49 protein-coding genes, 1 tRNA gene and 3 pseudogenes (1 of these 53 running past the window's edge) are annotated in these 57,671 nt (G+C 70.9%); 37 read left to right on the top strand and 16 right to left on the bottom strand.

The features are described 5' to 3' along the window. On the top strand, positions 1-441 hold a 441-nt coding region (locus H343_RS30340; RefSeq protein ID WP_037903615.1), incomplete at its 5' end, for a DNA-directed RNA polymerase subunit alpha C-terminal domain-containing protein. Positions 442-803: 362 nt separating this feature from the next. On the opposite strand, the gene H343_RS0112810 is transcribed toward H343_RS30340, so the two are convergent. Next, entirely contained in the window at positions 804-1,382 is a 579-nt protein-coding gene (locus tag H343_RS0112810; RefSeq protein ID WP_028431481.1) for a TetR/AcrR family transcriptional regulator, read from the bottom strand. Positions 1,383-1,635: 253 nt separating this feature from the next. On the opposite strand from H343_RS0112810, the gene H343_RS30345 reads away from it, so the two are divergent. The 4 genes from H343_RS30345 (at position 1,636) to H343_RS34880 (ending at position 6,495) form a co-directional block, all read left to right on the top strand. Continuing rightward, positions 1,636-2,229 carry a 2Fe-2S iron-sulfur cluster-binding protein gene (locus tag H343_RS30345; RefSeq protein ID WP_037903617.1) on the top strand — a complete coding sequence of 198 codons (594 nt, stop codon included), beginning with the start codon at positions 1,636-1,638 and terminating at the stop codon, positions 2,227-2,229. Next, the gene (locus tag H343_RS0112820; protein WP_028431482.1) at positions 2,226-3,236 is read left to right on the top strand and encodes an FAD binding domain-containing protein; all 1,011 of its coding nucleotides are present in this window, start codon (positions 2,226-2,228) and stop codon (positions 3,234-3,236) included. The genes H343_RS30345 and H343_RS0112820 overlap by 4 nt, the downstream gene beginning before the upstream one ends. Then, the gene (locus tag H343_RS0112825) at positions 3,233-5,383 is read left to right on the top strand and encodes a xanthine dehydrogenase family protein molybdopterin-binding subunit (protein WP_028431483.1); all 2,151 of its coding nucleotides are present in this window, start codon (positions 3,233-3,235) and stop codon (positions 5,381-5,383) included. The genes H343_RS0112820 and H343_RS0112825 overlap by 4 nt, the downstream gene beginning before the upstream one ends. Before the next feature lie 425 nt (positions 5,384-5,808). Then, a complete protein-coding gene (locus H343_RS34880) occupies positions 5,809-6,495 on the top strand; it encodes a phospholipase D-like domain-containing protein (protein WP_106958843.1) in 687 nt (228 codons plus the stop codon). 34 nt (positions 6,496-6,529) lie between these two features. Here the strand turns inward: H343_RS34880 and H343_RS0112835 are convergent. Continuing rightward, positions 6,530-6,614, bottom strand: a tRNA-Leu gene (locus H343_RS0112835). 147 nt (positions 6,615-6,761) lie between these two features. Between H343_RS0112835 and H343_RS0112840 the strand changes: the two genes are divergently transcribed. The 3 genes from H343_RS0112840 to H343_RS0112850 all read left to right on the top strand — a co-directional run bounded on the left by H343_RS0112840 (position 6,762) and on the right by H343_RS0112850 (position 9,414). Beyond that, positions 6,762-8,096, top strand: coding sequence for a M20/M25/M40 family metallo-hydrolase (locus H343_RS0112840; RefSeq protein WP_028431484.1), 1,335 nt, complete (start codon positions 6,762-6,764; stop codon positions 8,094-8,096). 210 nt (positions 8,097-8,306) lie between these two features. Next, positions 8,307-8,528 (top strand): chaplin, encoded by a 222-nt coding sequence (locus tag H343_RS0112845; RefSeq protein WP_028431485.1) that lies wholly within the window; start codon positions 8,307-8,309, stop codon positions 8,526-8,528. A gap of 166 nt (positions 8,529-8,694) precedes the next feature. Further along, entirely contained in the window at positions 8,695-9,414 is a 720-nt protein-coding gene (locus H343_RS0112850; protein WP_028431486.1) for a chaplin, read from the top strand. Positions 9,415-9,502: 88 nt separating this feature from the next. On the opposite strand, the gene H343_RS0112855 is transcribed toward H343_RS0112850, so the two are convergent. Continuing rightward, positions 9,503-9,691: a DUF5703 family protein gene (locus H343_RS0112855; RefSeq protein ID WP_028431487.1), complete on the bottom strand. Its 189-nt coding sequence runs from the start codon at positions 9,689-9,691 to the stop codon at positions 9,503-9,505. Between the two features lie 47 nt (positions 9,692-9,738). Here H343_RS0112855 and H343_RS30350 point away from each other — a divergent pair, with 47 nt between their 5' ends. Next, on the top strand, positions 9,739-10,440 hold the full coding sequence (locus tag H343_RS30350; protein WP_037903620.1) for a hypothetical protein: 702 nt from the start codon (positions 9,739-9,741) through the stop codon (positions 10,438-10,440). 6 nt (positions 10,441-10,446) lie between these two features. On the opposite strand, the gene H343_RS30355 is transcribed toward H343_RS30350, so the two are convergent. Together H343_RS30355 and H343_RS0112870 are read right to left on the bottom strand one after the other, a co-directional pair. After that, positions 10,447-12,573: a helix-hairpin-helix domain-containing protein gene (locus tag H343_RS30355; protein ID WP_051265118.1), complete on the bottom strand. Its 2,127-nt coding sequence runs from the start codon at positions 12,571-12,573 to the stop codon at positions 10,447-10,449. Beyond that, positions 12,570-13,556, bottom strand: coding sequence for an aldo/keto reductase (locus H343_RS0112870; protein WP_028431488.1), 987 nt, complete (start codon positions 13,554-13,556; stop codon positions 12,570-12,572). The genes H343_RS30355 and H343_RS0112870 overlap by 4 nt, the downstream gene beginning before the upstream one ends. A gap of 74 nt (positions 13,557-13,630) precedes the next feature. Between H343_RS0112870 and H343_RS0112875 the strand changes: the two genes are divergently transcribed. Next, positions 13,631-14,689 carry an LLM class F420-dependent oxidoreductase gene (locus H343_RS0112875; protein WP_028431489.1) on the top strand — a complete coding sequence of 353 codons (1,059 nt, stop codon included), beginning with the start codon at positions 13,631-13,633 and terminating at the stop codon, positions 14,687-14,689. 141 nt (positions 14,690-14,830) lie between these two features. Here H343_RS0112875 and corA read toward each other — a convergent pair whose 3' ends face one another. Beyond that, entirely contained in the window at positions 14,831-15,814 is a 984-nt protein-coding gene (corA, locus tag H343_RS0112880; RefSeq protein WP_028431490.1) for a magnesium/cobalt transporter CorA, read from the bottom strand. A 77-nt stretch (positions 15,815-15,891) separates the two neighbouring features. Between corA and H343_RS30360 the strand changes: the two genes are divergently transcribed. The 4 genes from H343_RS30360 to mshC all read left to right on the top strand — a co-directional run bounded on the left by H343_RS30360 (position 15,892) and on the right by mshC (position 19,726). Continuing rightward, a complete protein-coding gene (locus H343_RS30360; protein WP_078505627.1) occupies positions 15,892-16,650 on the top strand; it encodes a histidine phosphatase family protein in 759 nt (252 codons plus the stop codon). A gap of 68 nt (positions 16,651-16,718) precedes the next feature. Further along, positions 16,719-17,309, top strand: a complete 591-nt coding sequence (locus H343_RS0112890) for a DUF3090 domain-containing protein (RefSeq protein WP_028431491.1) — start codon at positions 16,719-16,721, stop codon at positions 17,307-17,309. Next, positions 17,306-18,286: an SCO1664 family protein gene (locus H343_RS0112895; protein WP_037903623.1), complete on the top strand. Its 981-nt coding sequence runs from the start codon at positions 17,306-17,308 to the stop codon at positions 18,284-18,286. The genes H343_RS0112890 and H343_RS0112895 overlap by 4 nt, the downstream gene beginning before the upstream one ends. 210 nt (positions 18,287-18,496) lie before the next feature. Beyond that, on the top strand, positions 18,497-19,726 hold the full coding sequence (gene mshC, locus H343_RS0112900) for a cysteine--1-D-myo-inosityl 2-amino-2-deoxy-alpha-D-glucopyranoside ligase (RefSeq protein ID WP_028431493.1): 1,230 nt from the start codon (positions 18,497-18,499) through the stop codon (positions 19,724-19,726). A gap of 121 nt (positions 19,727-19,847) precedes the next feature. Here mshC and H343_RS30365 read toward each other — a convergent pair whose 3' ends face one another. Next, a complete protein-coding gene (locus tag H343_RS30365) occupies positions 19,848-21,200 on the bottom strand; it encodes a PAC2 family protein (RefSeq protein ID WP_078505544.1) in 1,353 nt (450 codons plus the stop codon). A gap of 211 nt (positions 21,201-21,411) precedes the next feature. Between H343_RS30365 and H343_RS30370 the strand changes: the two genes are divergently transcribed. Beyond that, positions 21,412-23,112, top strand: a complete 1,701-nt coding sequence (locus H343_RS30370; protein ID WP_486586890.1) for a glycoside hydrolase family 13 protein — start codon at positions 21,412-21,414, stop codon at positions 23,110-23,112. Between the two features lie 172 nt (positions 23,113-23,284). Here H343_RS30370 and H343_RS0112915 read toward each other — a convergent pair whose 3' ends face one another. The 5 genes and pseudogenes from H343_RS0112915 to H343_RS0112930 form a co-directional block, all read right to left on the bottom strand. Next, positions 23,285-24,901: a glycerol-3-phosphate dehydrogenase/oxidase gene (locus tag H343_RS0112915; protein WP_028431494.1), complete on the bottom strand. Its 1,617-nt coding sequence runs from the start codon at positions 24,899-24,901 to the stop codon at positions 23,285-23,287. Positions 24,902-24,906: 5 nt separating this feature from the next. After that, positions 24,907-26,454, bottom strand: coding sequence for a glycerol kinase GlpK (glpK, locus tag H343_RS0112920; protein ID WP_028431495.1), 1,548 nt, complete (start codon positions 26,452-26,454; stop codon positions 24,907-24,909). Positions 26,455-26,518: 64 nt separating this feature from the next. Then, positions 26,519-27,274, bottom strand: a complete 756-nt coding sequence (locus tag H343_RS0112925) for an MIP/aquaporin family protein (protein WP_028431496.1) — start codon at positions 27,272-27,274, stop codon at positions 26,519-26,521. A gap of 219 nt (positions 27,275-27,493) precedes the next feature. Beyond that, positions 27,494-27,583, bottom strand: a pseudogene (locus H343_RS35910) (IclR family transcriptional regulator); the annotation flags it as partial. A gap of 96 nt (positions 27,584-27,679) precedes the next feature. After that, positions 27,680-28,351: pseudogene (locus H343_RS0112930) on the bottom strand (IclR family transcriptional regulator); the annotation flags it as partial. Positions 28,352-28,645: 294 nt separating this feature from the next. Here H343_RS0112930 and metH point away from each other — a divergent pair. From metH to H343_RS0112945, 3 genes are all read left to right on the top strand, one after another. Then, complete coding sequence (metH, locus tag H343_RS0112935; protein ID WP_028431498.1) at positions 28,646-32,173, top strand: methionine synthase; 3,528 nt, start codon at positions 28,646-28,648, stop codon at positions 32,171-32,173. Between the two features lie 105 nt (positions 32,174-32,278). Continuing rightward, entirely contained in the window at positions 32,279-32,980 is a 702-nt protein-coding gene (locus tag H343_RS0112940) for an HAD family hydrolase (protein WP_028431499.1), read from the top strand. 344 nt (positions 32,981-33,324) lie between these two features. Further along, entirely contained in the window at positions 33,325-34,908 is a 1,584-nt protein-coding gene (locus H343_RS0112945; RefSeq protein WP_028431500.1) for an ABC transporter substrate-binding protein, read from the top strand. A gap of 120 nt (positions 34,909-35,028) precedes the next feature. Here H343_RS0112945 and H343_RS0112950 read toward each other — a convergent pair whose 3' ends face one another. After that, positions 35,029-35,697, bottom strand: a complete 669-nt coding sequence (locus H343_RS0112950; RefSeq protein WP_028431501.1) for a response regulator transcription factor — start codon at positions 35,695-35,697, stop codon at positions 35,029-35,031. Positions 35,698-35,738: 41 nt separating this feature from the next. Next, on the bottom strand, positions 35,739-36,611 hold the full coding sequence (locus tag H343_RS0112955) for a RecB family exonuclease (RefSeq protein ID WP_051265120.1): 873 nt from the start codon (positions 36,609-36,611) through the stop codon (positions 35,739-35,741). A 124-nt stretch (positions 36,612-36,735) separates the two neighbouring features. On the opposite strand from H343_RS0112955, the gene H343_RS30375 reads away from it, so the two are divergent. The 3 genes from H343_RS30375 to H343_RS0112970 all read left to right on the top strand — a co-directional run bounded on the left by H343_RS30375 (position 36,736) and on the right by H343_RS0112970 (position 39,996). Next, entirely contained in the window at positions 36,736-38,265 is a 1,530-nt protein-coding gene (locus H343_RS30375; RefSeq protein WP_078505546.1) for a site-2 protease family protein, read from the top strand. Positions 38,266-38,297: 32 nt separating this feature from the next. Continuing rightward, complete coding sequence (locus H343_RS0112965; protein ID WP_028431503.1) at positions 38,298-39,221, top strand: tRNA (adenine-N1)-methyltransferase; 924 nt, start codon at positions 38,298-38,300, stop codon at positions 39,219-39,221. Positions 39,222-39,426: 205 nt separating this feature from the next. Continuing rightward, positions 39,427-39,996, top strand: a complete 570-nt coding sequence (locus H343_RS0112970; protein ID WP_028431504.1) for a hypothetical protein — start codon at positions 39,427-39,429, stop codon at positions 39,994-39,996. A 64-nt stretch (positions 39,997-40,060) separates the two neighbouring features. On the opposite strand, the gene H343_RS0112975 is transcribed toward H343_RS0112970, so the two are convergent. Then, entirely contained in the window at positions 40,061-40,348 is a 288-nt protein-coding gene (locus H343_RS0112975) for a ferredoxin (RefSeq protein WP_028431505.1), read from the bottom strand. A 243-nt stretch (positions 40,349-40,591) separates the two neighbouring features. Between H343_RS0112975 and arc the strand changes: the two genes are divergently transcribed. The 5 genes from arc to prcA all read left to right on the top strand — a co-directional run bounded on the left by arc (position 40,592) and on the right by prcA (position 46,298). Beyond that, positions 40,592-42,358, top strand: a complete 1,767-nt coding sequence (gene arc / locus H343_RS0112980; protein WP_028431506.1) for a proteasome ATPase — start codon at positions 40,592-40,594, stop codon at positions 42,356-42,358. 253 nt (positions 42,359-42,611) lie between these two features. After that, a complete protein-coding gene (gene dop / locus H343_RS0112985) occupies positions 42,612-44,123 on the top strand; it encodes a depupylase/deamidase Dop (protein WP_486586891.1) in 1,512 nt (503 codons plus the stop codon). Between the two features lie 142 nt (positions 44,124-44,265). Next, positions 44,266-44,484 carry a ubiquitin-like protein Pup gene (locus tag H343_RS0112990; protein ID WP_028431508.1) on the top strand — a complete coding sequence of 73 codons (219 nt, stop codon included), beginning with the start codon at positions 44,266-44,268 and terminating at the stop codon, positions 44,482-44,484. Positions 44,485-44,614: 130 nt separating this feature from the next. Continuing rightward, entirely contained in the window at positions 44,615-45,460 is an 846-nt protein-coding gene (prcB, locus tag H343_RS0112995) for a proteasome subunit beta (protein ID WP_028431509.1), read from the top strand. Between the two features lie 52 nt (positions 45,461-45,512). Next, on the top strand, positions 45,513-46,298 hold the full coding sequence (gene prcA / locus H343_RS0113000) for a proteasome subunit alpha (protein WP_028431510.1): 786 nt from the start codon (positions 45,513-45,515) through the stop codon (positions 46,296-46,298). A 162-nt stretch (positions 46,299-46,460) separates the two neighbouring features. On the opposite strand, the gene H343_RS0113005 is transcribed toward prcA, so the two are convergent. Continuing rightward, positions 46,461-47,552 carry a LacI family DNA-binding transcriptional regulator gene (locus H343_RS0113005; RefSeq protein ID WP_078505548.1) on the bottom strand — a complete coding sequence of 364 codons (1,092 nt, stop codon included), beginning with the start codon at positions 47,550-47,552 and terminating at the stop codon, positions 46,461-46,463. Positions 47,553-47,682: 130 nt separating this feature from the next. Between H343_RS0113005 and H343_RS30380 the strand changes: the two are divergent. From H343_RS30380 to H343_RS0113060, 11 genes and pseudogenes are all read left to right on the top strand, one after another. Beyond that, a pseudogene (locus H343_RS30380) lies at positions 47,683-48,991 on the top strand (MFS transporter). A gap of 9 nt (positions 48,992-49,000) precedes the next feature. Next, positions 49,001-50,362 (top strand): Pup--protein ligase, encoded by a 1,362-nt coding sequence (gene pafA, locus H343_RS0113015; protein WP_028431512.1) that lies wholly within the window; start codon positions 49,001-49,003, stop codon positions 50,360-50,362. 135 nt (positions 50,363-50,497) lie between these two features. After that, the gene (locus tag H343_RS0113020; protein WP_037903627.1) at positions 50,498-51,412 is read left to right on the top strand and encodes an FKBP-type peptidyl-prolyl cis-trans isomerase; all 915 of its coding nucleotides are present in this window, start codon (positions 50,498-50,500) and stop codon (positions 51,410-51,412) included. A gap of 62 nt (positions 51,413-51,474) precedes the next feature. Then, a complete protein-coding gene (locus H343_RS0113025) occupies positions 51,475-51,849 on the top strand; it encodes an FKBP-type peptidyl-prolyl cis-trans isomerase (protein ID WP_028431514.1) in 375 nt (124 codons plus the stop codon). A 138-nt stretch (positions 51,850-51,987) separates the two neighbouring features. Next, positions 51,988-52,962 (top strand): WYL domain-containing protein, encoded by a 975-nt coding sequence (locus H343_RS0113030; RefSeq protein WP_028431515.1) that lies wholly within the window; start codon positions 51,988-51,990, stop codon positions 52,960-52,962. 15 nt (positions 52,963-52,977) lie between these two features. Next, positions 52,978-53,940 (top strand): WYL domain-containing protein, encoded by a 963-nt coding sequence (locus H343_RS0113035; protein WP_028431516.1) that lies wholly within the window; start codon positions 52,978-52,980, stop codon positions 53,938-53,940. A gap of 119 nt (positions 53,941-54,059) precedes the next feature. Continuing rightward, positions 54,060-54,326 (top strand): hypothetical protein, encoded by a 267-nt coding sequence (locus tag H343_RS30385; RefSeq protein WP_051265122.1) that lies wholly within the window; start codon positions 54,060-54,062, stop codon positions 54,324-54,326. Positions 54,327-54,553: 227 nt separating this feature from the next. Beyond that, positions 54,554-54,841 carry a Sec-independent protein translocase subunit TatA gene (gene tatA / locus H343_RS0113045; RefSeq protein WP_028431517.1) on the top strand — a complete coding sequence of 96 codons (288 nt, stop codon included), beginning with the start codon at positions 54,554-54,556 and terminating at the stop codon, positions 54,839-54,841. A 95-nt stretch (positions 54,842-54,936) separates the two neighbouring features. After that, positions 54,937-55,908: a twin-arginine translocase subunit TatC gene (tatC, locus tag H343_RS0113050; RefSeq protein ID WP_028431518.1), complete on the top strand. Its 972-nt coding sequence runs from the start codon at positions 54,937-54,939 to the stop codon at positions 55,906-55,908. Between the two features lie 17 nt (positions 55,909-55,925). Then, positions 55,926-56,819 (top strand): diacylglycerol kinase, encoded by an 894-nt coding sequence (locus tag H343_RS0113055; protein WP_028431519.1) that lies wholly within the window; start codon positions 55,926-55,928, stop codon positions 56,817-56,819. Positions 56,820-56,864: 45 nt separating this feature from the next. Then, positions 56,865-57,671, top strand: partial view of a DEAD/DEAH box helicase gene (locus H343_RS0113060; protein WP_028431520.1) — the start only. It continues 2,004 nt past the right edge of the window; only the first 807 of its 2,811 coding nucleotides appear in the window; its start codon is at positions 56,865-56,867; the stop codon falls past the right edge of the window.

Below are 57,671 nucleotides of genomic sequence, written 5' to 3' on the forward strand. Positions count from 1 at the left end.
GACGTCGAGACCAAGCAGGCCATGCGTCCCCGCGACGCGATGGCCTCGGCGGGCAAGACCCTGGTCGAGCTCTTCGGCCTGGCCCGCGAGCTGAACGTCGACGCCGAGGGCATCGACATGGGCCCGTCCCCGACGGACGCCGCGCTCGCCGCCGATCTGGCGCTGCCGATCGAGGAGCTCGAGCTCACCGTCCGCTCGTACAACTGCCTCAAGCGCGAGGGCATCCACTCCGTGGGTGAACTCGTCGCGCGTTCCGAGGCGGACCTGCTCGACATCCGCAACTTCGGCGCCAAATCGATCGACGAGGTCAAGGCGAAGCTGGCCGGCATGGGCATGACCTTCAAGGACAGCCCGCCCGGATTCGACCCGACGGCCGCCGCCGACGCCTTCGGCGCCGACGACGACACCGACGCCGGGTTCGTCGAGACCGAGCAGTACTGACACGTGACATGAGCGGCAACTGGCTCCGCTCGGAACCCGGTTGACCACCGATCCCCGCTGCCGCCCGGTCGTTGGGGACGTCTTCTCCATGTCACAGGCCTGCGGCCTCGACCCAGCAGCACCGGGGCGGCGCTTCCTTGCCCTACTGCTGGACAGCGGCCTGGCCACGTTCTGCACCCGAGCCACGTGAGCTGCTACCGGCCGGCAGGTCTGATGGCTCTGGCCGAACAGCGCGACGAGCGTGTCCGATTCGCTGGAAGCGAGCAACACGCCTCTAGCTGGACGGGCACATCCAGGAGTTGGTCCACCGGCCCACGCTGCACTGACCGGAGCGGGTCAACGGCGGGCGCCGGGCGGCCCGTTCAGCGGCTGGGCGCTCCCGCCCGCAGCCCGTCCATGACGAGGTCGAGGAGCCGGCCGACGCGGGGCTGCCAGTCGCTGTGCGGGTCGACCTGCCACAGTCCCGCAATGGCGAGGAGGAAGTCGTCCGCGGTGACTCCCGGGCGGATGGTGCCGGCCTCCTCGCCGGCCCGGAGCAGGCTCTCCGCGGCCGACGTCACGGGGCCGTGCCCTGGCTTCCCGTGATTGCCCGGGGCGCTGGTGGCCTGGCGGATCGCGTCCGCCAGGCCCGCCTTCGCCATGGCGAACCGGGCGAGGTGGTCCATCCACTCCCGGAGGGCGACGTCGGGCTCGCGTGTGGCCGCCAACTGGGTCGCGGCGTCGGCGACCTGCCGCATCTCGTGGCGGTAAACCTCCAGTACGAGCGCCTCGCGGCTGGGGAAGTTCCGGTAGAAGGTGGCCTGTCCGACGCATGCCTTCTTCGCGATCGCACTGAGCGGGACGTCCGCGGAGCGCGTCAGCTCCTCCAGTGCCACGTCGAGGATGCGCTCGCGATTTCGTTGTGCGTCTGAGCGCAGGGATACCTCTTTCCCCTGATGCACTCGTCCTCCTCGCGGGCTCGCGTCCGGAACTGCACTTGCTGAAGCGGACAATTGTCCGGTACGTTTCGAGATCAACGGACAGTTGTCCGGTTGGGTTAGGTCCACCTTACCGGCGGACTCCCTCAATGCTCCTGCCCCACCTGCACTTTCGTGGCCGTCCTCACCCCGTACCGCCCGCGCGGCCCCCGTGCCCGCGATCCGCCGCCTCCGGGAGAGTTCCCGACGCGCTCCGACCCCCGAAAGAAGGCCGAGCATGGATCCATCGACGTCCAGCGACATCACGTTGGACATCAATGGCGAGATACACGCGCTGCTCGTCGACCACCGCACCACCCTGCTCGACGCCCTGCGCGAGCGTCTCGATCTGACCGGTACCAAGAAGGGCTGCGACCAGGGACAGTGCGGTGCTTGCACCGTACTGATGGACGGACAACGGGCTGTCTCCTGCCTGCAGTTGGCCGTAGCCGCCGAAGGCCGTCACATCACCACCATCGAAGGGATGGCCGAGGGCGGCGAACTGCACCCGGTGCAGCAGGCGTTCCTCGACCTCGACGGCTACCAGTGCGGCTACTGCACGCCGGGACAGATCTGTTCGGCCGTCGCCATGCTCGACGAGCACGCGGCGGGCTGGCCGAGCGCCGTCACCGGTGACGTACGGACCGAGGCGGCACCGCCGGAGCTGACGCCCGAGGAGATCCGGGAGCGGATGAGCGGCAACCTGTGCCGTTGCGGCGCGTACGTGCAGATCGTCGAGGCCGTCGCACGGGCGGCTGCGGCACGGACGGGAACCGGGGCCGAGGGGACTCCCGGGAAGCCCGCGGACCCGGCAACGGAGGTCTCCGCATGAGGGAGTTCGGCTACCAGCGCGTCTTCGACGTCTCCGGTGCGGTCGCGCAGCTCGCGGCCGATCCCGGCGCGCGCTACCTCGGCGGCGGCACCAACCTCGTCGACCTGATGAAGACCGGCGTCGAGCGGCCCGCGCGGCTCGTCGACGTCAGCCGTCTGCCGCTGGGGCGGATCGAGACGAGAGAAGACGGCGGCCTGCACATCGGGGCCACCGTCACCAACAGCGAACTGGCCGCGCACCCCGAGGTCCGCAGCCGCTATCCGGCGTTGACGCAGGCGGTGCTGGCCGGTGCCTCGGGGCAGCTGCGCAACGTCGCCACGGTCGGCGGCAACCTGCTCCAGCGCACCCGCTGCGGCTACTTCGGTGACGTGACCCAGCCGTGCAACAAGCGGGAACCCGGCAGCGGTTGCCCCGCCGTCGCGGGCGAGCACCGCAACCACGCGATCCTGGGCGCCTCCGAGCACTGTGTGGCTGTCCACCCGTCGGACATGGGCGTGGCGCTGGCCGCCTTCGACGCGGTCGTCACGTATGAGACGGCGGACGAGCCCGGGGGTGCTCCCTCCCAGGGAGAGCTGCCGTTGGCCGACTTCTACACGCCGGTCGGTTCGACCCCGCACGTGGAGACCGCGCTGCCCTCCGGGGCGCTGATCACCGGCGTCACGCTGCCCCCCGCCCCGGTCGCCGCGCACTCGCGCTACCGGAAGGTCCGCGAGCGTGCCTCGTACGCCTTCGCGATCGGCTCCGTCGCCGCTGCCCTCGACGTGCGGGAGGGTTCCGTGCACGAGGTACGCCTGGCCTTCGGGGCGGTCGCGTCCCGGCCGTGGCGCGCCCGCGAGGCCGAGCGGGTGCTGACCGGGGCACCGGCCGACGCCGCCGGCTTCGCCGCCGCCGCGGACGCCGAACTCGCCGCCGCGGCGCCGCTGTCCGGGAACGGATACAAGGTGACCCTGATCCGGAACCTGGTGGTGGCCGTGCTGACCGAACTGAGCGAGGGGGCTTCCCGATGACCACTGCCACGACCGGAACCACGCCCCCGGCCCATGGCGCGCACGGCTCCCCGCACACGCGGGTGGAGGGTCCCGAGAAGGTCACCGGGACCGCCCGCTACGCGGGTGACGTGCCCTTCGCCGAACTCGCCCACGGCTGGCTCGCGTTGTCCACCGTCGCCCGGGGCCGCGTCCGCCCCGTCGACACCGCGTCCGTCCTGGCGATGCCCGGCGTGCTCGCCGTGCTGCACCACGGCAACGCCCCGCACGTGAACACCGACTACGCGGGCATGCTGGGACCGCCGGACCCGACGATCGCCGTCTTCCAGAACGACCGTGTCCCGCACCGGGGCTGGCCGGTGGCGCTCGTCGTCGCAGAGACCTCAGAGCAGGCCCGGGAGGCCGCCGAGGCGCTGGTCGTGGAGTACGAGGAGGAGCCGCACGACGTCGCGTTCGATACGGGGCGCCCGGACGCGTACGCCCCCGGCGGCCCCGAGAAGCCGGACGTGGCCGAGAAGGGCGACCTGGCGGCCCGACTCGCCTCCTCCGCCGCCGTGGTGGACGAGGAGTACACCACGCCGGAGGAGCACCACAGCCCCATGGAGCCGCACGCGGCGACGGCCCGCTGGGAGGGCGGGCGGCTGGAGCTGGTCGACTCGAACCAGGGCAGCGCCTGGATCGTGAACGAGCTGGCGAAGCTGTTCTCGCTCGACCCCTCCTCGGTACGCGTCCGCTCCGAACACGTCGGCGGCGCCTTCGGCTCCAAGGGGGTACGGGCGCACCAGGTGGCCGCGGTGATGGCGGCGACCGTGCTCCAGCGTCCGGTCCGTGTCGTGCTGACCCGGCGCCAGATGTTCACGCTGACCGGCTACCGCAGCCCCACGGCGCAGCGGGTCCGGCTCGGCGCCGACGCCGACGGGCGGCTGCGCGCCCTGGAGCACGACTCCCTCAGCCTCACCTCGACCGTGCACGAGTTCGTCGAGCCGAGCGCCGGGGTGGCACGGGTGATGTACGACGCCACCGCGCACCGCACCGCCAACCGGCTCGTGCGGCTGGACGTGCCGACCCCGACGTTCATGCGGGCGCCGGGCGAGGCACCGGGCTCGTTCGCGCTGGAGTCGGCGCTCGACGAACTCGCCGAGAAGTGCGGCCTCGACCCGATCGAGCTGCGGGCACGCAACGAACCCGAGACCGGGCCCGTCTCCGGACTGCCCTTCAGCACCCGGAACGTCCTCGCCTGCTTCCGCGAGGGCGCCGGCCGGTTCGGCTGGGCGGAGCGCGACCCCCGTCCGGGCATCCGCCGGGAAGGGCACCTGCTGATCGGGACCGGCACGGCCGCCGCCTCCTTCCCCTCCCGGGCGATCCCGTCCACGGCAGCCGTGACGGCCGAGCAGGACGGCGGATTCACCGTACGGATCACCGCGGCGGACGTCGGGACCGGAGCGCGCACCGCCCTCGCCCTCGTCGCCGCCGACGCGCTCGGGGTCCCCACCGATCAGGTACGCGTACGGATCGGTGACAGCGACTTCGGCCAGGCGATGATCGCGGGCGGCTCGATGGGCACCCGCTCGTGGGCGTGGGCGGTGACGGCCGCAGCGCGTGACCTGCGGGAGCAACTGGCCCTGGGCGGCAGCGTTCCGCCGGAAGGCATCACCGCACGCTCGGACACCGCCGCGGCCATCGGGGCCCTCACGGAGACCGAACGGCACTCGTACGGGGCGCAGTTCGCCGAGGTCGCGGTGGACACCGCCACGGGCGAGGTACGGGTGCGGCGCATGCTCGGCATCTTCGCGGCGGGCCGGATCGTCAATCCGCTGACGGCGCGCGGTCAGTTGGTCGGCGGGATGATCTGGGGCATCTCCATGGCGCTGCACGAGGAGGCCGCCAGGGACGACGCCTCGGGGGCCACCGTGGGCGCCGACTTCGCGGGCTACCACGTCGCGGCGAACGCCGACGTCCCGCACGTCGAGGCGGACTGGGTGACCGACGTCGACCCCGACGACCCGGTGGGCATCAAGGGCATCGGCGAGATCGGCATCGTGGGCGCCGCGGCGGCGATCGCCAACGCGGTGTGGCACGCGACGGGAGTACGGCACCGGCACCTGCCGATCCGTCCCGACCGGATTCTCCGGGCGGAGGAGGAAGGGGCGGGCGCGCGGCGCGGCTGACGGGGCGAAGGGGCCCGCGCCCGCGGTGTGTTCGGGCCGCGGGCCCGGGCCGTCGGCGGTGGATCGGATGTGCTCGGTGTGGCGGAGTGTGCCGAGGAGGTGCCCGGCGGGACGGGCGGCCGAGGCGGGGTTCTGGCCCGTCATCAAGTTCCGTTCGACTACGAGGTGTTCAGTCCACGGCGCCCGGGAGAAGAAGAGCGCGCCGCGTTTCTCCAGCGCCCCTTCCGCCGTCCAGGGAAGCCGGCCGAGGAGGCTCTCGGACTCCTCCTCGGTGTCGGTGAAGGCCGCCATCCGGTAGCCCGCGAAGGGCCAGCCACCCTCTCCGTCCCCGGCCGCGCACGCGAGCAGCGCGGCCGGGGACGTGGCAGACCGCGGCCACTGGCGGCCTGCTCTCCGGGCATGAACCCGGCGCCGCCTTCGCCGGGATGGTGGGTGTTCGGCTGTGGCACTGGGAGCGCGGGGCCCACGACGGCCCCGCCTCGCGCCAGCACGCCAAGCTCGTCGTCGCTGACCGCCGGCTGCTCTTCCTCGGCAGCGCCAACCTGACCGGGTCGGCAGCGCGGCGCAACATCGAGGCAGGGGTGCTGGTACGGGGTGGCCTTGCGCCGCGGCGTGCGGCCGAGCACATCGTGGAGCTGCAGCGGCAGGGGTGCTACGGCATTGGGGAGGCTGACCGCAGCCTCCGAGCACGCCGAAGCGACCGCCTCCCGCTTGAACCACGCGGAGTACCGCTTACTCATGTTGCTCTTGGTCACTGCCTGAGCTGCTTCCCCCGGGGCCATCGATCCCGGTATCAGACTGTCCAGCTCAGCGGGGGAACTTCACTTACCGGCTACCGGGTCGCGCTTGACGCGGGGCCAGAGCCCGCTTTGGTCACCCAGTGGATGGACGAGACGCAGCAGGAGAAGAGCCGTCGAGCAGCGGGTCCGTGCTGCCCGGCGGAGCCGCCCACAAGACATCGCTTCCGAGGCGGAGCTGGAGGCCATGACTCGCACGCTCGGCGACATGGAAGACTGGCCCCTCGCGGCTGCCCGTGCAGAGAAGCGGCCGATCTACGAAGCGCTCGGCCTGGTGCTCCCATACAACTCGCGGCGACAGACTGTGACCGTTGAGTCACGACCTGCCGCCGCGTGTGCGCAGCGTCCGTGTCGGGAGGGGGACTTGAACCCCCACGCCCTGTAAAGGGCACTAGCACCTCAAGCTAGCGCGTCTGCCATTCCGCCACCCCGACCAGGTGCGCCGCGCGCCATGGGCGTGCGGCAGGCCCCAACTTTAACACTGCGGGGGGACGCCGCAGATCACCCGGCCGTCTCCGCTCTTGGGGGCCCGCGTGCGAAGGGGGAGGATGGGGGCGGACCCCGCGACATGAGGAGGCAGTGTGAACCAGTCGACTCCCCGACCGACCGGTGACGGTGCGAGCGCCGAGAGTGAGGTCGTCGACCTCTGCCGCGATCTCATCAGGATCGACACCAGCAACTACGGCGGCAACAAGGGCCCGGGAGAGCGGGCCGCAGCGGAGTACGTCGCGGAGAAGCTCGCCGAGGTGGGGCTGGAGCCGCAGATCCTCGAGTCGAGCCCGGGCCGTGCCTCCACGGTCGCGCGTATCGCCGGTGAGGACCCCTCCCGTCCCGCCCTGCTGATCCACGGTCATCTGGACGTGGTGCCCGCCAACGCCGCGGACTGGACGCACGACCCCTTCTCCGGGGAGATCGCCGACGGCTGTGTCTGGGGGCGCGGCGCCGTCGACATGAAGGACATGGACGCGATGACCCTCGCCGTCGTGCGGGAGCGGCTGCGCAGCGGTCGCAGGCCGCCGCGCGACGTGGTCCTGGCCTTCCTCGCGGACGAGGAGGCGGGCGGCCTGTACGGGGCGCGGCATCTCGTCGACAACCACGCGGACCTCTTCGAGGGCGTCACCGAGGCCATCGGCGAGGTCGGCGGCTTCTCCTTCACCGTCAACGAGGATCTGCGCCTGTATCTGATCGAGACGGCGCAGAAGGGCATGCACTGGATGCGTCTGACCGTGGACGGCACCGCCGGGCACGGGTCGATGACCAACAGCGACAACGCCATCACCGAACTGTGCGAGGCCGTGGGGAGGTTGGGCCGGCACAAGTTCCCCGTCCGGGTGACCAAGACCGTACGGTCGTTCCTGGACGAGCTGTCCGACGCCCTCGGCACCGAACTGGACCCCGAGGACATGGAGGAGACCCTCGCCAGGCTCGGCGGCATCGCGAAGATCATCGGCGCGACGCTGCAGAACACCGCGGCCCCGACCCAGCTGGGTGCCGGCTACAAGGTCAACGTCATCCCCGGCCAGGCCACCGCCCACGTCGACGGGCGCTTCCTGCCGGGCCACGAGGAGGAGTTCCTCGCCGACCTGGACCGGGTGCTGGGGCCGCGCGTACAGCGTGAGGACGTGCACGCCGACAAGGCGCTGGAGACGAGCTTCGACGGGGCGCTCGTGGAGGCCATGCAGACCTCGCTGAAGGCCGAGGACCCGGCGGCGCGCGCGGTGCCGTACATGCTCTCGGGCGGCACGGACGCGAAGTCCTTCGACGATCTGGGTATCCGCTGCTTCGGCTTCGCGCCGCTGAAGCTGCCGCCCGAACTCGACTTCGCCGGGATGTTCCACGGGGTGGACGAGCGGGTGCCGGTGGACGGACTGAAGTTCGGGGTGCGGGTTCTGGACCGCTTCCTCGACGACTGCTGAGCCCGGCTGATCCTCCGGAACCGGGCGGCACGCTTCCCCTGGCGTGCCGCCCGATTTCGCGTCCGCGACAAGGGAATTGGAATTCGACAGCCCGTACGCAGGCAACCTGAAAGAGTGAATGCCCGCGCCCACTCGTACCTGAATTACTCCGTCTTCGTTACAGGTGGTGCGGTTCGTGGTTGGAACCGCAATGCCAACAAGGAGGAATTCATGATCAAGAAGGTTGCCGCTGTCGCGGCCGCCGCCGGCGGACTCGTGATCGCCGGTTCGGGTATGGCCGTCGCGGACACGGGCGCCCTCGCGAGCGACTCGTCGGGCGTGGTGTCCGGCAACAACATCCAGGTTCCCGTCGACGTGCCCGTCAAGGTCTGCGGCAACACGATCTCGGTGCTCGGCGTGATGAACCCGGCCAGCGGCAGCGTGTGCGTCTGAAGCCGAGTCCTCCTCCGTCGAGGAGGTGACGTCCGGACGGCCTTGGAGTCCCCGAAGACTTCGGGGACCGTCCGGGCACTCCCGGGGCGGGCGCGAGAGAGAAAACACGCCCCCTTTGTGTGCCCCAGTAACTCATTGGCAGAAAGCAAGTCAGGGGAATCGAACCATGCGACAGGTCACAAGAACAGGCCTGATCACTGTGGCCGCGGCGAGCGGTGTGCTCGCCTCGTTCGCGGGAAGTACGGCGTACGCGGACACCGGAGTGACAAGCGACTCGTCCGGGATCCTCTCGGGCAACAACATCCAGGCACCGGTGGACGTTCCCGTCGACGTCTGCGGCAACACCGTGAGCGTTGCCGGGGTTCTCAACCCCGCCGTGGGGGACTGCGGCGGGGGCTCGGACGACGGCTCCTCGGGGACGAGCGGAGTCTCCCGGGACTCCAACGGCGTCGGCTCCGGCAACAACGTGCAGGCTCCTGTGCAGGTGCCGGTCGATGTCTGCGGGAACAGCGTCAGCGTCCTCGGCGCCGGGAACACCGCCACTGGCGACTGCGGCGGCCCCTCCTCGGAGACCCCGGGCAACCCGGAGAACCCGGGGAATCCCGAGGAGCCGGGCAATCCGGAGGAGCCCGGTAACCCGGAGGAGCCCGGTGGCCCGGAGGGGCCCGGCCCCGAGCAGCCCCCGGCCGGTGAGGAGGGACCGGGCACCACGCCCGCGGGCGAGACCGGTCCCGAGACCACCGACGTGCAGGGCGAGTCCGAGCCGGTCTCCGGCGAACTGGCGCACACCGGCGCCGACGCGCTCGGCATCGCCGCTCCGATCAGCGCGGGGCTGCTGATCGGCGGCTTCGTCCTCTACAGGCGTGGGCGGGTCGCACGGCGCTGATCAGAGATCGCCGTACGAACGGCGGAGCGGGCACCACACACGTGGGGCCCGCTCCGCTGCTTTGTGCGGCCGTGCCCGTCCCGGGCGCTCACCACGTGGCGCGCAGCTGGCGGATGATCCGGCGGCGCAGCCGCACCCTGCGGCTGCCGTCGGGATAGAGCCGCGTCCGGGCCAACTCCCAGTGCCCGTACTCGGCATGCTCGGTCAACAGTCGGGTCGTGGCCTTGCGGGACACCCCGCGCGGGACGTACACATCGCGAAATTCGTATTCCGGCATCTCATCTATTGTGCGGGCAGAGGACGGATGCGGATAGCGTCTGCACTATGTCTGATGCTGCGCAGCCCACCGCTGCCGACGTACGCGCCGCCGCCGAAACCGTGAAGGACGCACTGGACCGTCACCTGGAGGCGATCCAGCGACGCGCGGAGGGTGCCGGGAAGGACGACGGCGGCGCCGCCGACACCGCCGTCTACGCGGCGTTCGACGAGCTCGCGGCGGCCGGCGAGGCGTATGACGAGCTGCTGTACGAGAGGTACGACGAGGTCACCCCCTTCGAGATCCCCGGCGGCGACTCGATGCCCGCCTACACCGGCCCCGAAGCCCCCAGCGCCCTGACGGTGCTGATCCGCCGCGACTACACCGTCGTGGAGCCGCAGCGGCTGCTCGCCCAGGCGCAGCGCGTCACCGACCTCGATCCCGACTCCGCCGACGAGGAGACGGCCGCCGGAACGTCCGCGGGCAGCAGTGTGCACGCGGCGCTCGGTGTCCTCTTCGGGGAGTACGAGGCCGACGAGATCGCCACCCGGCACAAGGAGTTCGGGCTGGACGAGGGCGATTCGACGCTGTGGGTGGCGGCGGGCGACGAGCCGAGCGAGCCGGGGGAGTGGCTGGCCGCGCCGTTCGACCAGGCGGACCCCGAGCGCGTGATCTGCCGGTTCGACGTCAGCTCCGTCTTCGACGAGTCCGATCTGGAACTGGACGAGGACGACGAGCGGGACAGCGGCGGCGGTGCGGGCCGCCGCTAAGCGGGATCAACCGGCGTCTCCGGCCGCCGTGGCGCTGCCCGCGGCCGGAGACGGGGTGGCCGCCGCCTGAGCGGACCGCTTCAGCAGGGTGCGCAGCCGGGTGGTGCGTTCAGGAGAGACCGCCGAGGCGACGGCGCGCGGAAGGGCGTCCTCCGCGCCGTGGACGACCGAGAGATGCCGCTCGCCCCGGCCGAAGGCCGTGTAGACCCACTCACGCGTCAGCGCCCCGGTGGCGTCGCCGGGCAGCACGACCACGGCCGCGGGCCAGCGCATTCCCAGCGCCTGATGCGCCGTGACCGCCCAGCCGTGCCGGACGGTGGCCGCCACACGGTCGCGAGCGACGGTCACGGCGGCGCCCGTGCCCGCGTACTCCAGGCGCAGCCCTTCCTCGTCACCGGAGACGACGACGGCGGGCGCCGTCCGTCCCGGGGACGGGGTGTGCACCACGCGGTCGCCCGGGTCGAAGCCGCCGAAGCGGCCCGGGCCCGGGTGGAGCCGCTCCTTCAACGCGGCGTTCAGCGTCCGTGTGCCCGCCGCTCCGCCGTGGCCCGGCGTGATGACCTGCGTGTCGGCGCTGGGTACGCCCAGGGCACGGGGCACGGAGTCGGCGACGAGCTGGACGGTGCGGTGCACGGCCTCCGGGGCGTCCCGGACGGGCACGATGACGACCTCCTTGCCGGGGGCGTCGACCTGGTTCAGCTCGCCGGCGCCGATGCCGGAGACGAGTTCGCCGACGGGCCCGGGGTCGGGCGTGCGCGAGGCGATCCGGGGGCAGGCACCGGACGAGAGGACGTCCGTGAACACCTGGCCGGGGCCCGCCGAGCCGAGCAGGTACGGATCGCCGCTGAGGACCAGCCGCGCCCCGTCGGGCAGCGACTCCACCACTGCCGCGCCGGTCTCCGCGTCGAGTTGCGGAGCGTCGCAGACGACCAGCAGGTCGAGCGCCCATGCCCCGTCCCCGTCCCGGCCCGGGCCCTCGCGGCCGTCGAGGAGTCCGGCGAGGGTGACGGCCGGAGCGTGCTCCCGGCCGCTGCCCTCACCGCTGCCCTCGCCGTGGTCCGTGAAGAGCCGGGCCAGGCGCGCGCACGCGTCGGCGCTGTGCGTGGCGACGCAGGCGCGCAGGCCCATCCGCCGTGCCGCGGCGACGAGTTCGGCCGGTTCCGCGCGTGCCGTCTCGCCGCCCGTATGAGCGATGAGCCCGTGGTCCGCGACCGCGCGGATCAGCTCCGCCGCCGACGGCGAGGACGCCGACGCCGCGGCAGCCTCCCAGGCCGCACGGCCCGCCGCCGGGTCCTCGCCGCCGGCTTCGCCCGTGCCCGTGCCCGTGCCCGTCTCCGCATCCGGCCCGTCACCCGCACCGCCGGCCGGTGCCTGAGCCGGGCGGGCGCTGATCATCCGTGCCAGCCCGTCCGCGAGGCTCTCCTCCGCGAGGGCGTAACGGTCCAGGCCCATCAGCAGCCGTACCGGACGCTCCTCCTGCGCGCCGGGCTCCTCCGCGCTCTCCTGCGTGCCGCCGCCCGCTCCCGCGGCTCCCCCGGGCAGGGCGTCGAGTCCGTCCTCGAAGACGAGGACCGCTCCGGCGTCGACGGCCGTACGGACCGCCTCGTCCGGCTGGGGGACCGCGTGCCGGGACAGGTCCTTCGTCAGGTCGGCGGGCTCCAGGGCCGTGTGCCCCGCCAGGGCCGCGCGCTCCAGCAGCCAGACGACGAGGGCCTGTGCGCGGCGCTCGTCGTCCGGTCCGCACTCGCCGCCCAGCAGGGCGCGGGCGAAGCCGTCGGCCTGCTCGGGACGTACTCCGGGGGTGGCCAGCAACTGCCACGGGTCGTCGCGCAGCAGCCCGGCGGCCTGCTCACCGAGGGCTTCGGCGACCTGGGCCGCCAGTTCCTGCGGAGCGCCTCCCTCGGTCAGCACCGCCCGCAGGTCTTCGGAGACCTCCACGGGCCCGGCCGGGCCCGTGGAGCCCGAAGGGGCCGTACGCGGGGCGGGAGTTGAGGGCCGGGGGCCGGCGGGCGCCGCTGCCCGCCGCGCGGACCCGGTGCCGCCGGAGTCGGGGAAGAAGGACGCCGCGGAGCGCTCACCATTCTCCACCGCCCTTACGGCCGCGAGGAGTTCGGCTGCCTTGTCGTCCGTCACAGCACGCTCCAGTCCTGGTCGGGATAGCTGTGCACCGGCGCTGACACGTCGTCGAGCGCTCGGCAGATCTCGTCAGGAAGGTTAAGGCCCTCCACTGACAGCGCCTGGGTCAGTTGCGGCGACGTGCGTGCGCCGACGATCGGCGCGGCGACGCCGGGCCGGTCCCTCACCCACGCCAGCGCCACCTGCAGAGGGGAGACGGCGAGTCCGTCGGCGGCCGTCGAGACCGCGTCGACGATCCGGCTCGCGGCCTCGTCGAGATAGGGCGCGACGAACGGGGCCAACTGCTCGGAGGCGCCGCGGGAGTCCGGCGGGGCCTCACCCCCGCGGTACTTGCCCGTGAGCACGCCGCGTCCGAGCGGTGAGGAGGGCAGCAGGCCGAGTCCGAGGTCCGCCGCGGCGGGCAGTACCTCGCGTTCGACGCCGCGCTGGAGCAGCGAGTACTCCATCTGGGTGCTCGCCAGCCGGGTGCGCGTACCGGGGGTGCCGAGCTGCCACGTGGCGGCCTTGGCGAGCTGCCAGCCGGAGAAGTTGGAGATCCCCACGTAGCGGGCCCGGCCGCTGCTGACCGCGATGTCGAGGGCCTGCAGGGTCTCCTCCAGCGGTGTGACCGGGTCGAAGGCGTGCACCTGCCACAGGTCCACGTAGTCGGTGCGCAGCCGTTCGAGGGAGGCGTCGAGCGCGGCGAGGAGATGGCCGCGCGAGCAGTCGAAGCGCCGGTAGGGGTCGGGCACGCTGCCGGCCTTGGTGGCGATGACCAGGTCCCGGCGCGGTACGAGCCCCTCCACGAGCCTGCCCAGGAGGTACTCCGCGCCGCCGTCGGCGTACACGTCCGCGGTGTCGACCAGTGTGCCGCCGGCTTCCCAGAACGTCTTGAGCTGATCCGCGGCGTCCCGCTCCCCGGTGTCGCGTGCCCAGGTGAGGGTGCCGAGGCCGATTCGGGATACGCGCATGCCGGTGCGGCCCAGGTGCCTTGCCTCCATGGGCGTTGAGGTTACTTGCGGGCGCACGCTAGAGTCCCCGGGACAGTGACGTTACTGATCAGTAAGGGGACCACATGCGGCTCGGTATCAACCTCGGCTACTGGGGCGCGGGGATGGACGCGGACAACCTCGCCGTCGCCAAGGAGGCCGACCGTCTCGGCTACTCGGTGTGCTGGGCCGCGGAGGCCTACGGCTCCGACGCCCCCACGGTCCTGTCCTGGGTGGCGGCGCAGACCGAGCGCATCGACGTCGGCTCCGGCATCTTCCAGATCCCCGCCCGCACGCCGGCCATGACCGCCATGACCGCCGCGACGCTCGACTCGCTCTCCGGGGGCCGCTTCCGGCTCGGGCTCGGCGTCTCCGGGCCGCAGGTCTCCGAGGGCTGGTACGGGGTGAAGTTCGACAAGCCGCTCTCCCGCACCCGTGAGTACGTCGAGATCATCCGCAAGGCGATGTCCCGGGAGCGCCTCAGCCACCAGGGCGAGCACTGGACCCTGCCGCTGCCGGACGGCCCGGGCAAGCCCATCAAGCTCACGGTGCACCCCGTCCGCGAGGAGATCCCGCTCTACATCGCCGCGATCGGCCCCAAGAATCTGGAGCAGACCGGCGAGATCGCCGACGGCGCCCTGCTGATCTTCTTCTCGCCCGAGCACGCAGAGGACACCACCCTCCGGCACCTGCGCGAGGGGCGGGAGAAGGCCGGGAAGGGGCCGGGCCTGACAGGCTTCGACGTGTGCCCGACCGTGCCGATGGCCGTCGGCGGGGACGTGCCCGCTCTCGCCGACCAGTTCCGTCCCTACACCGCCCTGTACGTGGGCGGCATGGGAAGCCGCAAGCAGAACTTCTACAACAGGCTCGCGCAGCGCATGGGCTACGAGAAGGAGGCCGCCGAGATCCAGGACAAGTACCTGGCCGGCGACAAGGAGGGCGCAGCCGCCGCCGTGCCGCACGAACTCATCGACTCCACCACGCTCCTCGGCCCCGTCGACCGCATCGCCGAACGGATGCGGGCCTACGCCGCCTCCGGAGTGACCACGCTCTCCCTCGCACCGTCCGGTTTCACGCTCGACGAGCGCATCAGCGGGCTGCGAGCCGGGGTGGAGGCCCTGGAACGGGCCGGGGTGGGCTCGTAACACCCGGTCCCGCGGAGGGACCGGACATGCCCACGGCCGTGGTGGGGGCTCGGGTGTCCTCCCCGCCACGGCCGCTACGCAGCACAACGCGCCCGCCTCCGCGGGGTTACGCCCGTCCCGTCCGGCCCTCGCGGGCCTGCGTCACATCCAGCCGCGGCGCTTGAAGACGCGGAAGAGCAGCAGGCAGGACACCGCGATCACCGCGAGCACCACCGGATACCCCCACACCTGGTGCAGCTCGGGCATGTGGTCGAAGTTCATCCCGTACACACCGGCGATGGCCGTGGGGACGGCGAACATCGCGGCCCAGGCGGAGATCTTGCGCATGTTGTCGTTCTGCCGGACGCTCAGCTGCGCGAGGTTCGCGGAGAGTATGTCGGACAGCAGCCTGTCCAGGCTGTCGACCTGTTCGTTGACGCGGGTCAGGTGGTCGCTGACGTCGCGGAAGAAGGGCCGTGAGTCCTCGGGCACGAACGGCACACCGGCCCGCACCAGCCGCTCCAGGGGCTCGGCAAGCGGCCCTGTCGCCCGGCGGAAGCCCAGGACCTGGCGCTTGAAGCCGTAGATGCGGCTCGCGGTGTCGCGCGCGAGATGGCCCTCCGGGGCGAAGACGTCCTCCTCCAGCGCGTCGAGGCTGATGTGGAGGTCGGCGGCGACCTCCATGTACTGGTCGACGATGGCGTCGCTGACCGCGTACATCACCGCGGTCGGGCCCAGCCGCAGCACTCCCGGCTCCTCCTCCAGCCGCTCGCGCACGGCGCCGAGCGGGTTGGCCTCCCCGTGCCGGACCGTCACCACGAAGGAGTCACCCACGAACAGCATCAGTTCACCGGCTGTGACGGTCGCGGGCGGCTCGTGGTAGGAGACGGGCTTGAGGACGAGGAAGAGGGAGTCGGCGTAGACCTCCAGCTTCGGGCGCTGGTGCGCGTGGAGCGCGTCCTCCACGGCGAGCGGGTGGAGTCCGAACTCGCTGCTGACGTGCTCGAATTCCTCCTCGGTCGGCTCGTGCAGGCCGATCCACACGAAGGCGGCGTCGGCCCGCCTGGCCTCGGCCAGGGCCTCGGAGTAGTCGGACGGCAGCTCTGTGCGGCGTCCGTCCCGGTAGATGGCGCAGTCCACGATCACGAAGGGTCATTGTGCCCCGATGCCGTGCGGACAACCACCGTCCGGCCCCGCCGGAAGGCTCGCTTAGGGTGGCGGACATGCCCACGCTCATCCTCGTACGGCACGGCCGCTCCACCGCCAACACCGCGGGACTGCTCGCGGGCCGCACCCCGGGCGTCTCCCTGGACGAGCACGGGCGGGGCCAGGCCGCGGCCCTGCCCGGACGGCTGAGTTCCCTGCCGCTGTCGACCGTGGTCACTTCCCCGCTCCAGCGCTGCCGGGAGACCGTCGAACCGCTCGCGACGGCCCGGGGGGGCCTGGCCGTTCACACCGACGAACGCATCTCGGAGTGCGACTACGGCGACTGGAGCGGGCGCAAGCTGGCCGAACTCGCCGACGAACCGCTGATGACCACGGTGCAGCAGCACCCGTCCGCGGCGGCCTTCCCGGGCGGCGAGTCGATGCGGGCCATGCAGGCGCGGGCGGTGGAGGCCGTCCGCGAGTGGAACACCCGCATCGAGGCGGAGCACGGCGCGGACGCGGTCTACGCGATGTGCTCGCACGGCGACATCATCAAATCGGTGGTCGCGGACGCCCTCGGCATGCACCTCGACCTCTTCCAGCGCATCGCGGTGGGGCCCTGCTCGCTCACAGTCATCCGCTACACCGTCCTGCGGCCCTTCCTGCTGCGGCTCGGCGAGACCGGTGAACTGGACTCCCTCGCACCGCCGGAACCGCCCGCCGGGGACGCGGAGGAGAACGCCCCGGCCGGCGGGGAAGCAGGAGGGCCGACCCCGGGTGAGGAAGACAAAAGCCGCGACCGGGGCAGCAACGCGACTGTGGGAGGCGGCGCCTGAGCGCGAAGATCGGCACGCGCAGTAGGGTGCCATTGACCGAGTAGACGTCGACGACAACGGAGCAGGACGTGTCCCGTCAGGTGTTCCTCTACGACCCGCCGGACCGATTCATCGCCGGCACGGTCGGACTGCCAGGACGGCGCACCTTCTACCTCCAGGCCTCGGCCTCGGGCCGCACCACCAGCGTCGCCCTGGAGAAGGCACAGGTCGAGGCACTGGCCGAGCGGATCGACGAGCTGCTGGACGAAGTGGTGCGGCGGTCCGGGGGGAACGCGCCGGTCCCGGCGGTGGCACCCACCGAGATCGACGACAAGGAGCCCCTGGACACCCCCGTCGAGGAGGAGTTCAGAGTCGGCACCATGGCACTGGCCTGGGACGGCGACGGCGAGAAGATGGTGGTCGAGGCGCAGGCCATCGTCGAGCTGGAGGCCGACTCCGACGAGGACCTCGCCGATGCCGAGGAGCGCCTCCTGCAGGACGACGAGAACGGTCCGCCGATGCTCCGCGTCCGGCTGGACGGCACCATGGCCCGCGCCTTCGCCAAGCGCGCCCTGGAGGTCGTCAACGCGGGCCGTCCGCCGTGCCCCCTGTGCAGCCTGCCGCTCGACTCGGAGGGACATGTGTGCCCCCGTCAGAACGGATACCGGCGGGGCGAATGAGGCCGCCCGCCGATTCCTCCTCCCCGTCGCCGGGTGCCGTCCCGGCCTCCTCGCCGGCGTCCGACGCGACGCGTGAGCACCTCGCGCTGGGTACCCTGTCCGTACGGGGGCGGATTCCGCAGGCCTCGAACGCGGTGCTCTTCGGCGAAGTCGAACACGAGGGCCGCAGCGTGCCCTGCGTCTACAAGCCGGTGGCGGGGGAGCGCCCGCTGTGGGACTTCCCGGAGGGCACGCTCGCGCAGCGCGAGGTGGCCGCGTACGAGATCTCCCGTGCGACCGGCTGGGACCTGATCCCGGCGACGGTGCTGCGGGACGGCCCGTACGGGGAGGGCATGTGCCAGGCGTGGGTCGGGAGGCTGCCCGGCACCGCCCCCCAGGACGGTGCGGGCGTGCCGGAGGAGGAGCACGGGGACGAGCGGGAGGGACCGGCCGGGGAGGAGAGCGAGGACGACGGCGAGCACGGGGAGAGCGGGGAGGGCGAAGCGGCACCGGGCGAAGACCTCCTCACCGTCGTCGAGGGCGGGGAGCCGGGGGAGGGCTGGAAGACGGTCGGGCACGTGGAGACCGGCGACGGGCGCCCCGCGCTGCTCGTCCACGCCGACGACGCCCGGCTGCGGCGCCTCGCCGTCATCGACGCCGTCATCAACAACGCCGACCGCAAGGGCGGACACCTGCTGCCCGTGCCCGGAGGACGGCTGTACGCCATCGATCACGGTGTCACTTTCCATGCGGACGGCAAGCTCCGCACCCTGCTGTGGGGCTGGGCAGGCGAGGAGATCACGCCGGAGGCGGCCGCCACCCTTCGCCGACTGGCCGCCGAACTGGCCGACGGCACCCCGCTCAGCGACCGGCTGTCCGAACTGATCACGCCCGCTGAACTCGATGCCCTGCGCAAGCGGGTCGACGCGCTGTGCAAGTCCGGACGGCACCCGCTGCCCGGCGGTGACTGGCCCGCGATCCCCTGGCCGCCGGTGTAGCCCTGTGACCGGACACCGTGCCGGACACCGCCCCGCTGGACACCGTCGCGCCCACACTCCCGCCCGGACGCCGGGCAGGTGCGCGCCGTGCGCCCGCGGCTGACGCCGAGCCTTCGTCAAGAGCGTCCATCAAGCCAATCCTCCGCCCGCGGAGATGACCGCGACGGTCCCGTCAGGATGCCCGGCGGCCCGCCGGGTTAGGCTCAGGGAATGCATGCCTGGCCCGCTTCCGAGGTCCCCGCCCTGCCTGGTCAGGGCCGCGACCTGGAGATCCACGACACCGCGACCGACGGCCTCGTCACCCTCGCCCCCGGTCCCGTCGCCCGAATCTACGTCTGCGGCATCACCCCTTACGACGCCACTCACCTGGGGCACGCGGCGACCTACAACGCGTTCGACCTCGTGCAGCGCGTGTGGCTCGACACCAAGCGGCAGGTCCACTACATACAGAACGTCACCGACATCGACGATCCGCTGCTGGAGCGGGCCGAGGCCACCGGCGAGGGTTGGGACGCGCTCGCCGAGCGTGAGACGGCCCTCTTCCGCGAGGACATGACGGCGCTTCGGATGCTGCCGCCGCGGCACTTCGTCGGTGCGGTCGAGTCGATCCCGCGCATCGTCCCGATGGTCGAGCAACTGCGTGACCAGGGCGCCGCGTACGAACTGGAGGGAGACGTCTACTTCTCCGTCGACGCCGACCCCCACTTCGGCGAGGTCTCCCGCCTCGACGCGCAGACCATGCGGCTGCTGTCCGCCGAGCGCGGCGGCGACCCGGAGCGGCCCGGCAAGAAGAGCCCCCTGGACCCGATGCTGTGGCGCGCGGCCCGCGAGGGCGAACCGCGCTGGGACGGTGCCTCGCTCGGCCCCGGCCGTCCCGGCTGGCACATCGAGTGCGTGGCCATCGCCCTGGAGCACCTCGGCATGGGGTTCGACGTGCAGGGCGGCGGCTCCGATCTCGCCTTCCCCCACCACGAGATGGGCGCCTCGCACGCCCAGGCCCTGACCGGCGAGCATCCCTTCGCCCAGACGTACGTGCACGCCGGGATGGTCGGTCTGGACGGCGAGAAGATGTCGAAGTCGAAGGGCAATCTGGTCTTCGTCTCACAGCTTCGCCGTGAGGGCGTGGACCCGGCCGCGATCCGCCTGGTGCTGCTCTCCCGTCACTACCGCGAGGACTGGGAGTACTCCGGCGCCGTCCTCGACGAGGCCGTCGCCCGGCTCGCACGGTGGCGTGCCGCTGTCTCCCGGCCCGACGGACCGCCCGCCGAAGGCACGGTCGAGGAGCTACGGGCGGCTCTGGCGGCCGACCTGAACGCACCGGCCGCGCTGGCCGCCGTGGACGCCTGGGCCGCGGAGCAGGAGAGCCGGGGCGGTACGGACACGGGGGCGCCCGGCACGGTCTCCCGTGCCGTCGACGCTCTTCTGGGCGTCGCGCTGTAGCGGCCGCGTCCGCAACTGCCCGGCGCCGTAAGCTTTCTGCGCCACGGACGAAGGGCCGCCCTCTGATGTCGCAGGGGGCGGCCCTCGGCGTTGCCCACTCACCGGGAGCGGGGTGCGGTTCTCACTCGTCGCCGGTCTCCTCGGGCGGGTCGCTCTCCGGGGACGCGGGGGACTCCCCGTCCTCGGTCTTCTTGCCTCTCTTCGCGCTTCCGCCGCTCCTGCTGCCGCGACCGCCCTTGGCGTTGCTGCTCTTCCTGCTGGTGCTTCCGCTCTTGCCGCTCTTGCTGTTGCCGGCCGTGCCGTTCCGGCTCTGCCCGGCGTCCTGGTCCTCCGTGCCGTTCGCGCCGTTCGTGCCCTCCTGGCCGTCCTGGCCGTCCTGGCTGTCCGGGTTCTCCTGGCGGTCTGTGCCGCCGTTGCTGCCGGCGCTGTCCGTCGCCGCGGGGCCGCCGTCGGCTCCGCGGCCGTCCGCGTCCTTCCCGCCCTCGCCCCCGCCGTCCTGCCGGCCGTCCTTCGCCGGCGGCTTCGAAGCGCGTCCCCGGCCACCGCTTTTGCCCCGCTTGGCCGGACCCGGCCCGGTCCGGCTCGAGTTGCCCCCCGCGGTGGGGGGACCGCTCCCGGGCTCGTCGTCCCGCCGGCGCAGATACCGCTCGAACTCCTTGGCGATGGCCTCTCCCGATGCCTCCGGCAGCTCGGCCGTGTCCCGCGCCTCCTCCAGCGACTGGACGTACTCCGCGACCTCGCTGTCCTCGGCGGCGAGCTGGTCCACACCGAGCTGCCAGGCACGGGCGTCCTCCGGCAGCTCGCCCATCGGCACGCTCACCCCCAGGAGGTCCTCCAGCCGGTTGAGCAGCGCCAGGGTCGCCTTCGGATTGGGGGGCTGCGAGACGTAGTGGGGGACCGAGGCCCACAGGCTCAGGGCGGGTACGCCCGCGTGCGTGCACGCCTCCTGCAGGATGCCGACGATGCCGGTGGGGCCCTCGTACCGCGACTCCTCCAGGTTCATCGTGCGGGCGAGGTCCGGGTCGGACGTCACGCCCGTCACCGGAACGGGGCGGCTGTGCGGGGTGTCGCCGAGCAGCGCGCCCAGCACCACCACCATCTCCACGCCCAACTCGTGGGCGAAGCCCAGGATCTCGTTGCAGAAGGACCGCCAGCGCATGCTCGGCTCGATGCCCCGCACCAGCACGAGATCGCGCGGGCCGCCCTTGCCGTCTGCGTTGTCGACGCGTACGACGGCCAGCCGGGTCGTCGGCCACGTGATCTTGCGCACGTCGCCGTCCAGCCAGACCTGCGGCCGGTTGACCTGGAAGTCGTAGTAGTCCTCGGCGTCCAGCGCGGCGAAGACCTCGCCCTTCCACTCCCGCTCCATGTGCCCGACCGCGGTGGAGGCGGCGTCGCCGGCGTCGTTCCAGCCTTCGAACGCGGCCACCATGACCGGGTCGACCAGCTCGGGAACTCCCTCGAGCTCGATCACCCAGCGCCTCCTTCCGGCCGGGTGAAGCGCCTGCTCCGGGCCCGGCTGCCGTTCTTCTTGCGTGCGGCCACCAGCCTACGGCGTGCCGGCGCGCACGCCGCAGCCCTCGCACACGCACGCCTTCAACGGCGGTCACAACTTCCGTACAGTGCCCGTCGGCGCGGGCCGCCGCCGGCGGAGCGCCGCACACGCGACCTGACGGAAGGACACCGTGACAGCCAGCACCCCCCGGCAGGCCCCGGACCCGGGCCCGGACCAGAGGCAAGCCTCCGCCGCCTGGTGGCGGGAGGCCGTCGTCTACCAGGTGTACGTCCCCAGCTTCGCCGACTCGGACGGCGACGGCATGGGGGATCTGCGCGGCGTCACCGAACGCCTCGGCCACCTGTCGGGGCTCGGAGTGGACGCGCTCTGGCTGACGCCGTTCTACCGCTCGCCCTGGGCCGACGGGGGCTACGACGTCTCCGACCACCGCGACGTCGACCCCCGGCACGGCACCCTCGACGACTTCCGCGAACTGCTGGCACGCGCCCACGGCCACGGGCTGAGGGTCATCGTCGACATCGTGCCCAACCACTGCTCCGACCAGCACCCCTGGTTCACCGAGGCGCTGGCCTCAGCGCCCGGTTCGGCCGCCCGCGAGCGCTTCCACTTCCGGGACGGCCGCGGACCGGAGGGGGAGGAGCCTCCCGCCGACTGGCAGTCGAAGTTCGGCGGCGGTGCCTGGAGCCGCACACCGGACGGCCAGTGGTACATGCACATATTCGCCGCCGAGCAGCCGGACCTGAACTGGGACAACCCCGAGGTCGCCGCCGACTTCGAACGCACCCTGCGGTTCTGGCTCGACCTCGGCGTCGACGGGTTCCGCGTCGACGTCGCGCACGGGCTGAGCAAGGACCTCGGCCCTCCGCTGCGCGACACCCGCGGCAACGACGCCGCACCCCTCAACTCCCCGCCGCAGGGCGAGGACCACCCCTTCTGGGACCGCGACGAGGTGCACGGCGTCTACCGTTCCTGGCGCCGGATCCTGGACGCCTACGAACCGCCCCGCATCGCCGTGGCCGAAGCCGGGGTCAGTGCCGCCCGGCTGCCCATGTACACCAGGCCCGGCGAACTCCACCAGGCATTCAACTTCTTCCACCTGCGCTGCCCGTGGGACGCGCACGCCTTCCGTGACGTCATCGACACCTCCCTCGAAGGCGCCTGCTCCGTGGGAACCCTGCCGACCTGGGTGCTCTCCAACCACGACGTCGTGCGCCACGTCACCCGCTACGGACTCCCGCAGGACACCGGCCTCGCCGACTGGCTCATGACGGACGGCAGGCAGCCCGCCCCCGACTTCGAACTCGGCCGCCGCCGTGCCCGGGCCTGCGCACTGCTCACACTGGCGCTCCCGGGCACCGCGTACCTCTACCAGGGCGAGGAGCTGGGGCTTCCCGAGGTCGCGGACCTGCCCGCCGAGGCGCTGCGCGACCCGATGTGGGAGCGCACCGGGCACACCCACAAGGGACGCGACGGCTGTCGCGTCCCGCTGCCCTGGCAGCAGGACGGGCCCTCCTGCGGCTTCGGCCCGCGCGGCGGCTGGCTGCCGCAGCCCGAGGGCTGGGGGGAGTACTCCGCGGAGACGCAGAAGGGCGACCCGCACTCCTTCCTGGAGCTCTACCGTGCCGCGCTCGGAGTGCGCAGGGGCTTCCGGGGAAGGGGCGCGGATCTGCAGTGGCTGGATGCGGCCGAGGGCGAACTCGCCTTCCGCAGGGGCGACTTCCTGGAGTGCCGGGTCAATCTCTCCGGCCGTCCCGTGCCGCTGCCGGAAGGGGCCGTCCCGCTGCTCGCCTCCGGGAACGGCCGTGCAGGGGGCGGCACGCTCGACCCGGACTCCGCGGTCTGGCTCACGCCCGCGGGCCGCGGCGCCTGAACCCGGCGGCGGGGTGATGCCTCGCCCCGCGCCCGCTTTGAGGCTGCCGAACGGCCCGCACCGCAGCGGAAGCCGCCGTGCCGCCGTCACCGTCGACGGTGACGGCGGCACGGTCGGCACCGGAGCACGGCGGCACGGTCGGCACCGGAGCACGGCGGCACGCGCGGGGGTCTCAGCCCCGGCGGTCCGCCAGCAGTTTCCCGACCCGCTCGCGCACCTCGCCGGTGTCCAGACCGCGGATGGTCAGCGTGGTGCGCCGCCGCAGCACGTCCTCGGCGGTCGCGGCCCACTCGTGGTCGCGTGCGTAGACGACCTGCGCCCAGATCTCCGGCCCGTCCGGGTGGATGCGCTCGCCCAGCGACGGGTCCTCGTTGACGAGCCGCGCGATGTCGAAGGAGAGCGAGCCGTAGTGGGTGGCGAGCTGACGCGCGGTCAGCGGGTCCATCCGCGGGCCCGGTTCGCGCTCCCGGTCCACCAGCAGCCGGTGCGCGACCGCGTTGGGGTTGGAGATGCCGGGCAGCGGCGTGCGCCGTACCAGCTCTCCCACCGGCTCCATGTCCTGTGCCAGTGAACCGCCGGGCAGCTTCGCCAGTTTGTCCATCACGGCCCGGCCGATGTGCCGGTACGTCGTCCACTTGCCGCCCGCGACCGACAGCATCCCGCCGATGCCCTCGCTGACGACTGTCTCCCGCTTGGCCGCCGTCACACCGCCGGGGCCGCCGGGCAGCACCCGCAGTCCGGCGAAGGCGTAGCTGATCAGATCGCGGGAGAGGTGCTCGTCACGCACGGAGTACGCGGCCTCGTCCAGGATCTGCCGGATGTCCGCCTCGGTCGCCCTGACATCCGCGGGGTCGCCCTCGTACGCCTCGTCGGTGGTGCCCAGCAGGAGCTGGTCCTCCCAGGGCAGGGCGAAGGTGATGCGGTACTTGTCGATGGGCGTGGCCATCGCCGCACGCCAGGGCGCCCTGCGCCTGAGCACCAGATGGGCGCCCTTGGAGAGACGGACGCTGGGCGCGGCGCCCGGGTCCTCCATCCTGCGCAGCGTGTCGACCCACGGGCCGGTGGCGTTGAGCACGAGGCGGGCGTCCACCCCGAACTCGCTGCCGTCCAGGCGGTCGCGCAGCTCCGCTCCGGTCACGCGGCCGCACGTGCGGCGCAGGCCCGTCACCGCGGCGTGGTTGAGCACCACGGCACCGGAGTCGACGGCCGCGCGGACCGTCATCACGGCCATGCGGGAGTCGTTCATCTGGTGGTCGCCGTAGACCGCGACGGCCTTCAGCCTGTCCGTGCGCAGCCCGGGGTTGTCCGCCGCGGCACGGGAGGGGGTGACCAGACGCCCCACGCCGTCGCCGAACGCGGAGAGCGCGCTGTAGGCGAACACCCCCGCGCCCAGCTTCGACGCGCCGTGCGGACCGCCCTTGTAGACGGGCAGGTAGAACTTGAGCGGATTGACCAGGTGCGGTGCCACGTCCTTGGCCAGCACCCGCCGCTCGTGGTGGTTCTCCGCCACCAGCCTCACCGCGCCGGTCTGCAGATAGCGCAGACCGCCGTGCACGAGCTTGGAGGAGGCGGAGGAGGTGGCGCCGGCGAAGTCGCCGGCGTCCACCATCGCCACCCGCAGCCCCGACTGCGCGGCGTGCCAGGCCACCGAGGTGCCGAGGATTCCGCCGCCGATCACGAGGAGGTCGTACGTCGCGTGGGCGAGCAGGTCCCTGGTCTCGGCGCGGCTCGGATTGCCGCCGGCAGCCGGGTGCGTCCCGAGGGCGGGGACGCTCTGCAGGGTGTTCATCTTCGTCAGTTCTCCTCTTCGATCCAGCCCATGGTCGCCTGGACGGCCTTGAGCCAGCTCTTGTACTCGCGGTCCCGACGGGCCGCGTCCATGCCGGGCGTCCACTCGGCCGCCCGCTTCCAGTTGGCGCGCAGCTCCTCCGTGTCGGACCAGAACCCGACGGCGAGCCCTGCCGCGTACGCCGCGCCCAGGCAGGTGGTCTCGGCGACCATCGGGCGCACCACGGGTGCGTCCAGGAAGTCCGACATGGTCTGCATCAGCAGGTTGTTGGACGTCATGCCGCCGTCGACCTTCAGCGCGGTCAGCTCGACACCGGAGTCCTTCTGCATCGCGTCGACGATCTCGCGGGTCTGCCAGGCGGTGGCCTCCAGGACGGCACGTGCGATGTGCGCCTTGGTCACGTACCGGGTGAGTCCGGCGATCACACCGCGCGCGTCGGAGCGCCAGTACGGCGCGAACAGACCGGAGAAGGCGGGCACGAAGTAGGCGCCGCCGTTGTCGTCGACGGAGCTGGCGAGCGTCTCGATCTCGGCCGCGGAGTTGATCAGCCCCATCTGGTCGCGCATCCACTGCACCAGCGAACCGGTGACGGCGATGGCGCCCTCCAGGGCGTAGACGGCGGGCTGGTCGCCGATGCGGTAACCGACCGTCGTCAGCAGCCCGTTGTAGGAGTTGACGGCCTCCTCGCCGGTGTTGAGCAGCAGGAACGTGCCCGTGCCGTAGGTGGACTTGGCCTCGCCCTCGGAGAAGCACGTCTGGCCGAACAGGGCCGCCTGCTGGTCGCCCAGGGCGGAGGCCACCGGTACGCCCGCGAGGGAGCCGGTCGCCTCTCCGTAGACCTCGGCGGAGGAGCGGATCTCGGGCAGCAGCTCCATGGGGACGCCCATGGACTCGCAGATCTTCGCGTCCCAGCTCATGGTGCGCAGGTTCATCAGCATCGTGCGGGAGGCGTTGGTCACGTCGGTGACGTGCCGGCCGCCGTCCGGACCGCCGGTGAGGTTCCAGATGACCCAGGAGTCCATGGTGCCGAAGAGGAGTTCGCCGCGCTCGGCGCGCTCGCGCAGGCCCTCGACGTTGTCGAGCAGCCAGCGGATCTTCGGTCCGGCGAAGTAGGACGCCAGCGGCAGGCCCGTCTCGCGGCGGAAGCGGTCCTGGCCGACGTTGCGGCCCAGTTCGCGGCAGAGCGCGTCGGTGCGGGTGTCCTGCCAGACCAGCGCGTTGTGCACCGGCTCACCGGTCGCCTTGTCCCACAGCAGCGTCGTCTCACGCTGGTTGGTGATGCCGAGCGCCTTGACGTCGGACTTGGTGATCCCGGCCTGCTCCAGGGCGCCCGTGACGACCTGCTGGACGTTCGTCCAGATCTCGGCCGCGTCGTGCTCGACCCAGCCGGGCTTGGGGAAGATCTGCTCGTGTTCCTTCTGGTCGACCGAGACGATGCGTCCGTCCCGGTCGAAGACGATGCAGCGGCTGGAGGTGGTGCCCTGGTCGATGGCGGCGATGAAGGGGCCCGCGCCGTGCGAGGAGGTGCCTGTGGTGCTTTCGGTGTCGCTCATGTCCTGCTCCAAGGTGTTCGTGGGTGAGGGCTGCGGGCCCGGGGCCCGGTCCTGCGGGCGGATTTCAGGCGAAGGCGAGCTGGTAGACGCCGGCGGCGATGGCGGCACCGGTCAGCGGGCCGACGACGGGAATCCACGAGTAGGACCAGTCGGAGCCGCCCTTGTTCGGCAGGGGCAGCAGCGCGTGCACGATGCGCGGACCCAGGTCACGGGCGGGGTTGATGGCGTACCCCGTGGGGCCACCCAGCGAGAGGCCGATGCCCACGACGACCAGGGCCACCAGCAGCACCCCGATGCCGCTGAGGCCGACGCCCTCGGTCATCCCCTGGGTGAGGATCGCGATGACGAGGACGAACGTGCCGATGACCTCGGTCATCAGGTTCTGTACGGGGTTGCGGATCTCGGGGGAGGTGAAGAAGACACCGTGCACCGGCCCGGGGTTCTCACCCTTGCGCTCGGCCATCTCCGGCTCGGTGAGATCGGCGCGGAACTGGCCGTGGTAGGCGAGCCAGATGAGTGCGGCGCCGATCATCGCCCCGAGCATTTCGGAGAGGAAGTAGAGCGGGACGTCGCTCCACGGAGTGGTTCCCTCGATGGCCAGCCCGAGGGTGACCGCAGGGTTGAGGTGGGCGCCGGAGACCCCGGCCGCCACGTAGCCACCGGTGAGGACTCCGAAGCCCCAGCCGAAGGTGATGGCGAGCCACCCGGCGTTGAACGCCTTGGAGCGCTTGAAGGTCACGGCGGCGCAGACGCCGCCGCCGAGCAGGATGAGCAGGGCGGTACCTATGACTTCGCCGAAGAATATGTCGGAGCTGGACACCCGCGACTCCTTTGTCTTGTCCAGATGGGGAGGGCGGGCCGGTCTTCGTCCGGTGTTCGACAATGCCGACCGCCGCGATGGCAGTTTTCTCCCTGGTGGAGGTCACGTCAAGGGGTGTGACCCAGGACTCGTTGAACGTGTGTGCGCAGAATGTGTCGATCTTGGAGGCGTTGACGCCGGACCGTTCCGCCGGTGCCGACCGCTCGCGCCGGGGTGGTCTCAGAACCTCCGGACGCCCAGATCGCGGGAGATGGCGCGCGCGCAGTCCCGCACCGCCGCGACCAGCAGAGGCCGCAGCTCCCCGTCGGCCGCGGCCCCGCCCGGCCCGTTCGCCGCTCCCGGCGCGGAGACCGTCGCGGAGGCCCCTGGGGCACCCCCCGCACCGGCCCCCGGCACGTCGTCACAGACCCGCTCCACGGCCCCCGTCACGCCCACCGCGCCGACCGGCATCCGGCGCCGGTCGTGGATCGGTGCCGCGATCGAGGCGAGACCCTCCCAGGTCTCCTCCACGTCCGCCGCCCATCCGCGCGCCCGGGTCAGCTCCAGCAGCTCCTCGAAGTGACCGAGACCCGTGACCGTGCGCTCCGTGAAGCGCCGCCGTTCCCCGTCCACCGCCTCGCTGTGCGCGACCGGGTCGAACGCGGAGAGCACCTTGCCCAGGGCGGTGCTGTGCAGCGGCTGCATGGCCCCGACCTCCAGCACCTGACGGCTGTTGTCCGGCCGGAAGACGTGGTGCACGACCAGCACGCCCTTCTTGTGGAAAACGCCCAGGTACACGCTCTCGCCGCTGGAACGCGCCAGGTCGTCCGCCCAGACCAGGGCCCTGGAGCGCAGCTCGTGCACATCCAGGTAGCTGGTGCCCAGGCGCAGCAGCTCCGCGCCGAGCTGGTACTTGCCCGTCGCCGCGTCCTGTTCCACGAAGCCCTCCTGCTGGAGGGTTCGCAGCAGCCCGTGCGCCGTGGCCTTGGGCAGCTCCATGGAGGAGGCGATGTCGGACAGGCCGAGCCGCCGCTCACCGCCCGCCAGGAGCCGCAGCACGGCCGCCGCGCGCTCGAGCGACTGGATCGTCCGGGCCATCGGGCACCTCCGTGACCTGCTCTCCCTGAGCCGCTCTGAATACGGTTCGACAATGCCGAACGGTATCGCTTGATTGGCGCGCGCGGTAGCCCGGTCCCCCGTACGGGAATCCGGCGCAGGCGGCGCGGCGGATGCGCGGTGGACGCGCGGTGGACGCGCGGCCGAAGGGCCCGCTGTGCGGAGTGCGTCTCGCACTCTTGTGCTCGCCCGATACCCTGATCAGGTGCGCCGTCCTCACCGGACAGCGGGACCGCGCATAGCCGACAGCCGTCGCACCCTTAGGGAGAACCCTTCATGGCCTCGCCGAGCAGTACGCCCACGTCCGCCTTCCCGCGGGCAGCCGCCCTGCGCAAGGCGCTCACCGAACGCGTAGTCGTCGCCGACGGCGCGATGGGCACGATGATCCAGGCGCAGGACCCCAGCCTGGACGACTTCGAGCAGCTCGAAGGCTGCAACGAGATCCTCAACGTCACCCGTCCCGACATCATCCGCGCCGTGCACGCCGAGTACTTCGAGGCGGGCGTCGACTGCGTCGAGACCAACACCTTCGGTGCCAACCACGCGGCGCTGGCCGAGTACGACATCACCGAGCGCAACTTCGAACTCTCCGAGAAGGGCACGCGCATCGCCCGCGACGTCGCGGACGAGTTCGAGGCCGACGGCCGCCCCCGCTGGGTGCTGGGCTCGATGGGCCCCGGCACGAAACTGCCCACGCTCGGCCACGCACCGTACGCGACGCTGCGCGACGCCTATCAGGTGAACGCGGAGGGCATGATCGCCGGCGGCGCCGACGCGCTGCTCGTGGAGACCACGCAGGACCTCCTGCAGACGAAGTCGGCGATCGTCGGTGCCCGCAGGGCGCTGGACGCCACCGGAGCGCACGACCTGCCGCTGATCTGCTCCGTGACCGTCGAGACCACCGGCACGATGCTGCTGGGCTCGGAGATCGGCGCGGCGCTGACGGCCCTGGAGCCGCTGGGCATCGACATGATCGGCCTGAACTGCGCGACGGGCCCCGCCGAGATGAGCGAGCACCTGCGTCACCTCGCGCAGCACTCCCGCATCCCGATCTCCTGCATGCCCAACGCGGGACTGCCCGTCCTCGGGAAGGACGGAGCCCACTACCCGCTGACGCCGGAGGAGCTGTGCGACGCCCACGAGGGCTTCGTACGCGACTACGGCCTGTCCCTGGTCGGCGGCTGCTGCGGTACGACTCCGGAGCATCTGCGTCAGCTGGTGGAGCGCGTACGCGGCAGCGAGCCGGCCGAGCGCCGGCCCACGCCCGAGCCGGGCGCCGCGTCCCTCTACCAGATGGTGCCCTTCCGCCAGGACACCTCGTACATGGCGATCGGCGAGCGCACGAACGCCAACGGCTCGAAGAAGTTCCGCGAGGCGATGCTCGACGCCCGCTGGGACGACTGCGTGGAGATGGCGCGGGACCAGATCCGCGAGGGCGCCCACATGCTCGACCTGTGCGTGGACTACGTCGGCCGGGACGGCGTCGCGGACATGCGGGAGCTGGCCGGGCGTTTCGCGACGTCCTCCACCCTGCCCATCGTCCTGGACTCCACCGAAGTCGACGTGCTCCAGGCCGGGCTGGAGATGCTCGGCGGGCGCGCCGTGATCAACTCCGTCAACTACGAGGACGGCGACGGTCCCGAGTCACGCTTCGCCCGCGTCGCCGCCCTCGCCCGTGAGCACGGTGCGGCGCTGATGGCGCTGACCATCGACGAGGAGGGCCAGGCCCGTACGGCCGAGAACAAGGTCGCCATCGCCGAACGGATCATCGAGGACCTCACCACCAACTGGGGCATCGACGAGTCCAGCATCCTCATCGACTGCCTGACCTTCACGATCTGCACGGGCCAGGAGGAGTCCCGCAAGGACGGCATCAACACCATCGAGGCCATCCGCGAGCTCAAGCGGCGCCACCCGGACGTGCAGACCACGCTGGGCCTGTCCAACATCTCCTTCGGCCTCAATCCGGCCGCGCGGCTCGTCCTCAACTCCGTCTTCCTCAACGAGTGCGTCAAGGCGGGCCTGGACTCGGCCATCGTGCACGCGAGCAAGATCCTCCCCATCGCCCGGCTGGAGGAGGAACAGGTCACCACCGCCCTGGACCTGATCTACGACCGGCGCCGCGAGGGCTACGACCCGCTGCAGCACCTGCTGGAACTCTTCGAGGGCGTCGACACCAAGGCGATGAAGGCCGGCAAGGCCGAGGAGCTGGCCGCGCTGCCGCTGGACGAGCGGCTGCAAAGGCGCGTCATCGACGGCGAACGCAAGGGTCTGGAAGAGGACTTGGACGAGGCCCTGGTGGACCGTCCGGCGCTCGACATCGTCAACGACACACTGCTGGAAGGCATGAAGGTCGTCGGTGAACTCTTCGGCTCGGGGCAGATGCAGCTGCCGTTCGTGCTGCAGTCCGCCGAGGTGATGAAGACCGCGGTCGCCCATCTGGAACCGCACATGGAGAAGAACGAGGACGACGAGGGCAAGGGCACGATCGTGCTGGCCACCGTGCGCGGCGATGTGCACGACATCGGCAAGAACCTCGTCGACATCATCCTCTCCAACAACGGCTACACCGTGGTCAACCTGGGCATCAAGCAGCCCGTGGGCGCGATCCTGGAGGCGGCGGAGGAGAACAAGGCCGACGTCATCGGCATGTCCGGCCTGCTGGTGAAGTCCACGGTGATCATGAAGGAGAACCTGGAGGAGCTCAACCAGCGCAAGATGGCCGGAGACTTCCCCGTCATCCTCGGCGGTGCCGCCCTGACCCGCGCGTACGTCGAGCAGGACCTGCACGAGATCTACGAGGGCGAGGTCCGCTACGCCCGTGACGCCTTCGAGGGGCTGCGCCTGATGGACGCCCTCATCGGCGTCAAACGCGGTGTCCCCGGGGCCCAGTTGCCCGAGCTGAAGCAGCGCCGCGTGCCCAAGCGCCCCGCCTCGGCGGCCGGCGAGGTGCCGGAGGCGGAGGTCAACGACGGCTCGGTGCGCTCGGACGTCTCCACGGACAACCCCGTGCCCTCCCCGCCGTTCTGGGAGAGCCGCGTGGTCAAGGGCATCGGCCTCAAGGACTACGCGTCCTGGATCGATGAGGGCGCGCTCTTCAAGGGCCAGTGGGGTCTGAAGGAGTCCCGCAAGGGCGACGGGCCCAGCTACGAGGAACTGGCCGATACGGAGGGGCGGCCCCGGCTGCGCGGATGGCTGGAGAAGCTGCACACCGACAACCTGCTGGAAGCGGCCGTCGTCTACGGCTACTACCCCTGCGTCTCCAAGGGCGACGACCTGATCCTGCTGCACGAGGACGGCAGCGAGCGCACCCGCTTCACCTTCCCCCGCCAGCGCCGCGGCAGGCGCCTGTGCCTCGCGGACTTCTTCCGTCCGGAGGAGTCCGGTGAGCGGGACGTGGTCGGCCTGCAGGTCGTCACCGTCGGCTCGAAGATCGGCGAGGCGACGGCCGAGCTCTTCGCCTCCGACGCCTACCGGGACTATCTGGAGCTGCACGGCCTGTCCGTCCAGCTCGCCGAGGCCCTCGCGGAGTACTGGCACGCCCGTGTCCGCTCCGAGCTGGGCTTCTCGGGGGAGGACCCGTCCGCCATCACCGACATGTTCGACCTGCAGTACCGCGGTGCCCGCTTCTCCCTGGGCTACGGCGCCTGCCCGAACCTGGAGGACCGGGCGAAGATCGCCGATCTGCTGAAGCCGGAGCGGATCGGTGTGGAGCTGTCCGAGGAGTTCCAGCTCCACCCGGAGCAGTCCACGGACGCGATCGTCATCCACCATCCGGAGGCCAAGTACTTCAACGCCCGATAACGGGTCCGGCAGAAGCCACGTAGAATGACCGATCCGGTACAGGCCGGTCGTCCGCTCCGCCGAGCGGTCGGCCGGCCTTGTCGTCCCTCACGGAGGTGTTCGCGGATGACCAGCTCCATCCCCGCTCCCGGCACTCTTACGGCCGAAGGCTCGTCGCTGCAGGCGGTGCTCCTGGACATGGACGGCACCCTGGTCGACACGGAGGGTTTCTGGTGGGACGCCGAGAGTGAGGCTTTCGCGGAGCTCGGTCACGTACTCAAGGACGAGTGGCGTGAGGTCGTGGTGGGCGGTCCCATGACGCGCAGTGCCGGCTTCCTCATCGAGGCGACAGGGGCGGACATCACGGTGGAGGAGCTGACCGTGCTGCTCAACACCAAGTTCGTCGAGCGGCTGCGGCGCGGCGTGCCGCTGATGCCGGGCGCCCGCCGTCTGCTGACCGAGCTGTCCGCGCACGGCGTGCCCGCCGCTCTGGTCTCGGCCTCGCACCGCCGTGTGGTGGACGAGATGCTGGTCTCCCTGGGCCGGGAGAACTTCGCCCACACCGTCGCCGGGGACGAGCTCTCGCGTACCAAGCCGCACCCGGACCCTTACCTGAGGGCCGCCGCCCGGCTGGGCGCCGATCCGGCACGCTGCGCGGTGGTGGAGGACACGGTGACGGGGGTGACGTCGGCCGAGGCCGCCGGGTGCCAGGTGGTGGCGGTTCCCTCCGTCACGCCGATCGAGGCCGCCGAGGGACGTACGGTCGTCAAGTCACTCGAAGAAGTGAATCTGGCCTTCCTGCGTTCCCTCGTCATGGTGGCTCACTAGGGGGTTTCCCCCGAGCACCGCATCCGTCGGCCACCGGCAGGCGACAGGCCCTCTTGACGCATCGCGAAGGGCACAGTGACATCTAACGCGCACTCCGCGTCGGCACCGCCGTTCAGTGTGCCGCAGTGCCCCTGAAGTGCGACGCAAGTGCCGCTGTGTCCGTATTGGTCCCCTGGCGGGCGGTCTTGTGCGCTGCCCGTGCAACGGATGGGAGGTGATCCTGATCAAGTCTCAAGTCCTGCGTCAGGATGTCCGGTTCGCGATCGTCTCCGGCAGACCGTCGGTGTCGCAGCCCCGGCCGCTCGCCCCGTGACGACGCCGGCCGGCCGAGAGGACCCCCGCCCATGATCCGCAAGACCACCGCGCTGTCCGCGACAGCCGCTCTGCTCGCCTCCCTGCTGGCCGCCTGCGGGGGAGACATCGGTGACGAGCCCGGCATCGTCGTCGGAACGACGGATTCCTTCGCCGTCACCAAGGACACGCCCGCGCCCTTCGACCCGGCCGCCTCGTACGACGTCAGCGCCTGGAACGTCATGCGCAACACCTTCCAGACGCTGCTGCGCATGCCCCGCTCCGGTTCGCGTCCCGTCACGGACGCCGCCGAGTGGTGCGGCTTCACCGACGAGCGGAACGAGCAGTACCGCTGCACCCTGCGCGAAGGGCTCACCTTCTCCAACGGCCACGAGCTGGACGCCCAGGACGTGGAGTTCTCGGTGAGCCGGATACTGGGCATCAACTACGCCAACGGTCCGGTGTCGCTCCTCAGCGGCATCGAGAAGGTACGGGCCACCGACGACCGTACGATCGTCTTCCGGCTCCGCAAACCGGACGCCACGTTCCCGTTCAAGCTCGCCACCCCCGCCGCCTCGATCATCGACAGCGAGACCTATCCCGGGGACGGCTTCATCAAGGGCTTCGACGTGACCGGCTCGGGGCCCTACCTCCTCGACGAACTCGACTCCGAGAAGGGCAGGGCGTTCCTCAGCCGCAACCCGGACTACAAGGGCAGGCTGAAGGTCAACAACGACAAGATCGAGATGCGTTTCTTCCCCGACTCCGCCGCCATGGAGAAGGCGCTGCGCTCCGGCGAGATAGACGTGATGAACCGCACGATCTCCCCCGATCAGGTCGAGCGGCTCGAATCGGTCCCCGACGACAGCGTCGACCTCGTGGAGCAGCCGGGTCAGGAGATCCGCTACCTCGTCTTCAACACGGACAACGAAACTGTGGGCGAGGAGGCCGTCAGACGGGCCATGGCCGAGGTCATCGACCGCAAGTCCCTGGTGCGGGACGTCTACTCGCGTACGGCGGAACCGCTCTACTCCCTGGTGCCCTCAGGCGTCCCCGGCCACCGCAACTCCTTCTTCAACGAATACGGCGAGCCCGACACCGGCGCGGCGGACGACATCCTGCGCGAGGCGGAGGTGAGCACGCCGGTGGAGATCGAACTCACCTACACCACGGACCACTACGGCTCCGTCACCGCCAGGGAGTTCAAGAACCTCAAGGACCAGCTCAACGACAGCGAACTGTTCGACGTCGACGTCCGCGGCGTGCCGTGGTCCAGATACCGCAACGCCGCCCTGAAGGGGGAGTACGAGGTCTACGGCTACGGCTGGTTCCCCGACTTCCCCGACGCGGACAACTACATAGCCCCCTTCTTCGAGAAGAACAACTTCCTGGGCAGCTCCTACACCAACACCGAGATCCGGGACGAGCTGATACCGCGGACGCGGCGCGACACCAACCGGGTCCGCACCGAGAGCGGATTCGCCCGCGCGCAGGACATCGTCGCCGAGGAGGTGCCCGTGCTGCCGCTGTGGCAGGGCAAGCAGTTCATCGCCGTGCGTGACGGCATCACGGGCGTCGAGTGGGCGCTCAACTCCTCGTCCGTCCTACAGCTGTGGGAGCTGGGCCGCAACGCGTAGCGGCCCGCAGAGCTGACCGGCCGTCAGCCGGGCCGCACCACGGCCCGGCTGAGACGTCGGCAGGCCACGCCCGCCGGGCCCCGTCGCCGCCGCCCGCCGAGGCCACACCACCCGTGTGCTCTACGCCCCGGGACGGACCAGGCCGCTCTCGTAGGCGTACACGGCGGCCTGGACACGGTCGCGCAGCCCCAGCTTGGTCAGCACGTGCCCCACGTGCGTCTTGACCGTCGTCTCGCTGACGAACAGGTCGGCTGCGATCTCCGAGTTCGACAGACCCCGCGCCACCAGCTTCAGCACCTCCACCTCACGGTCCGTCAACTGGTGGAGCGTGTCCGGCACGGGCTCCTCGCCCGAGGGCAGCTTGCCCGCGTACTTGTCCAGCAGCCGGCGGGTGATGCTGGGCGCCAGCATCGCCTCGCCCGCGGCCACCACTCGGATCGCCTGCACCAGCTCGACCGCCGGCGCGTCCTTGAGCAGGAAGCCGCTGGCTCCGGCGCGCAGCGCCTCCACCACGTACTCGTCCAGGTCGAAGGTGGTCAGCACCAGCACCTTCGCCGGACCGTCCTTGGCCGGGCCGGTGATGCGCCGGGTCGCCTCGACGCCGTCCATCCGCGGCATGCGGATGTCCATCAGCACCACGTCCGGCTGCAACGCCCGTACCTGATCCAGCGCCTGGAGTCCGTCGCCGGCCTCACCGACGACGGCGATGTCCTGCTCCGCCTCCAGGATCATCCGGAACCCGGTGCGCAGCAGCGGCTGATCGTCGACCAGCAGTACGCGGACAGCCACGGAGTCTCCCTCGATCGGCGGCGGCAGGCCCCCATTCTTGCTCAAGCCCCGTCAGGTGACTCCGGTGACCCGTCCTCCGTGCGCGGCTCCGGCAGCCGGGGCTGCACGGTGAGCGGGTACGGCGGGGGAGAACCGCCGAATTCCGGACAGTGCTCCTGGTGGTCGCACCAGTTGCACAGCTTGCCGGGGCGGGGCCGCCAGTCTCCCGTCTCCGTCGCCCGGGTGATGGCCTCCCACAGCGCGTGCAGCTTGCGTTCGACGCGTAGCAGATCCCTCTCGTCGGGGTCGTAGGTCAGGACGTCACCACTGCCCAGAAAGACCAGTTGCAGCCGGCGGGGCACGATGCCGCGCAGCCGCCACACCACCAGCGCGTAGAACTTCATCTGGAAGAGCGGGCCCTCGGTGAACTGCGCCGGCGGCGCCTTGCCCGTCTTGTAGTCGACGATGCGCACCTCGCCCGTCGGAGCGACGTCGACGCGGTCGATGACGCCGCGCAGCCGCAGCCCCGACTCCAGCCGCGTCTCCACGAACATCTCCCGCTCCGCGGGCTCCAGCCGGGTGGGGTCCTCCAGCGAGAACCACCTCTCCACCAGGGCCTCCGCCTCGGCCAGCCAGCGGGCGAGCTCCGCCCCGTCCTCGGCGAACAGCTCGCGCAGCTCGGGCCGCCTGGCCAGCAGACGTTCCCATTCCCCGGCGACGAGTGAGCGCGCGCGTGGCAGACTGCGCTGCTCGGCGGGGGAGTCGAAGAGCCTCTCCAGTACCGCGTGCACGACCGTCCCGCGTGTGGCGGCGGCTGAGGGTTTCTCAGGCAGTTTGTCGATCACCCGGAAGCGGTAGAGCAGCGGGCACTGCATGAAGTCGCTGGCGCGGGAAGGCGAAAGGGAGTTGGGCGGCGAGGCGACTCGGGTGTTCATGGGGCACGACCCTAGAGCCCCGCACCGACAGCGGACGCATACCATCGAGGACGGCGCACCCGTAATGCACGATCATGGGAACCGGCAGCGCAGCGCAGTGCGAGGAAGCGGCAGAGGGGAACCCGTGGCGGACACGGACAACGGCGGCAAGCCGCACGACGGCGGCTCCTCCGGCGACTCCGGCAGGGAGGAGCCCGGAGCCGGACGGGAGGACACCGGCGGCCTCCCCGGCCGGCCGGACGCACCGGCACGCCCCCAGGAACAGGCGGAGCATGACATGACGGCCCGTACGCCGTCCGGCGACGGGCCCCGCGGCACCGGCCCGGTGAGCGGCGGCGGCCAGGCCCCGCCGGAACCGGCCGAAGCCGGCGAGCGGCCCGGGCCCCCGCCCGTACCCTCCCCCGAGCACGAGCGCGAACCCGCCGGGCTGCCGGGCCCGGCCGAGTCCGCCGGAGCACTCGGCGGCGGCGACTCCGCCGGCCCGGAGAAACCCCGCCGCGCCCGCCCCTTCGGCGGCGGCATCCTGATGGGCCGCTTCTTCGGCGTACCCATCTACGTCGCTCCGAGCTGGTTCCTCGTCGCCGCCCTCATCACCTGGGTCTTCGGCGGCCAGCTCGACCGCATACTCCCTGACCTGGGCTCCTTCCGCTATCTGATCGCGCTCTTCTTCGCGGTGGCCTTCTACGCCTCCGTCCTCGTGCACGAACTGGCCCACACGGTCGCCGCGCTCCGCTTCAAGCTGCCCGTACGCCGCATCCAGCTCCAGTTCTTCGGCGGTGTCTCGGAGATCGAGAAGGAGGCCGAGACCCCCGGCCGCGAATTCGTCCTCGCCTTCGTCGGTCCCCTGCTCTCGGCCGTGCTCGCCGCGGTCTTCTACGGGGGCATGAAGGCCGTCGAACCCGGCACCGTTCCGGGTGTCCTGCTCGCGGGGCTGATGATCTCCAACCTCATCGTGGCCGTCTTCAACATCCTGCCCGGACTGCCCCTGGACGGCGGACGCATGCTGCGCGCCGTGATCTGGAAGGTCAGCGGCCGGTCCATGACCGGCACGGTCTTCGCCGCCTGGACCGGCCGGGCACTGGCCATCGCCGTGCTGATCGGCCTGCCGCTGGCCACCCACGCGGGCGGCTTCAGCGAGGACACCCTCAGCGGACTGGACTCCCTCACCGACGCGCTGCTCGCCGCCATCCTGGCCGCCATCATCTGGACGGGCGCCGGCAACAGCCTGCGCATGGCGCGGCTGCGTGAGCACCTTCCGGACCTGCGCGCCCGCAGCCTCACGCGGCGTGCCGTGCCGGTGCCCAGCGACACCCCGCTCTCGGAGGCGCTGCGCCGCGCCAACGACGCAGGCGCCCGCGCCCTCGTCGTCGTTGACGGCGCGGGCGGCCCCGTCTCGCTCGTACGGGAGTCCTCGATCGCCGGTGTCCCCACGCACCGCCGCCCCTGGGTCGCCGTCTCCACCCTCGCCCAGGACCTCAAGGAGGGCATGCGCGTCCCGGCCGAGCTGGCCGGTGAGGAACTGCTGGAGCATCTCCGTGCGACCCCCGCCACCGAGTATCTGGTGGTCGAGGAGACCGGGGAGATCTACGGAGTGCTCTCCACCGGGGACGTCGAACGGGCCTTCGTCGCGGCCATGGCCAAGCCCTCGGCGTGAGCCGGGCCGTGCGCACCCGTTAGTCTGTGCGTATGTCCGAACCGACCGGTGCCGCCCGCCGTCGCGGGCCCTTCAAGGTCGGGGACCAGGTCCAGCTCACCGATCCCAAGGGACGCCACTACACGTTCACGCTCGAGTCAGGGAAGAGCTTCCACACCCACAAGGGAGCCTTCCCCCACGACGAGCTGATCGGCGCTCCCGAAGGCAGTGTCGTCCGTACCACGGGAAACGTCGCCTATCTCGCGCTGCGCCCCCTGCTCCCCGACTACGTCCTGTCCATGCCGCGCGGCGCCGCCGTCGTCTATCCCAAGGACGCGGGTCAAGTCCTGGCGATGGCGGACATCTTCCCCGGAGCGCGTATCGTCGAAGCGGGCGTCGGCTCCGGCTCGTTGAGCACGTTCCTGCTGCGCGCCATCGGCGACCAGGGCATGCTGCACAGCTACGAGCGGCGTGCCGACTTCGCCGAGATCGCCCAGCAGAACGTCGAGCGCTACTTCGGCGGGCCGCACCCCGCGTGGACCCTGTCCGTGGGAGACCTCCAGGACCACCTCTCCGACACCGACGTCGACCGCGTCATCCTCGACATGCTCGCTCCCTGGGAGTGCCTGGATGCGGTCTCCAAGGCGCTGGTGCCCGGGGGCATCCTGTGCAGCTACGTCGCCACCACGACCCAGATGGCGCGCATGGTCGAGTCGATCCGCGAGCACGGCACGTTCAACGAGCCGCAGGCGTGGGAGACGATGGTGCGCAACTGGCACGTGGAGGGCCTGGCCGTACGCCCCGATCACCGCATGATCGGGCACACCGGCTTCCTGCTCACCGCCCGCCGTCTCGCCGACGGTGTCGAACCGCCGCTGCGCCGCCGCCGTCCCGCCAAGGGCGCCTACGGGGAGGACTACACCGGTCCCGGCAGTACCTCGGGCACCTCGTCCTCGTCCTCGTCCTCGTCCGGCTGAGGCGTCCGCAGCCGCCTGGGCGACACCCGTCCCGTCCCACCGAAACGGCCCCGTCACCGCGTCCCGAACTCGGTGCCGGGGCCGTCGCGTTGACGCCGCGTCAGAAAAGCCGGCGAGAACCGCGGACCCGGGCGTTCCGATGCGGTGTGACGTATGGCACGATGCTGGGCACCCCCAAGCACACCTCTCACAGGAGTCACCCGGCGTGACGGAACTGCCGCACACCCGTACCCGCATGGTGCACTGGCTGAGCACGGCTGTGGCCCTCGCCGCCGTCCTCGGCGGCTCGGCCCTGATCCAGCCCGCGGGCGCCACCGCACAGGCCACGCTCTCCACTGCCGCCGCCGCCCCGGGACCGGACCCGGAGAAGGCGGACTTCCCGGTGGACTGCGGCGGAGGCCCGCAGGCCAAGATCGATGTGGTGGACCGGGGTTCCGCGGACTTCGACGGCGACGGACGGAGCGAGACCGTCGCGTCCGTGCGCTGCCACTCGGGCACGGGGACGCCGCCCAACGCTCTCTTCGTGCTGGCCTCCGCGGCACGGGCCGAGGAGCCCCCGCGAGTGGTCGCCACCATGCTGCGCACCAAGGAGCGCATGACCGTGCAGGACCTGAGGGTGACGGGGCGCACCGTCTCCGCCGAGCTCCTCGGTTACTCCTCGCCCTCGGTCCCCAGCTGCTGCCCCGACAAGCAGCGGAAGGTGAAGTGGGAGTGGAAGGGCGGGAAGTTCGTGCTGCGCGCGGCCCCCGCCCCGGGCAGCCCGCAGAGCGTCTGACGCGCAACGCCCGCTTCCCCGCCCCCCTTCACTCACCGAACGTGCGCGGTCGTCACCGTGCGTGTCACTCGGCGTCGGGGCCGTAGACCTCGACGTTGTCCGAAACCCGACGGACGTGAATGCAGTCCCCCGGGCACTCCTTGGCCGAATCCGCGACGTCGCTGAGAAGCGGAAGAGGCACGGGAGTCGTGGCTCCCTTCTCCTGGAGCAGTTCGTCCTCGGCGCTCTTCACATACGCCAAGCCGTCGATGTCCAGCTCGAACACCTCGGGCGCGTACTGCGCGCAGATTCCGTCGCCGGTGCACAGATCCTGGTCGATCCAGACCTCGAGGGTGTCGTCCCCGGTGCTCATCCTTCTCGCCTGCCGTTCCTGCGCTTGTGGTGGAAAGCTGTTGCCCACATTGGGGTGTTGACCGTCCCGACCCTACAACCGGCCGCTTTCGGATGGTCATGGGTGGGTATTCCCTGGCGTGAGGGAGCGCGCAAGGGTGAAGATCAGACACACCGCGACCGTCTTTGTGATCTAGGGTTTCAACCCGTACCGGTCCAGGTAGGGTCAGGAAGCGTCCAGCTCCCCCTGGAGGAGGTGAGGACCGTGGCAGCCCACGACGACGAAAGCAACCGCGGCACCCGGCCCGGTCGGGGTTCAGAAGACCCCGCCGGCCAGGTCGCGTATCTCGAGCAGGAAATCGCCGTCCTGCGCCGCAAGCTCGCCGACTCTCCGCGTCACACTCGGATTCTTGAGGAGCGGATTGTCGAGCTGCAGACCAACCTGGCCGGAGTATCCGCGCAGAACGAGCGGCTCTCCAACACTCTCCGTGAGGCGCGCGATCAGATCGTCGCCCTCAAGGAGGAGGTCGACCGCCTCGCGCAGCCACCGGCGGGCTTCGGTGTTTTCCTGCAGGCGAACGACGACGGCACGGCGGACATCTTCACCGGCGGGCGCAAGCTCCGTGTGAACGTCAGCCCCGGCGTCGAGCTCGAAGAGCTCCGGCGCGGCCAGGAACTGATGCTCAACGAGGCGCTCAACGTGGTCGAGGCCATGGAGTTCGAGCGTGCCGGCGAGATCGTCATGCTCAAGGAGGTCCTCGAGGACGGCGAGCGTGCCCTGGTCGTCGGGCACACCGACGAGGAGCGCGTGGTGCGCCTCGCGGAGCCGCTCCTGGAGACCACGATCCGCGCCGGCGACGCCCTGCTGCTGGAGCCCCGCTCCGGCTACGTCTTCGAGGTCGTGCCCAAGAGCGAGGTCGAGGAACTCGTCCTCGAAGAGGTCCCCGACATCGACTACGCCAAGATCGGTGGTCTGCGCGGGCAGATCGAGCAGATCCGGGACGCGGTGGAACTGCCCTACCTGCACCCGGACCTCTTCAAGGAGCACGAACTGCGTCCGCCCAAGGGCGTTCTGCTCTACGGCCCGCCCGGCTGCGGCAAGACGCTCATCGCGAAGGCTGTCGCGAACTCCCTGGCCAAGAAGGTGGCGGAGGTCACCGGCAAGCCCCAGGGCAAGAGCTACTTCCTGAACATCAAGGGTCCGGAGCTGCTCAACAAGTACGTGGGCGAGACCGAGCGGCACATCCGTCTGGTCTTCCAGCGGGCACGTGAGAAGGCGAGTGAGGGCACGCCCGTCATCGTCTTCTTCGACGAGATGGACTCCCTCTTCCGTACCCGCGGCTCGGGCGTCAGCTCGGACGTGGAGAACACCATCGTCCCGCAGCTGCTCTCCGAGATCGACGGTGTGGAGGGCCTGGAGAACGTCATCGTGATCGGCGCCTCCAACCGCGAGGACATGATCGACCCGGCGATCCTGCGTCCCGGCCGTCTCGACGTGAAGATCAAGATCGAGCGTCCCGACGCCGAGGCCGCGAAGGACATCTTCTCCAAGTACCTCACCGCGAACCTCCCGCTGCACGCGGACGACGTCTCCGAGCACGGCGGCAACACCAACGCCGCGGTGGACGCCATGATCCAGTCCGTGGTGGAGCAGATGTACGCCGAGTCCGAGGAGAACCGCTTCCTGGAGGTCACCTACGCCAACGGTGACAAGGAAGTGCTCTACTTCAAGGACTTCAACTCCGGCGCCATGATCGAGAACATCGTGGGCCGGGCGAAGAAGATGGCCATCAAGGCTTACCTGGACCAGAACCAGAAGGGCCTGCGCGTCTCCCACCTGCTCGCCGCCTGCGTGGACGAGTTCAAGGAGAACGAGGACCTCCCCAACACCACCAACCCGGACGACTGGGCCCGCATCTCCGGCAAGAAGGGCGAGCGGATCGTCTACATCCGCACGCTGGTCACCGGAAAGCAGGGTGCGGACACCGGTCGTTCCATCGACACCGTGGCCAACACCGGTCAGTACCTGTAAGCAGATAGCGATCCGGCTGCGGACGCCCCTGCGGACCCCGCCGAAGGCAGGGTGAGGGCGTCCGTGGCCGGATCGTTTTTGAGCAGTCTGAGGAAGTCCGCTGAGTGATCCCCCGACTTCAGTCCGTGCGTTCTAGGCTCGTGTGCAGTGCCGCTGTGCGCAGTGCCGACGGAAGGGACGCACACGGGTTGGATGCGCGGCGGGACTTGAGCGGTGGCCCATCGGCGGGCCGTCGCCGGGCAAGGAGGGCCGCATGACCGTACGGCGAGTAATGGGCATCGAGACCGAGTACGGGATCTCCGTGCCCGGCCACCCCAACGCCAATGCCATGCTCACCTCGTCCCAGATCGTCAACGCCTACGCCGCGGCGATGCACCGGGCGCGCCGCGCCCGCTGGGACTTCGAGGAGGAGAACCCGCTGCGGGACGCCCGCGGATTCGATCTGGCACGCGAGTCCGCCGACGCCAGCCAGCTCACCGACGAGGACATCGGTCTGGCCAACGTCATCCTCACCAACGGCGCGCGCCTCTACGTCGACCACGCCCACCCCGAGTACAGCTCTCCGGAGATCACCAACCCCCTCGACGCCGTCCTGTGGGACAAGGCGGGGGAGCGGATCATGGCCGAGGCCGCCGAGCGCGCCGCGGAGGTCCCCGGCACCCAGACGATCCATCTGTACAAGAACAACACAGACAACAAGGGCGCCTCCTACGGCACGCACGAGAACTACCTGATGAAGCGGGAGACGCCGTTCTCCGACATCGTGCGCCATCTGACGCCCTTCTTCGTCTCCCGCCAGGTCGTCTGCGGTGCGGGGCGCGTCGGTCTCGGCCAGGACGGCAGCGAGCACGGCTTCCAGCTCAGCCAGCGTGCGGACTACTTCGAGGTCGAGGTCGGCCTGGAGACGACCCTCAAGCGGCCGATCATCAACACCCGTGACGAGCCCCACTCGGACGCCGAGAAGTACCGCCGGCTCCATGTGATCATCGGCGACGCGAACCTCTCGGAGATCTCCACCTACCTCAAGCTGGGCACCACCGCGCTGGTCCTGTCGATGATCGAGGACAACTTCATCGCCGTGGACCTCGCCGTCGACCAGCCGGTACGCACGCTCCACCAGGTTTCGCACGACCCCACGCTCGGCCGCCTGATCACGCTGCGCAGCGGCCGTACCCTCACCGGCGTCCAGCTCCAGATGGAGTACTGCGAGCTGGCGCGCAAGTACGTCGAGGAGCGCTGGGGCGCCGACGCCGACGAGCAGACCAAGGACGTGCTCGCCCGCTGGGAGGATGTGCTCTCCCGGCTGGAGCAGGACCCGATGAGCCTGTCCGGTGAGCTGGACTGGGTCGCGAAGCTGGAGCTGATGGAGGGCTACCGCCGCCGCGACCAGCTCGGCTGGGACGCCGCGCGGCTGCATCTGGTGGACCTGCAGTACGCCGACGTACGCCCCGACAAGGGCCTCTACAACCGTCTCGCGAACCGCGGCAACATCCAGCGGCTCCTGCGGGAGCCGGATGTCGTGCGTGCCGTGGGCAAGCCGCCGGAGGACACCCGTGCCTACTTCCGCGGCCGCTGTCTGGAGCAGTACGCGGACGACGTGGCCGCGGCCTCGTGGGACTCGGTCATCTTCGACCTGCCCGGCCGTGACTCTCTGCAACGAGTGCCCACGCTGGAGCCGCTGCGGGGTACCCGGGACCACGTCAAGGAGCTGCTGGACCGCTGCAGCACGGCGGAGGACCTGGTGAGGGTGCTTTCCGGGGGCTGATCGACGGCTATCCGGCACCGGAAACGGGAATCACCGGGGTGGCCCTCCGACGTTGGGAGAAGTGAGGAGCCGATGTCAGTCCCTGCTTGTAGGGTCTGATCTTGTACGTCACGCGTACACCGAACCGAGCGGGGTGAGGGTTATGGCGACCAAGGACACCGGCGGCGGGCAGCAGAAGGCCTCCCGCCAGACCGAGGACACCGAGGAGCAGACGGAGGAGACGCAGGTCTCCGAGGACCTCAAGGAGCGTCAGGAGGCGCTCTCGGAGGACGTGGACTCCGTGCTCGACGAGATCGATGACGTCCTTGAGGAGAACGCCGAGGACTTCGTGCGCTCCTTCGTTCAGAAGGGCGGAGAGTAAGGCGCGTGATCACCGTCCTGCGCCCCAGGCACCGGGGGCGCAGGACGGATGACTCTCCGGCCCGCGGGTAGGGTCCGTGCAGTATTCCAAGATCTCCTCTGACCGAGTTCCGACTCGTGGAAGGAAACGTGTGGAAGCCAACACTCGTGACACAGGGCGTCTGCCGGCAGCCTTCCTGACGCCCGGCTCGTCCTCGTTCATGGACTTCCTGTCCGAGCATGCGCCGGACGTGCTGCCGGGCAGCCGCCCTCTGCCCGCCGTCGAGGGTGCCGTGCAGGCTCCGCACGGCACGACCATCGTCGCGGCGACCTACGGCGGCGGCGTCGTGCTGGCCGGTGACAGGCGGGCGACGATGGGCAACGTCATCGCCCAGCGGGACATCGAGAAGGTCTTCCCCGCGGATGAGTTCTCCGCGGTGGGGATCGCCGGTACGGCCGGGCTCGCGGTGGAGATGGTCAAGCTCTTCCAGCTCGAACTGGAGCACTTCGAGAAGGTCGAGGGCTCCACGCTCTCCCTGGAGGGCAAGGCCAACAGGCTCTCCACGATGATCCGCAGCAACCTCGGCATGGCGCTCCAGGGCCTCGCGGTCGTCCCGGTCTTCGCTGGGTACGACGTGGACCGTGACAAGGGCCGGATCTTCTCCTACGACGTCACGGGCGGCCGTTCCGAGGAGGTCGGCTTCACCGCCGTCGGATCGGGCTCGGTCTTCGCGCGCGGTTCGCTGAAGAAGCTGCACCGGGAGGACCTGACGGAGCAGCAGGTCTCCACGGTGGCGCTCCAGGCTCTCTACGACGCCGCGGACGACGACTCGGCCACGGGTGGTCCGGACATGACCCGGCGGATCTATCCCACGCTCACGGTCATCTCCGACGAGGGCTGCCGCAAGGTGCCCGAGGAGGACGTCTCCGAGCTCGTCCGCACGATGCACGCGGGCAGGCTCGAGCACCCCAACGGGCCGCAGGCCCCGCTCTCCTAACGGCCACGGGGCCCTGCGCCCTCTTTACAGGACAGGAAGGGACGGATAGCCGGTGTCGACGCCGTTCTACGTCTCACCCCAGCAGGCCATGGCGGACCGCGCCGAATACGCCCGCAAGGGCATCGCGCGGGGCCGAAGCGTGGTCGTGCTGCAGTACGCCGACGGCATCGTGTTCGTCGCCGAGAACCCCTCGAGGTCGCTGCACAAGATCAGCGAGATCTACGACCGCATCGCCTTCGCAGCGGTCGGCAAGTACAACGAGTTCGAGAACCTCCGCATCGGCGGCGTGCGTTACGCGGATCTGCGCGGTTTCACCTACGACCGGGCCGACGTGACAGCACGCGGTCTGGCGAACGTCTACGCGCAGACGCTGGGCACCATCTTCTCCAGCGCGGCGGAGAAGCCGTACGAGGTGGAGCTGATCGTCGCGGAGGTCGGTCCCGCGCCCGAGGACGACCAGATCTACCGGCTGCCCCACGACGGCTCGATCGTCGACGAGCACGGCTCGCTCGCGGTCGGCGGCAACTCCGACCAGATCAACACCTATCTCGAGCAGCGGCACCGTGACGACATGACGCTGGCCGAGGCCGTCAGGCTCGGCAAGGAGTCCCTCGCCCGGGACAACAACGGCGGTGAACGCGAACTGACCGCCGACCAGTTGGAGGTCGCGCTGCTCGACCGCGGCCGGGTGCAGCAGCGGAAGTTCAAGCGGGTGCTGGGCCGTCAGCTCGAGCGACTGCTCGGGGAGGACGGCGGCGGGCCCTCCGGCGGGTCCTCGGACGAGGAGGGCGATTCCGGGGAGTCGGAGGACTCCACGGACTCCGGCTCGAACGAGTAGCCCCCGGAAGGGAGGCGGGGCCCCGGCCCCGCCGCGCACACAGCCCTGACGCACTCTGTACATGCCCCGGCAGCATCAACAGCTGCCGGGGCACGCGCCGTTGCGGCTTCCCGGTCGGGTCCCAGGGCCGGCCGCGTCCGTGGAGGAGGGGCGCCGGCGGCCTCAGCGGTCCGTGGCAGGAGGAGCGGTGGAGCCCCGGCGGACCAGCCGGACAGGCAGTACCGGTGCCTTGGGCGTACGTCCCGCGAGCACTGCCAGCAGCGCGTTCATGCCCGCGGCACCGACTTCCCCGGCGGGCAGCCGGACCGTCGTCAACTCGGGTTCCAGCGCGGTCGCCAGACTCAGATCGTCGAAGCCCGTCACGGAGACGTCCTCGGGCACCCGCAGCCCCAGACGCCGTGCCGCCTTGCACGCCCCCGCCGCCAGCAGGTCGTCGTCGCAGACCAGCGCGGTGGGCCGGGGCTCGCAGGACAGGGCGCGGGTCGCGGCGACCAGGGCCTCCTCGACGCTCAGGCCGGAGCGCTCCGTGCGCACGAGTTCCCCGGCGCTGCCGGTCAGGGCCCCGGCCAGGGCGCGGGCCCGTATGGCGAAGGTCCAGGTGTCGACCGCGGCGGCCAGATGCGCGATGCGCCGGTGTCCCAGTTCGAGCAGGTGTCCGGCGGCCTGGTGCATGCCGTCGGCGAGTTCGAGGTTGACGGTGGCGGCGGCTCCGCCCTGTGGGTCGCTGTCCAGCATGACCAGTGGGAGCTGCCCTCCGTCGCGCAGCGCGGCCAGTGCCTCCGGCGCCATCGAGGAGGCGATCACCCCGTCGAGTGCGGCGCGTGCTGAGCCGAAGGGGTCGACAGCGGGGCCGGTGCCCTCCGGTGAGGGGTAGAGCACCACGCCGAAGTCGTGTTCGGCGGCGACGCGGGAGGCGCCCGCGTGGACCCTGGCGAAGTAGTCGTGGGTGAGCGCCGGCACGACGAGGAGCGCGGTCCGGGTGCGGCCCAGCCGGAGGCTGCGGGCGGAGAGGTTGGGACGGTAGCCGAGCGTGCGGGCGGCGGAGCGTACGTTGTCGGCCGTACGTGGCGAGACGCGGCCCTGCCATTTCCCGCCGAGTACGAGGGAGACGGTCGCCTGCGAGACGCCGGCCTGCCGGGCCACGTCGCGGCTGGTCGGTCGGGCGGCCGCCGGGGAGTGCGGTGCCACGGAGCGTTCGGGTGAGTGCCCGGCGGGCCGCTCCTCCGCGGTCTCCGGCCGCCGGTCGCTCGCCATCAGTGCCGCGCTCCTTCCGCCCGGGAGATGTGGTCCGGGGTGGACCGCCCGGTCAGCGACATGGTACGTATGAGAGCGCGCGTTATACGTACAACGTGCGCGGGTGGTGACGCGGAGGGGAAACCGAGTGATGGCGACGGGCTATGCCGAACTGCTCCGCGCGCGGCACGCGATGCGACTGCTGGTGGGCACGCTCGTGGGGAGGCTGCCCAACGCCACGGCCGCACTGGCGATCGTGCTCTTCACGCGCGCCGAGGGCGGCAGTTACACGCTCGCGGGCGTACTCTCCGCGGTCTACGGCCTCGCGACCGCCGTGGGGCAGCCGCTGCTGGGCCGGCTGGTCGATCTCCACGGGCAGCCCCGTGTGATGCTGCCGGCCGCGCTGCTCTCCGGCCTGGGCATGGCGCTGTTCGCGTTCGCCGGTATCGACCCGGTCCTGCCGGCGGCTGCGGCCGTCCTCGTCGCGGGCCTGGCCACACCGCCGCTGGAGGGCGGGCTGCGCGCGCTGTGGCCCGGCGTGCTCAAGGGCCCGGAGCGGGTGCACCGGGCGTACGCGCTGGACGCGGTGGCCCAGGAAGTGATGTTCGCCGTCGGGCCGCTGATGGTGACTCTGCTCGTGGCGCTGTGGAACGAGGCGGCCGCGCTGCTGGTCATCAACATTCTCGGAGTGCTCGGCGCGCTCTCCGTCGTGGTCTCGCCGCCCTCCCGGGGCTGGCGCTCCGCGCCGCGCGAGGCGCACTGGCTGGGCGCGCTGCGCTCCGGCGGCCTGCTCACCCTGCTGGGGTCCTTCTTCTTCGTCGGGCTCGCGCTCGGGTCCATCGCGGTCGCCGCCGTCAGCTACGCGGACGACCACGGCGAGGCGCTCATCTCCAGCTACCTCCTCTCGGCGCTGGGCTTCGGCGCGCTCGTCGGCGGCCTCGTCTACGGGGCGCGCCACTGGGCGGGCGTCCCGGAGCGGCGGCTGATCTGGCTGGTTCTCGCCCTCGCCGGAGGCTACCTCCCCCTGGCTCTGGTGCCCGGCGTGGTCACGATGACCGCGCTGGCCGGTCTCTCGGGTGTCTTCCTCGCGCCGGCGCTGGCCTGTGCGTTCGTGGTGGTCGACCGGCACGCTCCGTCCGGCACCGTCACCGAGGCGTTCTCCTGGCTGGTCACCACCTTCGGGGTGGGCGCCGCCGGGGGGACGGCCGTGGTGGGCCCGGTCATCGAGTGGGGCGGGACCTCCGCCGGGTTCGGGGTCGCGGGTGCCGGCGGCGTGGCCGCGCTGCTGGTGCTGCTGCTGACCACGCGCGCCCTCTCGGCGGACTCCGCCCTCGCCCGCACGGAGGCCGTCGCGGGAGACGCCGCAGGTCCCGGCGAGACGTCTGTGCCGGTCACGGGGGGCGGAAAATGATCGCAACGGCGCCGCCGATCCCGGTTTCAGAACAGGCCGTCAGGCGTAATGTTCAGTCATGGACCGCCGAATCTTCGGGCTTGAGAACGAGTACGGCGTCACGTGTACGTTCCGGGGACAGCGCAGGCTGTCCCCCGACGAAGTGGCGCGGTACCTCTTCCGCCGTGTCGTGTCATGGGGCCGCAGCAGCAACGTCTTCCTGCGCAACGGCGCCCGCCTCTACCTGGACGTGGGCTCCCACCCCGAATACGCCACCCCCGAGTGCGACAACGTGACCGAGCTGGTCACCCACGACAAGGCGGGTGAGCGGATTCTCGAGGGCCTCCTCGTCGACGCCGAGCGCCGCCTGCACGAGGAAGGAATCGCAGGCGACGTATACCTCTTCAAGAACAACACCGACTCGGCGGGCAACTCCTACGGCTGCCACGAGAACTATCTCGTCGCGCGGCACGGTGAGTTCTCGCGGCTGGCTGACGTCCTGATCCCCTTCCTCGTCACCCGCCAACTTGTCTGCGGCGCTGGCAAGGTGCTGCAGACCCCGCGCGGCGCGGTCTTCTGCGTCAGCCAGCGCGCCGAGCACATCTGGGAGGGCGTCAGCTCCGCGACGACCCGTTCCCGTCCGATCATCAACACGCGCGACGAGCCGCACGCCGACGCCGAGCGCTACCGCCGTCTGCACGTCATCGTCGGCGACTCCAACATGTCCGAGACGACCATGCTGCTCAAGGTCGGGGCCACCGACCTCGTCCTGCGCATGATCGAGGCGGGCACGGTCATGCGCGACCTGACCCTGGAGAACCCGATCCGGGCCATCCGCGAGGTCAGCCACGACATTACCGGGCAGCGGAAGGTGCGCCTGGCCAGCGGCCGTGAGGCGTCCGCGCTGGAGGTGCAGCAGGAGTACTACGAGAAGGCGCTGGACTTCTGCGAGCGGCGCGGTATCCGCACGGGCCGGGTCGAGCGTGTGCTGGAGCTGTGGGGGCGCTCCCTGGACGCCGTCCGCACCCAGGAGCTGGACAAGATCAACACCGAGATCGACTGGGTCATGAAGTACCAGCTGATCGAGCGCTACCGGAACAAGAACAACATCACGATGTCCCACCCGCGTATCGCTCAGATAGATCTCGCGTACCACGACATCCACCGGCGCCGGGGTCTGTACTACCTGCTGGAGCGCAACGGTCAGGCTGCCCGTATCTGCAACGACCTGAAGATCTTCGAGGGCAAGTCGGTGCCGCCGCAGACCACGCGGGCCCGGCTGCGCGGAGACTTCATCAGGCGGGCCCAGGAGCAGCGCAGGGACTTCACCGTCGACTGGGTGCACCTCAAGCTCAACGACCAGGCTCAGCGCACCGTGCTGTGCAAAGACCCCTTCCGGTCGGTCGACGAGCGCGTGGAGAAGCTCATCGCCGGGATGTGATACGTGTCGGCGGGGGCCGGGATCGCCGGGCGGGGTCGTAGGGTTGCTCCGACCGCCCGGACAACCCCTACACCGCGAGTTGGACACATGCTGCAGACTCCCGGGGGAACGACCCCCCACCCCAGGAAACCCTACGTGCGCCGCCTCGCCGCGGCGCTGGCCGTTCCCCTGCTTGCCGCCTCCCTCGCGGCCTGCGGCGGCGAGGGCGAGTCCGAGCCGAAGGACGGAGCCGTCCCGCAGGTCACCGGTGCCGCGGACAAGAAGCCCAAGGTGGCCAAGGGTGAGGGCAAGCCGCCGAAGGACCTGAAGGTCAAGGTCCTCAAGGAGGGCGACGGCAAGGCGGTCAAGAAGGGCGACTCGCTCAACGCCAACTACCACGGCCAGCTGTGGAGCGGCAAGGAGTTCGACAGCAGCTGGAAGCGTGGCCAGGCGGCGACCTTCCAGATCGGCACCGGCAAGGTCATCAAGGGCTGGGACGAGGCCCTGGTGGGCAAGAAGCTGGGCAGCCGCGTGGAGATGGTGGTGCCGCCGTCGAAGGGTTACGGCAAGGAGGGTCAGCCGCCGCAGATCCCCGCCAACTCCACCCTCGTCTTCGTCGTCGATCTGGAGAAGATCATGCCGAGCAAGATCGACGGCGAGCCGGTGAAGGGCGAACACAACCCCGAACTGCCCGAGGTCAGCACTGAGGTCGTCAAGAACAAGGCGCCCAAGGTGACGATGCCGGAGGGCGTGGACGAGGCGCCGGACGGGATCGTCGACGAGACCGTCGTCGAGGGCGACGGCAAGAAGATCACCAAGAAGAGCACCGTCCTGAGCAACTTCACCGCGAAGATGTGGAAGGACGGCAAGCAGCTCGACAACACCTGGGAGCAGGGCGGGCCGCAGGAGATCCCCGTCTCCAAGATCCCCGGCTGGGCCGAGGGCCTGGAGGGCAAGAAGGCGGGCAGCCGCGTGGTGATCTCCGTGCCGAAGGACGAGTTCCCGAAGGAGCAGCGCAAGCAGTTCGGGTCCGGGGTGGTCTTCTCGGTGGACGTGCTGAGCGTGAAGTGAGACCCCTGAGGCGTGACAGACTGGCGCGGTTGTCCGAATGAATCGTTGGTAGGAGCCATTTCGTGAGCATCGACAAGCCCGAGGTCGACTTTCCCGAGGGCGCGCCGCCTGCCGACCTGGAGATCGTGGATCTCTGGGAGGGTGACGGGCCCGAGGCCAAGGCCGGGGACAACGTCTCCGTCCACTACGTCGGCGTCTCCTTCTCCAGCGGCGAGGAGTTCGACGCCAGCTGGAACCGCGGCAAGCCGCTGCAGTTCCAGCTCGGCGCCGGGCAGGTCATCCCCGGCTGGGACCGCGGAGTGCAGGGCATGAAGGCCGGCGGCCGCCGCCGGCTGACCATCCCCGCCCACCTCGCCTACGGCGAACAGGGCGCGGGGGGCGGCCGTATCAAGCCGAACGAGACCCTGATCTTCGTCTGCGACCTGGTCTCCGTCTGACACGGGCCGGCACCACGGCATCCGAGGACCCCGCCGGGCGCGGGGTCCTCGGTCTTTGCTTTGGCGGCGCATCCGAGTAGCGGTACGGTCGGTTGCCAGAAGAGCACAGAGCAGCACGAGAGAGGCACGAGGGAGCCCATGGCGATTGCCAAGGCCGAGCGGCTGATGAACCTGGCGCTGTGCCTGCTCGGAACCCGGCGTCCGCTGACCAAGCGTGAGTTGCGTACCTCGATCGAGGCTTATCTGGAGGCGGGCAACGACGAGTCCTTCAACAGGATGTTCGAGCGCGACAAGGACGATCTGCGCGAACTCGGGCTCGTCATCGACACGGTGGAGAGCATGGACGGCGAGGTGGGCTACCGCGCCCAGCATGACAGCAACCGGCTGCCGCCCATCGCTCTGGACGCCGAGGAGGCCACCGCTCTGGGCCTGGCCGCCCGTGTGTGGCAGCAGGCCCGCCTCGCCGGGGCGGCCAGCGGCGCCCTGCAGAAGCTCCACGCCGCGGGCGGCATGCCGCAGGACAGCGGTACCGTGGAGGGCTCCGCCGCGGCGATCCCGCACAGCACGCTGGAGCCCCATATCCCCGCCCGCGAGGCCGCGTTCGAACCTCTCATGCTCGCCTGCAGGGACCGCCGTCCCGTCGTCTTCGACTACCGGAAGTCCAACGCGGCACGCGCCGAGCGCCGGCAGGTGGAGCCGTGGACGCTGGAGTGCTGGCGCGGCCACTGGTATCTCGCCGGCTTCGACCGGGACCGGCAGGCCGAGCGCGTCTTCCGCGTCTCCCGCATCACCGGCCCCGTACGCTCCAGGGCCTCCGCCTTCACCGCGCCGGTGCCCGATCAGGTCACCGTGCGGGAGACCGTCGAGCGCTGGGCGGGGGAGAGCGCATCGCGTACCGCCCTCATCCGGCTGCGCACCGGTGCCGGCTACCCGCTGCGTGCCCGTGCGGCTCGGGTGAGGGAACTGGCCGACGGCTGGAGCGAGTTGGAGATTCCTTACGGACACGGTCTGGACGCCTGGCTGGTGGAGTTCGGACCGGACGTGATCGTGCTGGAACCGGCCGAGCTGCGTGCCGACGTCGTCGACCGGCTGCGTGCCGTCGCCAAGGGCTGAGGGGAAGCGGAACCCGTGGCATCGAACGCCATCGACCAGACCCGCCGGATGCTGTCGCTGGTGACCTACCTGCGCGACCGTCCCGGCGCACGCATCGACGACGTCGCCCGCGCCTTCGGCATCACAGCCGACGAGCTGATCTCCGACCTGGACGTACTGCCGATGTGCGGCACCAGTTTCCGCGGCGGCGACCTGCTGGAGATCGACACCGACGGCGAACGCATCTGGTGGCGCAACGCCGACGCCCTGGGCAGCGACACGGCGCAGCCGCTGCGGCTCGCCTCCGACGAGGCGACGGCCCTGCTGGTGGCGGCCCGCGCGGTGGCCACCCTTCCCGGCCTGCGGGAGAGCGACCGGGACGCGCTGCTGCGTGCCACGGCGAAGCTGGAGGCGGCGGCGGGAGAGAGTGCGGGTGCCTCCTCCCGGCTTTCCGTCACCTTCGAGTCGGAGGGCGGGGTCTTCGCCGACGTCGACCGCGCCATCGCCGGGCGCCGCAGGCTCTGGCTGCGCTACTACTCACCGGCGCGCGACGAACTGACCGAGCGCGAGGTCGACCCGATCCGTCTCTTCGCCGTCGGCCACACCTATCTGGAGGCGTGGTGCAGGCTCTCGGAGGCCCGCCGCACCTTCCGGCTCGACAGGGTCGCGGAGATCAAGCTGCTGGACGAGCCCGCCGACCCGCCCCCGGTCGAGCTGCGGGACCTGAGCGAGGGGCTGGTGCAGCCCGCGGCGGAGGACCCCGAGGTCGTCGTCGAGGTCGGTCCGGGCGGACGGTGGGTCGCCGAGTACTACCCGTACGACAGCGCGGAGGAGCTGCCCGACGGAGGGTTGCGCGTGACGCTGCGCACGCCCGACCCGGCCTCGCTGCGCCGGCTCGCTCTGAGGCTGGGCCCGGACGGACGCATCGTGGCGCCGCGTGAGCTGGCCGAGAGCGCGCGGGACGCGGCGCGGCGGGCGCTTGCGGCGTACGGGGAGTGAGACGTTCCGGGAGCTGAGGCGTGCCGGTCGCTCGTTCGGGCGTGACCGGGTGTGAGGGGTGCGCCTTCCCGTGCGCCCGGGGCGGGGCCCGCCTCCCCGTGAGCCACTAGGCTCTGCGCATGTTCTGGCCCATGTTCTCTCTCGTGCTCGCCTTCTGCGGCATCGCCGTGCTCGGTGTCCTCGCCGTCCGGGTCGGCCTGGAAGTGCGTCATCTCACCCGGGCCGTGGGGGACAGCGCGGAGCGGATCACCCGGGCCGCCGAGGACCTGGAGCGTGCCGCGGTCCCGCTCGCCGGGCGGGCCGGTGCGTCCGGAGGCGGGGCCCGTGATGCCGGTGATGCCCGTGAGGCCGCTGAGGTGCGCACGCCGGGCGGGGACCGGTTGTGATGAGCGGTACGGCCCACGCGTACTGCCTGGCCCGTACCTTTGCGCGGTAGGCTGCTGAGTGCCGTGTCACGCGAGGGAGAGGTGACCGCAACCCGGAGTGGGTACAGGCATTGCCCCCGGTTCACTCCTCAGGGTTACGATCGCTGAGAGCGCTCACTTGACGCGGCCCGTCCGAATCACACGGCAGGCAAGGACACACGCCGGCCCCGGCGAGAAGGTAGTGGCACATGATCGGCAATCTGAAGCCCCTGGAGATCGTTCTGATCGTCCTGGTCATCCTGCTGCTGTTCGGCGCCAAGAAGCTTCCGGACATGGCTCGTTCGCTGGGCAAGTCGGCCCGTATCCTCAAGAGCGAAGCCAAGCAGATGAAGAAGGACGGCGGCGACGAGAAGGACGACGCCGGCACCTCCGCGGACTCCCAGCAGGCCCCGCGCACCATCCAGGCGTCCCCCGGGGACGTCGCCAGCTCGCGGCCCGTCTCCGAGCCGGCGAACGAGCAGCAGAAGCAGTCCTGAACGGCCGCCCGGCTCCGGGACCTCCGGAAGCCAGGCGAATCAGACATTTCAGGCATATGTCACTGCGGTGGCACTTCACGCGATGAGGACGTGCCTTGCTCAAGTCAGCCCCCAAAGAGGGCAAGAGGGAGAAGGACCCCGAGGGGCGGATGCCCCTCGCGGAGCACCTTCGGGAGCTGCGCAACCGGCTGATGAAAGCGGTGCTGGCGATCCTCGTCGTCACCATCGTGGCGATGATCTACTACAAGCCGATCGCCGACTTCCTCACCGACCCGGTGCGCGATTCCGTCGGCTGCACGGAAGGCTTCGGGAAGGCCGCCGACGAGGGCGAGGCCTGTGCCGAGATCACCATCAACGGCCTGATCGCGCCCTTCACGATCATGCTCAAGGTGGCCCTGACCGTGGGCGTCGTCGCCGCCTCCCCGGTGTGGCTGCACCAGCTGTGGGGCTTCCTCGCTCCCGGGCTGCACAAGAACGAGAAGAAGTACGCACGCGCCTTCGTCGGTGTCGGGGTGCCGCTCTTCCTCGGGGGCGCCTACCTCGCCTACCTCATCCTGCCCATGGCGGCCAAGACCCTGCTCGACTTCAGCCCCGACGGCACCGGCAACCTGATCCCGCTGGACGACTTCCTCGACATCGTCACCCGGCTCGTGATCGTCTTCGGCCTCGCCTTCGAGCTTCCCCTGCTCCTGGTGATGCTGAACTTCACCGGCATCCTCGGCGGCCGGCAACTGCTGGGCTGGTGGCGGGTGATGGTGCTGTGCATCACGGTCTTCTCCGCCGTCGCCACCCCCACGGGTGACCCCCTGACGATGGGCGCCCTGGCCGCCCCGATCGTGCTGCTCTACTTCGGTGCGGTCGCCGTGTGCCTCTTCAACGACCGGCGACGGCGGCGCAACAACCCCTACGCGGACCTGGACGACGACGAGGCGTCCGAGATCGGCGGCCCCGAGGCTCTCGAAGAGGGCGAGAACGTCCCGGCACAGCGGGCACTGACCGAGGGCGACGGCGAGGGAACGGGCGAGCGCGGTCCGCGCGGACGAGACGGTTACGGCGACGCGACCTGACCCGGTAGGGTCCGCGCGTGACCAGCGAGATCACTCTTTTCGTCAATCCCACAGCGGGCAGGGGCCGCGGTGCCGGTGCCGCCCAGCCGGCCGCCGACGCGCTGCGGCAGGCGGGCTTCGCGGTGCGCACGGTGGTCGGCAGCGACGCCGCCGACGCACTCCTGCGGGCACGTGAGGCCGTCGCCGGAGGCACCGGCGCCCTGATCGCCGTCGGGGGCGACGGTATGGCCTCCCTCGCCCTGCAGGCCGTCGCCGGCACGGATGTGCCGCTCGGCGTCGTCGCTGTGGGCACCGGCAACGACTTCGCCCGGGCCAGCGGCTTGCCGGTGCGCCGGCCCGCCGAGGCCGGAGCGCTGATCGGCGAGGCACTGAAGCGGGGGACCTGGCGCACGGTCGACCTCGGCAGGGTGGGGGAGCGCTGGTTCGGGTCGGTCCTCGCCTCCGGCTTCGACTCACGCGTCAACGACCGCGGCAACCGGATGAGGTGGCCCGCCGGAAGGCTCAAGTACGACCTGGCGATCCTGGCCGAACTGGCAGCGTTCCGGCCGGTGCCCTACCGGCTCACGCTGGACGGCGGCGAGCCGCGCGAGATCGCGGCCACGCTGGTCGCGGTCGGCAACGGACCGTCCTACGGCGGCGGCATGAGGATGTGCCACGGCGCCGAGCTGGACGACGGACTCCTGGATGTGACGGTGGTGGGCGAGTGCAGCCGTGCCACGCTGCTGCGGGTCTTCCCCCGCGTCTACAAGGGCACCCATCTGACCCATCCGGCCGTCACCACCCACCGGGCGCGCAGCGTGCGCCTGGAGGCCCCCGAGGTGACGGCGTACGCGGACGGCGAGCCGCTGGGGCCGCTGCCGCTGACCGTGCAGGTGGTCCCGCGTGCGGTGCGGCTGCTGGTGGGGGAGTAAAGATCGTGAGCGGTGCCGGGGGCGGCCGGTAGGCTCGTAGTCACGATGACCGAGGACCTGTCCCCCGCAGAGCGGTATGCCGCGGCGCGGAAACGCGCCGCCGAGCAGGCCACCGCTCTCGCCCCCTTCCGTGACCTGTACGACTTCGATCTGGACGCCTTCCAGATCGAGGCGTGCCAAGCCCTCGAAGCCGGCAAGGGAGTGCTGGTCGCGGCGCCCACCGGCTCCGGCAAGACGATCGTCGGCGAGTTCGCCGTCCACCTGGCGCTGACCCAGGGCCGCAAGTGTTTCTACACCACCCCCATCAAGGCCCTGTCCAACCAGAAGTACAACGACCTGGCCAAGCGCTACGGCGCGGAGCGGGTCGGCCTGCTGACCGGCGACAACAGCGTCAACGCCGACGCCCCGGTCATCGTGATGACGACCGAGGTCCTGCGGAACATGCTCTACGCGGGCTCGCAGTCCCTCCTGGGTCTCGGACACGTGGTGATGGACGAGGTGCACTACCTCTCGGACCGCTTCCGCGGCGCCGTCTGGGAGGAGGTGATCATCCATCTGCCCGAGTCCGTCACCCTGGTCTCGCTCTCGGCGACCGTCTCCAACGCCGAGGAGTTCGGCGACTGGCTGGACACGGTCCGCGGAGACACCAGGGTGATCGTCTCCGAGCACCGTCCCGTGCCGCTGTGGCAGCACGTGCTCGCGGGCCGGCGGATGTACGACCTGTTCGAGGAGAAGGCCGACAAGCGCGAGGTCAACCCCGACCTGGTGCGGATGGCGCGGATGGAGAACAGCCGCGTCACCTCGCCCCGCGACCGCCGCCGCGGCAGCCCGCGCCGCGAGGCGGACCGGGAG

This window comes from Streptomyces sp. TAA204, assembly GCF_000424965.1.

Bases quoted from the DNA above. Each gene is read 5' to 3' on its own strand.
- H343_RS30345 (WP_037903617.1), top strand. From the start codon at position 1,636: ATGGATCCATCGACGTCCAGCGACATCACGTTGGACATCAATGGCGAG.
- H343_RS0112820 (WP_028431482.1), top strand. From the start codon at position 2,226: ATGAGGGAGTTCGGCTACCAGCGCGTCTTCGACGTCTCCGGTGCGGTC.
- H343_RS0112825 (WP_028431483.1), top strand. From the start codon at position 3,233: ATGACCACTGCCACGACCGGAACCACGCCCCCGGCCCATGGCGCGCAC.
- H343_RS34880 (WP_106958843.1), top strand. From the start codon at position 5,809: ATGGTGGGTGTTCGGCTGTGGCACTGGGAGCGCGGGGCCCACGACGGC.
- H343_RS0112845 (WP_028431485.1), top strand. From the start codon at position 8,307: ATGATCAAGAAGGTTGCCGCTGTCGCGGCCGCCGCCGGCGGACTCGTG.
- H343_RS0112850 (WP_028431486.1), top strand. From the start codon at position 8,695: ATGCGACAGGTCACAAGAACAGGCCTGATCACTGTGGCCGCGGCGAGC.
- H343_RS0112855 (WP_028431487.1), bottom strand. From the start codon at position 9,691: ATGCCGGAATACGAATTTCGCGATGTGTACGTCCCGCGCGGGGTGTCC.
- H343_RS30350 (WP_037903620.1), top strand. From the start codon at position 9,739: ATGTCTGATGCTGCGCAGCCCACCGCTGCCGACGTACGCGCCGCCGCC.
- H343_RS0112870 (WP_028431488.1), bottom strand. From the start codon at position 13,556: ATGGAGGCAAGGCACCTGGGCCGCACCGGCATGCGCGTATCCCGAATC.
- H343_RS0112875 (WP_028431489.1), top strand. From the start codon at position 13,631: ATGCGGCTCGGTATCAACCTCGGCTACTGGGGCGCGGGGATGGACGCG.
- H343_RS30360 (WP_078505627.1), top strand. From the start codon at position 15,892: ATGCCCACGCTCATCCTCGTACGGCACGGCCGCTCCACCGCCAACACC.
- H343_RS0112895 (WP_037903623.1), top strand. From the start codon at position 17,306: ATGAGGCCGCCCGCCGATTCCTCCTCCCCGTCGCCGGGTGCCGTCCCG.
- mshC (WP_028431493.1), top strand. From the start codon at position 18,497: ATGCATGCCTGGCCCGCTTCCGAGGTCCCCGCCCTGCCTGGTCAGGGC.
- H343_RS0112915 (WP_028431494.1), bottom strand. From the start codon at position 24,901: ATGAACACCCTGCAGAGCGTCCCCGCCCTCGGGACGCACCCGGCTGCC.
- glpK (WP_028431495.1), bottom strand. From the start codon at position 26,454: ATGAGCGACACCGAAAGCACCACAGGCACCTCCTCGCACGGCGCGGGC.
- metH (WP_028431498.1), top strand. From the start codon at position 28,646: ATGGCCTCGCCGAGCAGTACGCCCACGTCCGCCTTCCCGCGGGCAGCC.
- H343_RS0112940 (WP_028431499.1), top strand. From the start codon at position 32,279: ATGACCAGCTCCATCCCCGCTCCCGGCACTCTTACGGCCGAAGGCTCG.
- H343_RS0112945 (WP_028431500.1), top strand. From the start codon at position 33,325: ATGATCCGCAAGACCACCGCGCTGTCCGCGACAGCCGCTCTGCTCGCC.
- H343_RS0112955 (WP_051265120.1), bottom strand. From the start codon at position 36,611: ATGAACACCCGAGTCGCCTCGCCGCCCAACTCCCTTTCGCCTTCCCGC.
- H343_RS0112965 (WP_028431503.1), top strand. From the start codon at position 38,298: ATGTCCGAACCGACCGGTGCCGCCCGCCGTCGCGGGCCCTTCAAGGTC.
- H343_RS0112975 (WP_028431505.1), bottom strand. From the start codon at position 40,348: ATGAGCACCGGGGACGACACCCTCGAGGTCTGGATCGACCAGGATCTG.
- dop (WP_486586891.1), top strand. From the start codon at position 42,612: ATGACCGTACGGCGAGTAATGGGCATCGAGACCGAGTACGGGATCTCC.
- H343_RS0112990 (WP_028431508.1), top strand. From the start codon at position 44,266: ATGGCGACCAAGGACACCGGCGGCGGGCAGCAGAAGGCCTCCCGCCAG.
- H343_RS0113005 (WP_078505548.1), bottom strand. From the start codon at position 47,552: ATGGCGAGCGACCGGCGGCCGGAGACCGCGGAGGAGCGGCCCGCCGGG.
- pafA (WP_028431512.1), top strand. From the start codon at position 49,001: ATGGACCGCCGAATCTTCGGGCTTGAGAACGAGTACGGCGTCACGTGT.
- H343_RS0113030 (WP_028431515.1), top strand. From the start codon at position 51,988: ATGGCGATTGCCAAGGCCGAGCGGCTGATGAACCTGGCGCTGTGCCTG.
- H343_RS30385 (WP_051265122.1), top strand. From the start codon at position 54,060: ATGTTCTGGCCCATGTTCTCTCTCGTGCTCGCCTTCTGCGGCATCGCC.
- tatA (WP_028431517.1), top strand. From the start codon at position 54,554: ATGATCGGCAATCTGAAGCCCCTGGAGATCGTTCTGATCGTCCTGGTC.